This is a genomic window from Lunatibacter salilacus, assembly GCF_009797935.1.
GTDB classification, from domain to species: domain Bacteria; phylum Bacteroidota; class Bacteroidia; order Cytophagales; family Cyclobacteriaceae; genus Lunatibacter; species Lunatibacter salilacus.
Genome location: NZ_VOLC01000012.1, coordinates 173,015 through 230,685, shown reverse-complemented (window position 1 = coordinate 230,685; position 57,671 = coordinate 173,015). Strand labels below are relative to the sequence as shown.

General features: G+C 42.3%; 44 protein-coding genes and 2 tRNA genes (2 of these 46 running past the window's edge). 27 read left to right on the top strand and 19 right to left on the bottom strand.

Annotated features, from left to right (window positions below; translation table 11 throughout):
- Nucleotides 1–938, bottom strand: partial view of a phosphonoacetaldehyde dehydrogenase gene (gene phnY / locus FQ608_RS16980; protein WP_158859506.1) — the 5' portion only. The gene continues 511 nt to the left of window position 1, outside the view; 938 of the gene's 1,449 nt are visible here — the first part of the coding sequence; it begins with the start codon at nucleotides 936–938; its stop codon lies beyond the left edge, outside the window.
- Nucleotides 939–943: 5 nt separating this feature from the next.
- Nucleotides 944–2,194 (bottom strand): phosphonoacetate hydrolase, encoded by a 1,251-nt coding sequence (gene phnA, locus FQ608_RS16975; protein ID WP_158859504.1) that lies wholly within the window; start codon nucleotides 2,192–2,194, stop codon nucleotides 944–946.
- 266 nt (nucleotides 2,195–2,460) lie between these two features.
- Between phnA and FQ608_RS16970 the strand changes: the two genes are divergently transcribed.
- Nucleotides 2,461–3,033: a helix-turn-helix domain-containing protein gene (locus FQ608_RS16970; RefSeq protein ID WP_158859502.1), complete on the top strand. Its 573-nt coding sequence runs from the start codon at nucleotides 2,461–2,463 to the stop codon at nucleotides 3,031–3,033.
- A gap of 10 nt (nucleotides 3,034–3,043) precedes the next feature.
- On the opposite strand, the gene FQ608_RS16965 is transcribed toward FQ608_RS16970, so the two are convergent.
- From FQ608_RS16965 to FQ608_RS16955, 3 genes are all read right to left on the bottom strand, one after another.
- Nucleotides 3,044–4,072 carry a Gfo/Idh/MocA family protein gene (locus FQ608_RS16965; protein WP_158859500.1) on the bottom strand — a complete coding sequence of 343 codons (1,029 nt, stop codon included), beginning with the start codon at nucleotides 4,070–4,072 and terminating at the stop codon, nucleotides 3,044–3,046.
- A 95-nt stretch (nucleotides 4,073–4,167) separates the two neighbouring features.
- Nucleotides 4,168–5,181 (bottom strand): Gfo/Idh/MocA family protein, encoded by a 1,014-nt coding sequence (locus FQ608_RS16960; protein ID WP_158859498.1) that lies wholly within the window; start codon nucleotides 5,179–5,181, stop codon nucleotides 4,168–4,170.
- 32 nt (nucleotides 5,182–5,213) lie between these two features.
- Nucleotides 5,214–6,068, bottom strand: coding sequence for a sugar phosphate isomerase/epimerase family protein (locus FQ608_RS16955; RefSeq protein ID WP_158859497.1), 855 nt, complete (start codon nucleotides 6,066–6,068; stop codon nucleotides 5,214–5,216).
- A 569-nt stretch (nucleotides 6,069–6,637) separates the two neighbouring features.
- On the opposite strand from FQ608_RS16955, the gene FQ608_RS16950 reads away from it, so the two are divergent.
- Both FQ608_RS16950 and FQ608_RS16945 read left to right on the top strand, forming a co-directional pair.
- Nucleotides 6,638–9,520, top strand: a complete 2,883-nt coding sequence (locus tag FQ608_RS16950) for a TonB-dependent receptor (RefSeq protein ID WP_158859495.1) — start codon at nucleotides 6,638–6,640, stop codon at nucleotides 9,518–9,520.
- Nucleotides 9,521–9,531: 11 nt separating this feature from the next.
- The gene (locus tag FQ608_RS16945) at nucleotides 9,532–10,995 is read left to right on the top strand and encodes a hypothetical protein (protein WP_158859493.1); all 1,464 of its coding nucleotides are present in this window, start codon (nucleotides 9,532–9,534) and stop codon (nucleotides 10,993–10,995) included.
- A 428-nt stretch (nucleotides 10,996–11,423) separates the two neighbouring features.
- On the opposite strand, the gene FQ608_RS16940 is transcribed toward FQ608_RS16945, so the two are convergent.
- The 3 genes from FQ608_RS16940 to FQ608_RS16930 form a co-directional block, all read right to left on the bottom strand.
- The gene (locus FQ608_RS16940; protein WP_158859491.1) at nucleotides 11,424–14,837 is read right to left on the bottom strand and encodes a HEAT repeat domain-containing protein; all 3,414 of its coding nucleotides are present in this window, start codon (nucleotides 14,835–14,837) and stop codon (nucleotides 11,424–11,426) included.
- A gap of 83 nt (nucleotides 14,838–14,920) precedes the next feature.
- Nucleotides 14,921–18,346: a HEAT repeat domain-containing protein gene (locus tag FQ608_RS16935; RefSeq protein WP_158859489.1), complete on the bottom strand. Its 3,426-nt coding sequence runs from the start codon at nucleotides 18,344–18,346 to the stop codon at nucleotides 14,921–14,923.
- Nucleotides 18,347–18,498: 152 nt separating this feature from the next.
- Nucleotides 18,499–19,863 carry an AGE family epimerase/isomerase gene (locus FQ608_RS16930; protein ID WP_158859487.1) on the bottom strand — a complete coding sequence of 455 codons (1,365 nt, stop codon included), beginning with the start codon at nucleotides 19,861–19,863 and terminating at the stop codon, nucleotides 18,499–18,501.
- A gap of 525 nt (nucleotides 19,864–20,388) precedes the next feature.
- Here FQ608_RS16930 and FQ608_RS16925 point away from each other — a divergent pair.
- From FQ608_RS16925 to FQ608_RS16915, 3 genes are read left to right on the top strand one after another with little or no spacing between them, the layout of a single operon-like run.
- A complete protein-coding gene (locus FQ608_RS16925; protein WP_158859485.1) occupies nucleotides 20,389–21,501 on the top strand; it encodes a Re/Si-specific NAD(P)(+) transhydrogenase subunit alpha in 1,113 nt (370 codons plus the stop codon).
- 2 nt (nucleotides 21,502–21,503) lie between these two features.
- Nucleotides 21,504–21,821: an NAD(P) transhydrogenase subunit alpha gene (locus FQ608_RS16920; protein WP_158859483.1), complete on the top strand. Its 318-nt coding sequence runs from the start codon at nucleotides 21,504–21,506 to the stop codon at nucleotides 21,819–21,821.
- Between the two features lie 5 nt (nucleotides 21,822–21,826).
- The gene (locus FQ608_RS16915; RefSeq protein ID WP_158859481.1) at nucleotides 21,827–23,194 is read left to right on the top strand and encodes an NAD(P)(+) transhydrogenase (Re/Si-specific) subunit beta; all 1,368 of its coding nucleotides are present in this window, start codon (nucleotides 21,827–21,829) and stop codon (nucleotides 23,192–23,194) included.
- Nucleotides 23,195–23,861: 667 nt separating this feature from the next.
- Here the strand turns inward: FQ608_RS16915 and FQ608_RS16910 are convergent.
- From FQ608_RS16910 to FQ608_RS16895, 4 genes are all read right to left on the bottom strand, one after another.
- Nucleotides 23,862–24,203: an L-rhamnose mutarotase gene (locus tag FQ608_RS16910; protein WP_158859479.1), complete on the bottom strand. Its 342-nt coding sequence runs from the start codon at nucleotides 24,201–24,203 to the stop codon at nucleotides 23,862–23,864.
- A 14-nt stretch (nucleotides 24,204–24,217) separates the two neighbouring features.
- Entirely contained in the window at nucleotides 24,218–25,054 is an 837-nt protein-coding gene (locus tag FQ608_RS16905) for an amidohydrolase family protein (protein ID WP_158859478.1), read from the bottom strand.
- A 42-nt stretch (nucleotides 25,055–25,096) separates the two neighbouring features.
- Nucleotides 25,097–26,182: a 3-oxoacyl-ACP synthase III family protein gene (locus tag FQ608_RS16900; RefSeq protein WP_158859476.1), complete on the bottom strand. Its 1,086-nt coding sequence runs from the start codon at nucleotides 26,180–26,182 to the stop codon at nucleotides 25,097–25,099.
- Nucleotides 26,183–26,324: 142 nt separating this feature from the next.
- Nucleotides 26,325–26,984, bottom strand: a complete 660-nt coding sequence (locus FQ608_RS16895) for a peroxiredoxin (RefSeq protein WP_262885517.1) — start codon at nucleotides 26,982–26,984, stop codon at nucleotides 26,325–26,327.
- 255 nt (nucleotides 26,985–27,239) lie between these two features.
- On the opposite strand from FQ608_RS16895, the gene FQ608_RS16890 reads away from it, so the two are divergent.
- The 7 genes from FQ608_RS16890 (at nucleotide 27,240) to FQ608_RS16860 (ending at nucleotide 34,122) form a co-directional block, all read left to right on the top strand.
- Nucleotides 27,240–27,311: transfer RNA gene (locus FQ608_RS16890), tRNA-Glu, on the top strand.
- Nucleotides 27,312–27,335: 24 nt separating this feature from the next.
- Nucleotides 27,336–27,407 (top strand) — tRNA-Glu (locus FQ608_RS16885).
- A 413-nt stretch (nucleotides 27,408–27,820) separates the two neighbouring features.
- Nucleotides 27,821–29,056, top strand: a complete 1,236-nt coding sequence (locus FQ608_RS16880) for a multidrug effflux MFS transporter (RefSeq protein ID WP_158859473.1) — start codon at nucleotides 27,821–27,823, stop codon at nucleotides 29,054–29,056.
- Nucleotides 29,057–29,258: 202 nt separating this feature from the next.
- The gene (locus FQ608_RS16875) at nucleotides 29,259–30,875 is read left to right on the top strand and encodes an ABC-F family ATP-binding cassette domain-containing protein (protein ID WP_158859471.1); all 1,617 of its coding nucleotides are present in this window, start codon (nucleotides 29,259–29,261) and stop codon (nucleotides 30,873–30,875) included.
- A 15-nt stretch (nucleotides 30,876–30,890) separates the two neighbouring features.
- Nucleotides 30,891–32,285 (top strand): sodium:solute symporter family protein, encoded by a 1,395-nt coding sequence (locus FQ608_RS16870; protein ID WP_158859469.1) that lies wholly within the window; start codon nucleotides 30,891–30,893, stop codon nucleotides 32,283–32,285.
- A complete protein-coding gene (locus FQ608_RS16865) occupies nucleotides 32,269–33,453 on the top strand; it encodes a class I SAM-dependent rRNA methyltransferase (RefSeq protein ID WP_158859467.1) in 1,185 nt (394 codons plus the stop codon). The genes FQ608_RS16870 and FQ608_RS16865 overlap by 17 nt, the downstream gene beginning before the upstream one ends.
- Before the next feature lie 312 nt (nucleotides 33,454–33,765).
- Complete coding sequence (locus FQ608_RS16860; protein ID WP_158859465.1) at nucleotides 33,766–34,122, top strand: hypothetical protein; 357 nt, start codon at nucleotides 33,766–33,768, stop codon at nucleotides 34,120–34,122.
- A 261-nt stretch (nucleotides 34,123–34,383) separates the two neighbouring features.
- Here FQ608_RS16860 and FQ608_RS16855 read toward each other — a convergent pair whose 3' ends face one another.
- From FQ608_RS16855 to FQ608_RS16845, 3 genes are all read right to left on the bottom strand, one after another.
- On the bottom strand, nucleotides 34,384–34,626 hold the full coding sequence (locus tag FQ608_RS16855; protein WP_158859463.1) for a hypothetical protein: 243 nt from the start codon (nucleotides 34,624–34,626) through the stop codon (nucleotides 34,384–34,386).
- 317 nt (nucleotides 34,627–34,943) lie between these two features.
- Nucleotides 34,944–36,758, bottom strand: a complete 1,815-nt coding sequence (locus FQ608_RS16850) for a purple acid phosphatase family protein (protein ID WP_158859461.1) — start codon at nucleotides 36,756–36,758, stop codon at nucleotides 34,944–34,946.
- Nucleotides 36,759–37,081: 323 nt separating this feature from the next.
- Nucleotides 37,082–39,064, bottom strand: a complete 1,983-nt coding sequence (locus tag FQ608_RS16845) for a heavy metal translocating P-type ATPase (protein WP_158859459.1) — start codon at nucleotides 39,062–39,064, stop codon at nucleotides 37,082–37,084.
- 506 nt (nucleotides 39,065–39,570) lie between these two features.
- On the opposite strand from FQ608_RS16845, the gene FQ608_RS16840 reads away from it, so the two are divergent.
- The 3 genes from FQ608_RS16840 (at nucleotide 39,571) to argC (ending at nucleotide 42,568) form a co-directional block, all read left to right on the top strand.
- The gene (locus FQ608_RS16840; protein WP_158859457.1) at nucleotides 39,571–40,257 is read left to right on the top strand and encodes a GNAT family N-acetyltransferase; all 687 of its coding nucleotides are present in this window, start codon (nucleotides 39,571–39,573) and stop codon (nucleotides 40,255–40,257) included.
- A 147-nt stretch (nucleotides 40,258–40,404) separates the two neighbouring features.
- Entirely contained in the window at nucleotides 40,405–41,610 is a 1,206-nt protein-coding gene (gene argG / locus FQ608_RS16835; RefSeq protein WP_158859455.1) for an argininosuccinate synthase, read from the top strand.
- Complete coding sequence (gene argC, locus FQ608_RS16830; RefSeq protein WP_158859453.1) at nucleotides 41,600–42,568, top strand: N-acetyl-gamma-glutamyl-phosphate reductase; 969 nt, start codon at nucleotides 41,600–41,602, stop codon at nucleotides 42,566–42,568. Before argG ends, argC begins: the two co-directional genes overlap by 11 nt.
- Here argC and FQ608_RS27805 read toward each other — a convergent pair.
- Entirely contained in the window at nucleotides 42,565–42,693 is a 129-nt protein-coding gene (locus FQ608_RS27805; protein WP_262885514.1) for a hypothetical protein, read from the bottom strand. The genes argC and FQ608_RS27805 overlap by 4 nt on opposite strands.
- Nucleotides 42,694–42,724: 31 nt before the next feature.
- Here FQ608_RS27805 and FQ608_RS16825 point away from each other — a divergent pair, with 31 nt between their 5' ends.
- Genes FQ608_RS16825 through argH form a run of 5 tightly spaced genes read left to right on the top strand, consistent with a single transcriptional unit; the run spans nucleotide 42,725 to nucleotide 48,133 of the window.
- On the top strand, nucleotides 42,725–43,867 hold the full coding sequence (locus tag FQ608_RS16825; protein WP_158859451.1) for an aspartate aminotransferase family protein: 1,143 nt from the start codon (nucleotides 42,725–42,727) through the stop codon (nucleotides 43,865–43,867).
- Between the two features lie 15 nt (nucleotides 43,868–43,882).
- On the top strand, nucleotides 43,883–44,827 hold the full coding sequence (locus FQ608_RS16820; RefSeq protein ID WP_158859448.1) for a Rossmann-fold NAD(P)-binding domain-containing protein: 945 nt from the start codon (nucleotides 43,883–43,885) through the stop codon (nucleotides 44,825–44,827).
- Nucleotides 44,828–44,841: 14 nt separating this feature from the next.
- Nucleotides 44,842–45,642 (top strand): acetylglutamate kinase, encoded by an 801-nt coding sequence (argB, locus tag FQ608_RS16815; RefSeq protein ID WP_158859446.1) that lies wholly within the window; start codon nucleotides 44,842–44,844, stop codon nucleotides 45,640–45,642.
- A 28-nt stretch (nucleotides 45,643–45,670) separates the two neighbouring features.
- Entirely contained in the window at nucleotides 45,671–46,738 is a 1,068-nt protein-coding gene (locus tag FQ608_RS16810) for a M20 family metallo-hydrolase (protein ID WP_158859444.1), read from the top strand.
- 60 nt (nucleotides 46,739–46,798) lie between these two features.
- Nucleotides 46,799–48,133: an argininosuccinate lyase gene (gene argH / locus FQ608_RS16805; RefSeq protein ID WP_158859442.1), complete on the top strand. Its 1,335-nt coding sequence runs from the start codon at nucleotides 46,799–46,801 to the stop codon at nucleotides 48,131–48,133.
- A 331-nt stretch (nucleotides 48,134–48,464) separates the two neighbouring features.
- Here the strand turns inward: argH and FQ608_RS16800 are convergent, their stop codons facing one another.
- Nucleotides 48,465–49,742 (bottom strand): MFS transporter, encoded by a 1,278-nt coding sequence (locus FQ608_RS16800; RefSeq protein WP_158859440.1) that lies wholly within the window; start codon nucleotides 49,740–49,742, stop codon nucleotides 48,465–48,467.
- A gap of 230 nt (nucleotides 49,743–49,972) precedes the next feature.
- Between FQ608_RS16800 and FQ608_RS16795 the strand changes: the two genes are divergently transcribed.
- The 4 genes from FQ608_RS16795 (at nucleotide 49,973) to FQ608_RS16780 (ending at nucleotide 54,255) form a co-directional block, all read left to right on the top strand.
- On the top strand, nucleotides 49,973–50,404 hold the full coding sequence (locus tag FQ608_RS16795) for a hypothetical protein (RefSeq protein WP_158859438.1): 432 nt from the start codon (nucleotides 49,973–49,975) through the stop codon (nucleotides 50,402–50,404).
- Between the two features lie 53 nt (nucleotides 50,405–50,457).
- Nucleotides 50,458–50,673 (top strand): DUF3820 family protein, encoded by a 216-nt coding sequence (locus FQ608_RS16790; protein ID WP_158859436.1) that lies wholly within the window; start codon nucleotides 50,458–50,460, stop codon nucleotides 50,671–50,673.
- Nucleotides 50,674–50,829: 156 nt separating this feature from the next.
- Nucleotides 50,830–53,202: a TonB-dependent receptor gene (locus FQ608_RS16785; RefSeq protein ID WP_234364242.1), complete on the top strand. Its 2,373-nt coding sequence runs from the start codon at nucleotides 50,830–50,832 to the stop codon at nucleotides 53,200–53,202.
- A gap of 93 nt (nucleotides 53,203–53,295) precedes the next feature.
- Complete coding sequence (locus FQ608_RS16780) at nucleotides 53,296–54,255, top strand: DUF4625 domain-containing protein (RefSeq protein WP_158859434.1); 960 nt, start codon at nucleotides 53,296–53,298, stop codon at nucleotides 54,253–54,255.
- 91 nt (nucleotides 54,256–54,346) lie between these two features.
- Here FQ608_RS16780 and FQ608_RS16775 read toward each other — a convergent pair whose 3' ends face one another.
- Both FQ608_RS16775 and FQ608_RS16770 read right to left on the bottom strand, forming a co-directional pair.
- Nucleotides 54,347–54,556, bottom strand: coding sequence for a hypothetical protein (locus FQ608_RS16775; RefSeq protein ID WP_158859432.1), 210 nt, complete (start codon nucleotides 54,554–54,556; stop codon nucleotides 54,347–54,349).
- Nucleotides 54,557–55,160: 604 nt separating this feature from the next.
- The gene (locus FQ608_RS16770; RefSeq protein ID WP_158859430.1) at nucleotides 55,161–55,688 is read right to left on the bottom strand and encodes a hypothetical protein; all 528 of its coding nucleotides are present in this window, start codon (nucleotides 55,686–55,688) and stop codon (nucleotides 55,161–55,163) included.
- A 133-nt stretch (nucleotides 55,689–55,821) separates the two neighbouring features.
- Between FQ608_RS16770 and FQ608_RS16765 the strand changes: the two genes are divergently transcribed.
- A complete protein-coding gene (locus tag FQ608_RS16765; protein ID WP_158859428.1) occupies nucleotides 55,822–57,414 on the top strand; it encodes an ATP-dependent DNA ligase in 1,593 nt (530 codons plus the stop codon).
- A protein-coding gene (locus FQ608_RS16760; protein WP_158859426.1) for a ligase-associated DNA damage response DEXH box helicase crosses the window boundary here: on the top strand, nucleotides 57,404–57,671 show its 5' end (the start). Its footprint extends 2,189 nt past the window's final position; only the first 268 of its 2,457 coding nucleotides appear in the window; it begins with the start codon at nucleotides 57,404–57,406; its stop codon lies beyond the right edge, outside the window. The genes FQ608_RS16765 and FQ608_RS16760 overlap by 11 nt, the downstream gene beginning before the upstream one ends.

Here is a 57,671-nt window from a genome sequence, read left to right as displayed (position 1 = left end):
TTTTCAAGAAACTTCTCCAAAAATTTCTCCTTTATAGATTCCTGCACCAAAATGCGTTTAACAGCTGTGCAACGTTGTCCGCTATTTCTGAATGCACCCTCCGCAGCCAAAAAAGCAGCCTGATCCAGATCGGCATCCTCCAGGATTATTAAGGGGTCGTTACCGCCCAATTCCAAAATTAATTTCTTATATCCGACGCTATTGGCAATATGCTTACCCACAGCCACACTCCCTGTAAAGGAAACCAATTCGACCCGGGGATCTTTGACCAATTTTTCAGCCACTTCCTTGGTTGGTCCCAGTAACACACTCAGCATATAAGGAGGTAATCCAGCTTTATACAAAAGCTCCACCAATTTGATGGCCGTAAGCGGTGTTTTTTCGGAGGGCTTTAGAATTACAGGTGTCCCAGTAGCTATTGCGGGGGCTATTTTATGAATGACCTGATTTAATGGATGGTTAAATGGAGTAATTGCAACGGCCAAATTTAAAGGCTCCCTTACAGTAAAAATCTTCCTGTTCTTTCCGTTGGGGGATATGTCACAGGAAAATACCTGTCCGTCATCCTTTAGGGATTCCATGGCGGCAAAAAGCAGCACGTCATGGGCACGTTTGGTCTCATACATCGCTTCGCGTATCGCCAAACCGGACTCCAAACTGATGGTTCTTGCAAAGTCTTCCTGGTTTTCCATCAGCAGTTGCCGTGTTTTGTCCAAAATGGTAAAACGGTCATACCTGCTTGTAACCTCACCCTTCGCCAATGCCACACTAATTGCCGCTTCCACATCATGGCTATCGGCCAACGTAACGGTGCCAACCAGTGTTCCATTATAGGGACTGAAAACTTCCAACAATGAATCGGATTGGATTTTTTTTCCCGCGATATAGCTGCTTAGATGCTGCGGCTGAATGTCATATTTTTTTTCACTGCTACCCATGGCTTCTATATGTTGGTTCCATTTATTGTGAAATCAAACACATCAAAATTTCTCGGATCTCCCATCGCTTTTCGCTTATAGGTATCATTGAGAGGATGGGAAATCAGTAAAGGAACCATTTCTTCATAGCGCCCTCCATGTGACCGAAGGGTTCCGTCCAATGCCTTTAGGTCGTGGTCGTTTGGCGTTTTTCCGACAACCACATCCCGGCCTGACAATACAAACAAATCTCCCGTTCGGTCAAAAGGTTGCTCCAAGATACGGCACCCGATTTCTTTGTCATAGACTTCCGAAATACCGGATTGAACGGAAAGCCAGTTTTTTACTTCCGGTATGATTTGCTGATCATCAATATGGACAACCACATACGAGCCCAATGCACCGTGATGCTTGACGTAGGGGTCCGTAATGGGACAAATAACCCGGAATCCTGTACCGAATTTTTCAGTAAGCATGGTTTCTATATACAGTACATTTGGAGTACCCTCAGCGGTAATCTTGGCATTCATTCCGTGGTCGGCAGTTGCGCCTATAATGGCACCCAGCGCTAATAATTTACCCAATTCCCGGTCCTGATCTTCATAAAATTTCAGGGATTCTTCCGCATCCGGCGCATACGTATGCTGCATATAGTCGGTCAAAGAGAGGTACAAAAAATCTGCCATGCCTTTTTCAATCAAAGCCACCCCGGCTCGAAGCACAAAAAGACTTGCTTCAGGACTGTAAATGGCAGGAGTTTGGTAACCGACAACATCTTCCACCTTTTCAATTCCATGTGTGTCCATTTTTGCCTGGTTGGCTTTTTCGGCGGAAAACGCAATTCCCCCATCGAGTTTGTAAGAAAGGATATCCCTAAGTTTCTCTTTGGCAGTCACCACTGCCACTTTTCTGCCGGCATTAGCCGCTGCCGCCAAAATAGTATCCCGACGCAGATAGCTGGACGAGTTCATCATTACTTCTTCGTCTTTTTCTTTATCGTAAAAAAAATTGCCACAGATACCATGTTCAGCAGGAGTCACTCCCGTGACAATGGAAGAATTGTTTACATTGGTAAAGGAAGGCAATGCCCCACGTACCATCCCCCTATATCCCTGCCTAGCTATTTTTTTAATATTCGGAAGACGATCAAAGGCCATATTGGAATCCAAATACTCATCTGCCGAGCCGTCCATGCAGATCACTACGATGGGCTTAGGCGCTGGATGATAAGTTTTATCATTTACTGTAAAGGGATTAGACTGGATGGGGTTTGACATAATAACTTCTATTTTTGCTTACTAATTTCTTTAAATATCACGCTTAACTTTGATTTAATGCAGGCCGAAGCGCTAATAGACCTTTCAATATTTTATAACTTTCTTAAAAAATTGGTATTGTAAAGGACATAAATGCCCGACAAAGGTAAACAATGTTTACAAATACTAAGCAGTGAGTTGAGAATTTTGCTCTAGGGTGTAGGTTTTTTCATCAATCATTCTTTAACCAAAATGCCCTATATTTGACTTTTATTTAAAGCCAGCCTATGGAAGATTATGTCCTAATACAAATCAGTAACAAGATTAAAAACCTTCGGAAATCCAAAAATTTCACTGTACAGGATTTGGCGGACAAGGCTGGAGTAAGTAAGGGGTTAATTTCCCAGATAGAAAATAGCCGTACCATTCCCTCTCTCCTTGTTTTGATACAGATAATCAAAGCACTGGAAATTGACTTTACAGAGTTTTTCAGCGATTTATCCATGAATGAAAAAGGCTTAAACATACTTGTAAAGCGAAAAGAAGAATACGAATTCTTTGAAAAAGAGACGTCTGAGGGCTATAGCTACTACCGTATTTTCACGAAAAGCTTTGCCAATACCACCATTGACATTGTGTTGTTGGAAATAATGCCGGGGTCCACCCGGGATTACGTAACCACCGATGCCTACGAATACAAATTTATGGTTTCCGGATCTATCACCTACGACTTTAAAACCCAGCGTATTTCGCTAAATGAGGGGGATTCAATCCTTTTTGACGGGAATATCGCCCATAATCCCATCAACGAGGGAACGGTTCCCGCCAAAATGTTGGTCATTTATTTTTTTAAGGGATAGAGCTAACCCATTATTTCAGAACAATTTGTTTCCCTTCTCTGGATGACTGGTAAATCCCGAGGATTAGCGCCAACGATTGTCTGGCATCTTCGCCCGTTACCATAGGTTCCCTGTTATCCCTAACTGCATCCACCATGTCCTGCACTTGCCCCAAGTGAAGTCGGTAATCAATAGCCATGGGATCAGAAGCACCGCTGCCCCCAACTTCTGAAGTAGGCAAATCCCCAGTGGATCCGGATACGTTCCAGGTCACAATTTTACCGGCTTCTAGAATAACATTTCCCTTTTCCCCATAAATTTCCAACCGTTCGGGATTGCCTGGATAAAGGGCAGTACCTCCGGTAATCGTCCCAAGAGCGCCGCTCTTAAAATTTATTAAAGCCGCTCCCACATCTTCTCCCTCAATGTCATGGACCATTGTTCTTACCTGACCATAGACGGCCCTTGCCTCTCCCATAATATCCAGCAACAAATCAATGGTATGGACCCCTTGGTTGATTAAGGCAGCACCACCGTCACCGACCAGGGTGCCTTTCCAGCTGCTGCTGCTGTAATACGAAGGGTCCCGATACCAATTAATAGCGGCGGTGCCCATTAGCAGTTTTCCCAAAAGCCCTTGATTTACGGCTTCCTTCAATTGCAGATAACCAGGTTTAAGCCTGTTTTGAAAAATCACCCCCAACTTCACTCCCGCAGACTTACAGGCCTGGATCAACTCATCCGCTCGGGCTACGCTTACTTCAATGGGTTTTTCCAATAAAATATGTTTGCCAGCTTTTGCAGCCGCAATTGCAGGCTCTAGGTGATTTCCACTATGGGTACAGATCGCAACGATGTCTATCTCCTTTCTTTGGAAAAATTTGTCCAATTCATGGTCAGCAGGAACTCCAAACTTTTTAGCTGCTTCAGTTGCCCTTTCTTGTGTTGAGCTGCAAACTGCCACCAGTTCTGCATCGTCACAGGCATTAATTGCCGCTGCGTGTAAGCCGGCAATAGCCCCTGTTCCGATTATTCCAAATCCCAATTTTTTCTTGCTCATACGTTCTGGTAGTTATTTTCATCTGTTTATAATTCTTTTTTCAATGGTCAGATGGAATCTCGCAATTATAATCATCCCACTGTGTGACGGGAACGTCATGCTCGATTTCTTAGCATTGATTTTGTCATTTCCTCCATCACCCAATTGGTTCGTGCCGCACTGATTCCTGTACTTGGGGATTTCCCCTTTCCGAGCAATTCTTCGACTATGTGGGTGATAAGGTGAAATTGGATGTGTTCGGGCATTTCAAAGGTAAAACGTTCTTTTACGCCGTTGTCAGTTTCCAAATCCACATAGGTTTCCCAAAAGGACGGGTAACTGATTTTGCCTTTGCTTCCTATAATAGTCGTCAGGTCCAGCTTCGCTACTTCTGAGGTGGTAAAGCACCAAGTCCCTGAACCCATTACCCCGGACTCAAATTTGAATGAAGCCGACACGATATCTTCTACTGCATACCATCCGGCCTGGTTACTGGCAATAGCACTTACTTCCTTGATCGGTCCTAAGAGAAAATCTAAATAGTCTAGCTGATGGGACCCCAAATCATAAAAGTACCCACCGCCTGCGATTTCCGGATCAATGCGCCAGTTTACGTTGATATCGTCCTTTACATCAGGATGGGCCGGTTGGTTCATGACCACTTGAACATAGCGTACCTCTCCTATGGTACCTGCTTCGATCAGAGATTTTATTTTCAAAAAATTTGGCAATGTCCTGCGATAATATGCCACAAAAAGCGGCACTCCTGCGTCTTCACATACCTTAATCATCTCAAGGCATTCGGCGTGATTTCTTGCCATCGGCTTTTCGACATAAACTGGCTTACCCGCCATTGCAACCTTTTTAGTGTATTCTAAGTGGGAGCTGGGCGGAGTTGCGATGTAGACTGCATTGACATTAGGGTCATTTATCAGCTGGTCCGCCTCATCGTACCAAGTGGGCACCTTATGCCGCTCGGCATAATCTTTCGCCTTGGCTCCGTCCCTGCGCATTACTGCAACGAGTTTCGAGTTGGGTATTTTTTTCATGGCGGGTGCACTTTTCTTTTCGCAGACGCTGCCTACGCCGATTACCCCCCAACGGACTTCGTTATCCTGAAATTTTTTCATAGACTTAAACTTACCAAAAATTAAACGAACTATTAATACCTCAAACTTTTCAGGTATGCAATGGATTGAGGCACTTGCTTAAAGTAGGTGGGGCTTTCGTCTTCGATGTAATAATGTTCGATAGCAGATTTTTTGGCTGCTTTTAGGATAGCGGGAAGGTCTAATTGCCCGGTGCCCAAAGCCACGTCGTTTTCCACCGGCGTTCCACCCGACATATTTCCTTCCACACCTTTTTTGAGGTCTTTAAGGTGCATCAGCTTAAAGCGTTTAGGATACTTCTTAATAAGTGCCGCAGGGTCTACACCCGGAAAAAACGTCCACAATATATCGATCTCGTAGCTCACATATTTGGGGTCAGTTTCCTTCATCATCAGGTCAAAAAGTGTCCCTTTTTTATGGGGGTGGAACTCATACCCATGATTGTGGTAGCAAAATGTAAGACCGAATTCGTCTTTCAATATTTTTCCGGCGGTATTGAAATCTTTTGATGCTTTTAGCGCATCTTCTTCATCAAAGGGCGCATCATGTGGGATCCAGGCCACCCGGACAAACTTCGCACCTAGGGTCTTTGCGTTTTGACCCACTTCTCTTGTTTTGGTAGTCAGGTCCGGGTAACTTACTCCGAAAGAGGAGCAGAACATGTCCCGTTCGTCAAGGAGTTTCCGGAGTTCTGCGGCAGTTTTACCAAAGAGATTGGAGAACTCCATGTCTTTGATACCCATCTGTTGCAGGGTGTCAAGGGTTTTTGCCACATCCTTTTGAAAACTGTGGCGGTAAGTATAGGAAACCATGCCCGGCATATCGGGAAAAAGGGGCTTGCCCTGTCGGGCAACTGATTGGTACACAATTGAAAGAAATATCAAACAGATAAAATACAGGTTTTTCATGGGATTATAGTGAGGTGAACAACGGTCTAAAATTAGAAAAAAATATATCGAACTGGTTGTTTTACTTAATTTATTCGACAGAATTCCGATTTTTTGAACCATAGGAGACATAATGGTTCAGAATTAGACATAGAAAACCTATATGCGGTTAATTATTTTTAAACCATATGAGACATATAAGTTCATAGAAGAATGAGGTGCTATCTTTAAGCTGTTCCATACCATATATGGTTTTAAATTACTACCATTCAACTTTTTCAATCCATTGAATTCAAAATAATAACTAATAAGTTATCCTAGTACTTTTTACGATGAGATTACACATCTACTTCTACAAGTAACGTTGAACCTTCCAAAATGCGTAAACAAGAAATATAAATAACAGTCATCCAGGGTGTAAGTCGTCCATAAACGCACCCAACGAATAATTTCCCGTATAAGATTTGAATATCTGATGAAAAAGTATGACTTTAGACAACAAATACGTCATAAAATTTTTATGGGTATGAAACAGCTAATAGTGTAAATAAAGATTGAAAAAAATGTGAAAACTTTAAACCCAAATTATTATGTCCATGCAATCGATCAATCATCCTAGATCTTACCTCACACTTATTGTATTGTTTTTAGTAGGGTTCCAAGCGGTAGGACAGGTCACAACCATTTCTGGAAAAGTAGTAGAATCGAACTCCAATGATCCTTTAATTGGAGTCAATATTTTGGTCAAAGGTAAGGTACTGGGTACAATTACGGACATGAATGGGGAATTCAATCTTCGGGTAAATCAGGACCCTCCTTTAACGCTCGTGTTTTCAATGGTCGGGTTTGCCTCACAGGAGCAGGTGGTGACTGAAAATAACGCTACTGGTATTAGTATCCAATTAGAAGAGCAGATGTTTTTGGGCCAGGAGGTGGTTGTATCTGCTTCGAGAGTTGAAGAAAGTATTTTGCAGTCCCCGGTATCTATCGAAAAAATGGATATTCTGGCAGTAAGAGAAACGGCCAGTGATACGTACTATAAAGCAATTGCCAATCTGAAGGGAGTGGATGTGACTACTTCATCAGTAAATTTTCAGATCCTAAATGCACGGGGATTTAATTCCACAGGGAATACCCGTTTTGTTCAACTGACTGATGGCATGGATACACAAGCACCTGCCTTAAATTTTCCCATTGGAAATCTCAATGGACCCTCAGAATTGGATGTGGAAAGTCTTGAGTTAATACCTGGGGCCTCATCTGCCCTATACGGCCCGAATGCGTTTAACGGTATTTTGCTGGTAAACAGTAAAAGTCCATTTGACTATCAGGGAGTTAGTGCTTTTTATAAACAAGGATTTAATCACTTTGGGGGCCGGCCGGGAGAACCGCAGTCACCCCAGCCTATGTATGAAGGGGCTATACGGTATGCTCATGCTTTTAATAATAAGGTTGCCTTTAAAATTAACGCTTCATTTATGGAGGCTGAAGATTGGTATGGTACAGACCGCACGGATCTTAACAGGGAAGCACAGGGAGGATTGCCTTTCAACCCCGGAGAAAATCTCGTCCATGTATTTGGTGACGAAGTTTCAAACAATATCGGCCTACTTCGAAACGTGGGTGCTATTCAAACGCAAGCCAATGCACTTGGAATTGGCGGATATATCGGTAGCATTCCGGACCAAATCGTATCCCGAACCGGATATGATGAGCGTAATTTAGTAGACTACGGGGCAAAGAACTATAAACTCAACGGAGCCCTGCATTACAGGATAACGGACCGGGCGGAATTATCTTACACACTTAATTACGGTTCAGGAACGTCTGTATACACCGGGGCACAACGGTATTCACTTAATAATTTTAACATCACACAGCATAAGCTGGAATTACGGGGAGATAACTTTTTCCTCAGGACCTATACCACAAGGGAGAATTCTGGAGATTCTTACATTGCCGATTTGACTGGCGTAAATATCAATGATGCATGGAAAGGAAACTCACAGTGGTTTGGGGAGTATACCCTAAATTACATGGGGGCATTAGCAATGCAACAGGTTGCACCAGGTACAATGGGTTCCATACAACAGCAAGCAACAGCTCATCAAATTGCCCGATCACAAGCCGACATCGGACGCTACGAACCGGGTTCTGCTGCGTTTGATGCGGAGACGAGAACAGTAAGGGGAGTGGAAATTCCCGCTGGTTCTTTGTTTAATGATCGATCCCGAATGAACATGGTCGAGGGCCAATATGACTTCAAAAACGAAATAGACTTTATGGATTTACAGGTAGGTGGTTCCTATCGGGTCTATGAATTAAGGTCCAATGGAACCATATTTGCCGATGTAGAAGGGAATGAAATTACGATCCAGGAATTAGGTGCGTTTGCACAAGGGTCAAAGCGGGTCCTCCAAGATAAACTGAAAATTACCGGATCTATACGATACGATAAAAATGAAAATTTTGAAGGACAATTCAGCCCGAGAATATCCGGGGTGTATACAGAGGGAAATAGCAATTTTAGATTATCCTACCAAACTGGTTTCCGTATGCCTACTACACAGGCGCAACATATTGACCTCAACGTAGTTTCCGCCCGGCTGATTGGAGGATTGCCTTTCTATAGAGAAAAATACAGGATTTACGATAATGCGTTTACCCTTGGGTCTGTCCAACAATACACGGCCGCAGTCGGTGCTGGAGCCAGCCCTGTTGCTCCTGAGGCAACCGCTCTACTCCAAGTGGCAGAACCCTTGCCAGACCTAAGACCGGAGCAGGTTAGATCTACGGAGGTAGGTTATAAAGGACTTTTGAATAATAATAGGTTGTTAATTGATCTTGCGTATTATTATAATGACTATTCCGATTTTATTGCCCAGACCGCTGTCCGTAAGGCTCCAGGGCCAGTTTACCCAGGGGCAGGCATGACTACAGACCAGGGAGCAATCAACGCCATCAATGCCCCCTCCCTCCTAACCCCAATCACTACACCTGGTCAGGAAAACACATTCCAAACCTATACGAACATCATCGATGAGAATGTAAAAGCACACGGAGCTGCTATTGGAATTACCTATAACCTCCCAAAAAATTACAGTATCAGTGGAAACTATAATTATAATAAATTACTAACCGATCTAGATCCAAACTTATTGCTTGGATTCAATACTCCGGAGCACAAGACCAACATCATGTTTGGAAATCGAAAACTAACCCAAAACCTCGGTTTTAACGTAGCTTATAGGTATCAAACCGGATTCTACTGGGAATCAACCTTTGCGGTCGGGGATGTGCCCGAGTTTCACAATGTAGATGCTCAGGTAAGTTACAAAGTCAGCAATCTTAAGACCATCGTCAAGTTGGGTGGATCGAATATCTTCAATAATCGATACATTATGAATTTTGGAGGACCTACCCTGGGTGCAATCTATTACCTTTCTATCACTTTTGACGAGTTATTAAACTAACCTACGAAACGATGAAAAAACTATATAGATTTTCCGCCATTATTCTCCTGATTATAGGTTTTTCCTGCCAATATGATTTTCCGGAAACGCCTATAATCGAACCCACATCGGGGGAGGCAGACTTTACAAAAATGATCAGTATAGGCTCGTCCATTACTGCTGGCGTAATGGATGGTGCCTTGTACAACCGTTCACAGCAAAATTCCTTTGCCGTTATCCTCGCGGAACAAATGAAAGCTGTTGGAGGTGGGGATTTTAATGTACCTGATATCAATGCTGAAGTTGGTTACTTTGGGCCAGGACCTGGCGGTATTGCGTTGGGCCGGCTCATCCTCCGCATTAATCCCAACACAGGAAGCATTCAGCCTGAACCTATAGTACCAGGTAATCCTATTGCGGCCTATGCCGGAAATAAAAGCGCGTTAAATAATTTCGGCGTAAACCGGATTTCACTCGGTACCTCGTTAATACCGGAAACAGGCAATGCCGCACAGCCCAATCATCCGGCTTTCAATCCTGAATATGCCCGTTTTGCCAGCAATCCTGGAACTTCGACCTTGGTGGGAGATGCGGCGGCGGCGCTTGCTGACGGAGGAACCTTTTTTACTTTTTGGCTCGGGAAAAATGATGTTTTAGGATATGCACTTCTGGGCGGATCCAATCCGGCAATATTAACTTCAGACCAGCAATTCGCTGCGTTGTACACTGCTGCTTTGGGAACGATGCTTCAAGCGAATCCAAACGCCAAAGGAGCGGTTGCCAACATCCCAAATCTCAATGTATTACCCTATTTTAACTTAGTACCTTGGAATGCATTACCATTGTCATCTGGCCAAGTTACTCTTATCAATCCAAACTATCTGCCTTACAACGCGGGTTTGATGCAAGCGGAGCAAATGCAACTTATTACACAGGAGGAGCGGATTTTAAGAACTATTCAATTTCAACCAGGCCAAAATGGATTCGTAATGGAAGATGAAACCCTCACAAACCTCACTGCCTTGGGTTTGCCATCCATACGACAAAGTAATTCCAATGACAAGGCTACGCTGACACTTTCCCAGGTTCTTGGGCAAACTGTGGGAAGCCCGTTGAATATTCGTGGGGTTTCGATACCTATAGAAGATGAATATGTATTAATCCCATCGGAACAGGCTGAAATAGCAGCTAAAATCAATACGTTTAATGGTGTCATTAGCGCAGCCGTACAATCCAATTCAGATAGGTTGGTTTTGGTAAATATTAATCAACTTCTACAGTCAGCACTTGAAGGCTCACTACAAGCCAATGGGGTGACGCTTAACGCATCTATCGCACCTCCAAATGGAGGTTTCTCCGCTGATGGAGTACACCCAAACAACCGGGGAAGTGCGTTTGCCGCCAACCACTTTATTGATGCAATAAATGAAAAATGGGGATCAACCATCCCCAGGGTAAATCCAAACTCATTTATGGGCAACGATTTGCCACGATAGAAACTTCAAGATGAAATAAATGGGGAACCACAAAGGGCGCAAAGGCGCGAAGATCGCAAAGGTTAAATATTTTAGATTACTCTACGGTTACAAAAAGAAACCATAGATTCTATCGGACGATTGAAATAAACCTTAGTGTACTTTTGTGCCCCCTTGATTTCCGCTGTGGCCTTTTTTGAACCACATAGTTCACAGTAGTTCACATAGAATTATTCGGAAAATATTATTCAGTGTCTGAAGTCAAAGCTATGTGCACTATGCGCCCTATGTGGCAAATTTCCATTATAATAATTTTCAACCTAACCACCTAGAAAAGAGAGCTTCAAAAATAACTTTTTGCTTCTTTGTGTACTTCGAGGTCATCCCTTTTGCACTTCGTGCCTCCTTTGTGTCCTTAGTGGTCATTCCCTTTTTATACTGTACCAGTTTTATTTTAACGTAGCAAGATAACTCACCAAATCCCTAATCTCCCGGCGGTCAAGGTACTGCTTCATGTCGGGCATACTTGAGGGTGCGTCATTTCGGAGGACTATATGCTCTTTTAAAACCACCGTATCCGGCTTATTCCCCATTTTTACGGTGACGCTATTGTTGTTTTCAGCAGCTAAAATTCCAGCCAGTTTCTGATCATCCTTTAAATCCAGTATAACCACTCCAAAACCAGGTGCCAACCGTTTGCTGGGATCAATAAGTGCTTCCAACAACTCTTTCCGGCTCAACTGACTTCCAATCCCATTCAATCTGGGGCCGGCATTTCCGCCAAAATCATCATAAGAATGGCATTTTATACATTGCCCCGTGGGATGTTGGAACATAATTCTTCGCCCTCGTTGAGGATCTCCCCCATACATGCTTCCGCTATAAGATGCAAGCAGGTCGTCTCCACTTCGATTGGATCGAATTTCATTGTATCTTGCTGTTAAGCTTGGCTCGTCGAGGTTTTCAAGCGCTTCGATAAGTTCCAATTCTATTTCCGGCGCAAGTTTTTCCGCTTCCAATAGATTCAAAACATTTTCAAATACAGGTTTGGCCTGTTCTAAATCTAATTTACCCAATGAAAGTAGTGCGGCTTGTTTTTCTTCAACTGTTTGTTTTACTATTACATCTGCCAATAGATTGGCTTTCAATTGTTCCGAAATTTCAAGTTGCTCGATAAGGCCCAATCCGGCTACCCGCACCGATAAGACAGCGTCTGAAAGGGCAGATTCAATCGCTTTATCCACGGGTACTTCTTTCATGGTCGTGATACCTACCAAGCTAGCTTCCCGCACCCCAGGCGATGGGTCTTTTTCCAGCATGGCAAACAATCGATCTGACGCATCAGAAATATTGAGTTTTGCGATTGATCTAACTGCGGCAATTCTGATTTCCTCATCAGAAGCAGCCAGCAATTCCATAATTACATCCTTTGATGCCAATCGTAAGGGGTTTGGATCTCTTTCTATTTCGCCTCTAAATCTCCCGTCTACCCGGTCCAACACGGACGGCTTTGCCCAAGTGCCCAATGCCTCCATCGCCTCTATTTTCATGGCTTTAGGAACTTGGGCATTGCTTAGATACGAGATCAGATTATTCATACATTGCTCATTTCCTACCCTTAGATTCGCATTGATTGCCCTTCGAATGATGGGTTCCGAGCTGAATTTGGTAGTTGTTAGAATTCCGGCCAATGCAGGCAACGCATCGGGAATTGAAAGATCGTCATTAATCGCCCTGGCAGCTTCGGCTACAATATATTCCTCCGAATCATTTAAAAATTCTGCTACACCGGCATGCCCCATTCTACGTAAAGCCAATACTGCTGCTGTTCTTACCGCCTTGGAGGGATGGTCCTTAAGATTCACTATCGGTGCAACGTTTCCAATCCGCGCAAGTGCAAGACTTCCGGCATGACGCAAATATACATCCGAGTCGTTGTTCTCTTCAAGCATTTGAATAAGAGGATCCACGGCACCAGCATATTCAATTCTACCCAATGCCTCTGCCGCAAAAAACCTCACCCTGCTGTTTGAATCTTTCAGCAAAGATAACAAGTCTTTACCCGCCTGACTTAAGCGAATATCTCCGATCCATTTCGCTGCTTGAGCCCTAATTTCTTCATCAGAATCTTTTAGAAACGGAATTAGTTCGGCACCAACTTGTTCGTCCTTCCCAGCTATTTGCGAGAGTCCCCAAATGGCATGAATCCTAGACATCCTGTTTTCTTTTTGGCTAAGTTGTTCCTTAAAAACCACCACGCCTTCATTGCCTTTTTTCGCAAGTGCAAACTGGGCTTTCCTCCTAATTCGCTGATCTGCGTGACCTAACAATTTCCCCAATTGAACAGCTTCCTTGTCATGGAAATTCTGGCGGATTAATTCCGCCGTGTTTTCCCGTTCCGCGGTAAACGCACCTTGTGTAAGATCCATTTTCCAGATTCTTCCATATCCCTTGTTAACCCAGCCATCAATCCAGTCTGAAAAATAAAGCGCCCCGTCAGGTCCAAAATCCATTCCGGTGGCCAATATCCCCCCCATAAGCTGCTCGGTTTTCACAAGCTCAAATCCGGCCCCTTTTGGTTTTAATTTAAACCCATGAATTCCAGATCTGGCAGGATTTCCGGCAAACTCGGCTACAAAGAATGTATTTTGCCATTTAGGCCCCAGAGCTGTACCTGGGTTATATAACATACCAGTGGGACCATTGACATAATTTGCTATAGTGGGAATATAATATGCGGCTTTATCCGGAGAATTTGGAGTAGCCATGTTTTCATCCATCCACACCTTATAATTGTTGTTATCCGGATCCCTGTATTTGCCAAACTGCCAGTTAATCCTCCAACCTGTGTCTGATCCATTCACCAAATACACGATTCTTTCCCGCTCGCCACTGTGATCTCCATCATTGTCCACACTGATCAAATTTGCGAATTCGTCAAATACAAATTCATGGGTATTACGGACACCATGTGCAAAAACCTCGAAATCGCTTCCGTCTGTATTGCAGCGAACAACAACTCCTTCGTTTGGAAAATGCCATTTCTTACCGGTCGCATCTGTGCCTGAAAACCCGATATCGCCTATTCCCCAATAGATTTTTCCTTCCGGACCAACGGTTAGGCCGGACATGTTATGCCCGCCAAATCCGATATGAACGCCAAAACCATGCATTAGGGAAACTTTGGTATCCATTAATCCATCACCGTTAGTATCAGTCAGCTTCCAAAGATCGGGCGCAACCCCGACAAACAGTTCTCCTTCATGAAAAAGCACTGCTCCAGCCACATCTGTAACTTCGTCGTGAAAATCTTCAACTACCAACTGGGCCAAATCAGCCAACCCCGAACCATCCGTATCTTCCAGTCTGTAGATATTTTCCTTTTCCACTGTAAGATCCTTCCAATCGTGGGAACCATCTCCGTTAATATCTGGCAACCATTTATTCTTGGCACTATTTTCAGGGCTTAATTCTTCATGGATAAAGCTCTTTCGATCCGCAACTGATTGCATTTTAATGGATTGTATTTCCCAATCCTGATGACTTCGTATGTCAAACTCCGAAATTTTCCTTCTGTTAGTTCGGGAATAGAAAAGCCTACCTTCTGAATCAAAGCGCATGGAAATAGGGTCAGCCACCAAGGAATCGGTAGCCCAAACACTGAGTTGAAAGTCCTCATGAAGCTCAGGCTTTACCATAGATTCCACCGTAGCAGCTTGTACGCGGGCATCTTCCAATGACAGGGTCTTAATTTTTAGATCAACGGGTTCCTGTTTGCAGGCGCTTAGTGCGATGAAAAAAATAAGCAAACCCGTCAGGTTTTGGAAAGGTTTTCGTGTAATTTCTACTTTCTTACGATTCATATTTGTAAATAAACAAGCCAACTTGGGCATCTGTTTTCTCAATTATTTATTTGATGATAAAGTCCAAACAAAAATTCCGAGATTTATTCATCAATCTCCGTCAGAGTGGCCAAAAAGCTGACTAGATCCCGGATCTCCCTTCGAGAGAGCAATCCCTTCATATCCGGCATACTTGAAGGTGCCATTTTAGTTTCCTTAATTGAGCTTTTTTTGACTTCTGCATCGGGGTTGTTGCCCATTTTCACAAACAAACTGGACGATGTTTCCTTTGCCAAAACACCAGACATGGTTTCCCCATCATTTAACGTCAAAGTAACCACTCCAAACCCCGGAGCCAACCGTTTACTTGGATCAATCAAGGCTTCAAGAAGTTCTTCTCTGGAAAGAATTTTACCAATTCCATTCATCCTAGGTCCCGCATTTCCACCGATATCATCATAAGCATGGCAACGGATACACTGTCCGGTTTGGTGTTGGAAAAAGATGCTTCTTCCCCGGCGACTGTCTCCCCCATACATGCTTCCTCTATAGGAGGCCAATAACTCATCGGGAGTAAGTTTTGCCTGTATGGCTAAATACCTTTCCTTCAATTCGGAAGATCCCGCGGAATCCAACGCTTCTATAAGCTCCAGTTCTATATCTGGAGACAACCTGCCCCTTTCCATTTGATCCAATAATCCCGAAAAAACAGGTCCTGAATGTTCTATAGGGACTTTACCCAAGGTAATTAATGCCGCTTGCCTCTCCTCGACCGTCTGTTTATTTATTACATCAGAGAGTAAAGTCGCCATCAGATCACCGGAAATATTTAGCTTTTCCAGCAAATCCAAACCAGCCACACGGACATTTTTTTCTCTATCCTTCAAGGCAAGCTCTATGGCCTTGTTTTTACCCTCCCATTTCAGGTTAGCCAATGCACGCAAAGAAGCCTCCCTAACGTCAGCATCTCGGTCAGATTCCAAAAGTCCGTAAAGTCTATCTCCTGAACTAACAATTTCCAGCTTCCCCAATGCATTCACTGCCGAAAGCCGAATTGCTGACTCCTGGTTCTCAAGTAGCTTCATTAGAGTTTCAGTGGAAGCTTGTCGGATTTCTAGAGGGTCACGTTCTATTTTTCCTCTATTACGCCCATCTACCCGATCCAACACCGAAGGTTTGGACCAGGTACTAAGGGCTTGCATGGCTTCTACACGCATCGCAATTGGTGCATTTTCCTGCTGCACATAGGCGATCAGATTTTGCATGGACTGAGTAGTACCAACACGTAGGTTGGCATTTATTGCTCTTCGAACAAGTGGCTCTGATGTAAAGCGGGTTTCAGCAAGCGTATTGCCAAGAGCTGGTAAGGCGTCGGGGATTGAAAAATCATCATTGATGGCTCTGGCCGCTTCGGCAACGACATACTCATCCTTATCCCTGAGGAATACGGAAATCTCAGGAGATTCCATTCTTCGAAGTGCCAAGACCGCACTTATGCGCACCGCTCTCGAAGTATGGTCAGCTAGGGCAACTAAAGGCTCAACTTTCCCAATTCGCGCCAATGCCAAACTACCCGCATGTCGAATATAAACGTCACCATCATTGTTTGTCTCTAGCAACTTGATTAGTGGTTGAATAGCGGGTTCGTACGCTATCCTTCCCAATGCTTCGGCAGCGAAGAACTTAGCCCTGTCAAATTTATCATTGAGTAAGGGAATCAATGCTTCACCAGCATCAGCATAACGTACATCACCTATCCATCTGGCCGCCTGGGCACGAATCTCTTCGTCACTGTCTTTTAAATAGGGTTCTAAAACCGATGCCTCAGAGTTCTTTTTCCGTGCCACCTGACTGATACCCCAAATGGAATGAATACGGGCATAGCGGTTTTCCTTTTGTTCCAATTGGGTTTTAAAAACTTCCAAACCCTTATTTCCCTTCTCCACAAGGGCAAATTGGGATTTTCTTCTTATTCGCTGATCTTCATGCCCAAGCAATTCAGACAACCTTTCCAACTTAAATGAGCTGAAATCCTGGCCCATTAGCTCAGCCGTTTCCTTTCGGGCAGCCCAATTTACTCCTTCTTTGTCCTCAAGTTTCCATATCCGGCCACTGTCCTTTGTACCCCAGCCATTGATCCAGTCCGCAAAATAAAGCGAACCGTCCGGGCCAAAATCCATACCGGTTGCCAAAATTCCTCCCATGATTTTTTTGGTTTCACCCAATTCAAATCCGGCTCCCTTTGGGTTGAGTTTGAAAGCGTGTATTCCTGACCTGGCCGGATTTCCGACGAATTCAGCCACAAAAAACGTATTCTTCCATGCCGGGCCCAAGGCTGTGCCGGGGTTGTAAAGCATGCCCGTAGGTCCATTTACATAATTACTGATTGGAGGGATAAAATAAGCAGCCTGGTCTTCTGATCTTGGAGTATGCATGTTTTCATCCATCCATACCTTATAGGTATTGTTATCCGGATCCCTATATTTTCCAAACTGCCAGCTAGTTCTCCAACCGGTATCGGAGCCATCCACCAGATAGGTAAGTCGTTCCCGCTCTCCCCTATGGTCACCGTCATTATCAACGGTGATCAAGTTGCCGAATTCGTCAAAAACAAACTCATGGGTGTTTCGGACACCCATGGCGAAAATTTCAAAGTCGCTTCCATCTGGATTGGATCGGGCAATCACACCCCTATTTGGATATTTCCATTCTTTTCCGTCGGGACCAGTGCCATTAAAGCCAATATCGCCAATTCCCCAGTAAACCCGGCCATCAGGACCCATTTCCAAACCGGACATCCCATGACCACCAAATCCAATATGAATACCAAACCCATGGGCAATGGAAGTTTTTGACTCCATCAAACCATGCTTCCTATTTTCTTTGATTCGCCACATGTCAGGTCCCACACCTACAAAAAGATCATCTCCAAACTTCATGACCGCACCTGCAACATCTGTCACCTCATCGTTAAAATCTTCTACTACCAACTGATACTTATCCGCTAACCCATCCCCATTTGTATCTTCCAAGCGGTAAATGCGTTCTTTTTCAACGGTCATATCACGCCAATCATGCGATCCGTCTTTATTGACATCAGTCAACCATTGGTTTTGGTCGCTATTTTCAGGGGCTAAAGTTTTTCTGAGAAAGGCGCGCTTTTCTTCAACAGTTTCTAAGCTTATTGACTCGATTTCCCAGTCCTGATGACCCCGAATATCAAACTCGGAATTTTTTTGCCTCATGGTTCTACTATAATATAACCTTCCGTAATCATCAAAATCAATAGAAATAGGATCAAAAACCAATGAATCTGATGCCCATAATTTCAGGCTCAGTTGTTCATCAAGTTCAGGATTTACCAAGCCTTCTACGGATGAGGCAAGTGATCTGGCCTCTTCAGGATTTATTTGCTTAATGCGTAGGTCATCCGGTTGGGAGGAGCATCCTATTATGAACCAAAAAATTAATCCAGATTGGAATAGAGGCGAATAAAATTTTTGGATAGGTTTTATTAATTTAAATCTCATTTTTTTGGGCATTTCAAGCCGTAGCTTGAATGTGATTTTAAATATAAAATAGGCTCGAAATATAAGGAAAAGAAGGATAAGGGTAATACAATTTTTTTTAAACCCACTCATTCTTGGTTGAGGTCACTTAATGTACTTTGATTGGTATCACTTTAAATTTGAGGCTCCTTAAGTCTTTTCACACAATTGGCCAGAGATCTGTAATTGTGATAAGCTGTCTTCCAAATGTTTCCTTTAGAGCTGGTTTTGTAGTTGGGCTGCTTATCTATGCCGCCCGAGTACCATTCCCCATGTTCATGGTCTATAAGATTTTGATCAATATATGTCCATTGCAGTTCGAATTTGGAAAAATAATCCCATGGATCGTCCGGATAAAGATCTGCGAAAATCAGCAAGGTATTAAGTCCTTCGGCTTGGGCCCACCAGTTTTTTGTATCCTTAACCACTCTGGGTTCTGATTCACCCTTAAAATAATATCCCCCGTCATAGAAACCACCCACCTCATCATCCCACCCAAATTCCAAGGCATGATCCACCATCTTCTTTCCAATCTCCCAGGTTTTTGTGTCATTTTCCAGGCCAAGTACTTCCGACGCTTCCATCATCAAGTAGGCAGTCTCTACATCGTGGCCATAGGAAACATGATCAATGGCATGGTGCATTTGGATAATTGATTCCGAGGAATCACGAAAACTAACAGGCCTCCAATCCGGATACAAAAACAATTGCAAATATCCCTCTGGCTGAACGATGGTATCGCGAATCAAAACGAGAAGTTCTTCCAAACGTCGCTTAAGCAATGGATCCTTCCAGACATGGTATAATTCGCTAAAGGCCTCCAACAGGTGAATGGAACTGTTTTGGTCTTTGTATCCAATGGTAGAGGTGGAAGGTGTATCTTCATTTCGCTCCAAGGGAGTACCGTCGACAGCCAGATTTTGAAAATATCCTCCAAATTCTGCATCATAACTGTTTTCTTCCAACCACAAAAAGGCCTTTTGAGCCAAATCCAAGGCTTCCTCATTTCCGCTCGCTTCATAGTATGCGGCCAAACCGTAAATTCCAAAAGCATTTCCATAGGCAGTTTTTGAATCCGGATTGGATGAGATGACATTTCCCTCCTGGTCCAGCAACGTGTGAAAGCCACCATGTTCTGAATCCCAAAATTTATCCCGTATAAACAGAAATCCATGGTCAGCTCCTTCCCTATAATGGTCAATATCGGGATAGTTCATAGCTGCCTTAGAAGTGGTCCACAAGTGCCGTGCTTGAGAAACAATCATCTTGTGTTGGTTCTCCGAGGGAGTGAAATCATACTCAAACGCACTGATATATCCCCCATAAGTTTTGTCGTACGCCAAAGGATACCATTTATTCAACATTTCGTGCTGTATGGAATATTCCAATATTTCGGCATAATTTTCACGGATATTTTCTGTCTGTTGGTGGTCACAAGAACTGAAAAAAACGAAAATCAAACCTAAAGTTAGCGTTTTACTAGATGAACCGGATGACATAGTGGTTTTGGGTTTACTGATAAATGAACCTTAAATTTAATTTTAGATTTTCAGTATTCCTAACGTCTTTTCCTCGCTTTCCACCACCTATACCAAACAATCCCAAAAATAGGTATTAACAAAACCGGCCAATAATCGGCAAATGGAAATGTTCTGTCATCAAATTGCTCATTTTGTGCCCTAAGGGGTAGCTGATGCAGCATCAAAAACAGGAATATAAAGAGTTGATTTTTCATAATGTGATAGGTAACGCAAGAAACTAAATTAATTAAACTTGCCTGGGTGTTACAATTTAAAAGCAAACTAGCTATAATTCTTTTAAAAAATAAAAAATAGTTGACATGACGGGCAATTTTAGAAAGTTTTAAAAGGTATATCTGCATTATCCATAAAAAAGTGCTTTTTTTGCAGTACAAAAATGAAAACTTGATCGGATTTGTTCGGGTTAGGTTTCGTTATTTTATTTGGAAATCAAACTTAACGTTAGACGTATATTATTCTTCATTCCTTTATAACCAACCCAATATGATTTTAGGAGTACTTAAAGAACCAACTTCCGAAAAACGCGTTTCTATGCACCCTGAGGCTGTTAAAGCTCTCGTGGGGGCTGGAAACCAGGTTCTCGTCGAAACAGATGCAGGTCTTTCTGCCTTTTTGGCCGATGAACTGTACACGGAGGCTGGGGCTAAGATAGCGTCCCGGACGGAGACAATATCGCAGTCCGAAATGCTTTTTCAAATTAATCCGCTCACTTCCGAAGACCGCATTGCAGCTGGAAACGGTAAGATCATTATCGGTGTGTACCAACCCTTGGTCGAGCGGGACCTAATGAAGGAAATTGCGTCTCAGGGACTCACTTTATTAAGCATGGATGCTATTCCCCGTATTTCGAGGGCTCAAAGTATGGATGTGCTTTCCAGCATGAGTACGGTATCTGGTTACAAAGCAGTTTTGTTGGCAGCGGCAAACCTACCCCGCTTTTTCCCCATGCTGATGACAGCGGCAGGGACCATAGCACCGGCAAAAGTCTTGGTTATCGGTGCAGGTGTAGCTGGTCTTCAGGCCATTGCCACCGCAAAAAGACTTGGAGCAGTGGTAGAGGCATTTGACACGCGTGCATCCGTAAAAGAACAAGTGGAAAGCTTGGGAGGAAAGTTCGTAGACGTACCCGGCGCTGTGGAAGATAAAGCTGCTGGCGGGTATGCCGTAGAGCAATCGGAAGAATACAAGCAAAAGCAATCCGAAATGCTGGAGAAATCCATTGTCAAATCTGATGTGGTGATCACAACAGCACTGATTCCAGGAAGGAAAGCTCCAATTCTGATCACAAGAGAAATGTTGGTGAAAATGAAACCCGGTGCGGTAGTAGTAGATCTGGCTTCAATAAATGGTGGAAACTGCGAAGGAACTGTCGACAATGAGACAGTAACGGTAGAGGGAGTAACCATAATCGGAAGCTCTGCATTGCCAGCTACAATGCCGGAGGATGCCACAAAAATGTACAGTAAAAACGTACATAACCTGCTTAAACTTTTATTGAACGGTGACAAACTCAACCTCAACTTTGAAGATGCAATTATTCAGGGAACTTGTATCACCCATGGGGGAGAAATTGTCTATGCACCCTTAAAAAAATAATCATGGAACAAATTATTCAATATATTTCAGTCAATCAGGAAGCATTATATGTCTTCATACTTGCGGTTTTTGTAGGCATTGAGGTAATTTCAAAAGTACCCACGGTCCTTCATACTCCCTTAATGTCCGGTTCAAATGCGTTGTCAGGTGTAGTTATCGTCGGATCAATTTTGGTATTGGGCAAGACATCCCCGGATAATTACCTTGCGTTGGGACTTGGATTTTTGGCCGTACTTCTTGCGACGCTAAACGTTGTAGGCGGCTTTACAGTCACCAACCGGATGTTGGAAATGTTTAAGAAAAAACCTGCTAAAAAATAAACCTCATGATTTTACAAATTATAGATATTTGCTATTTAGTAGCAGTAGTTTTGTTTATTGTAGGCATCAAACTCATGAGTCACCCTGACTCAGCCCGAAGGGGAAATGCTATTGCATTGGCCGGAATGCTTCTTGCCATTGTGGCAACCTTTTTAACGCCAGGATTAAATAACATCATCTTGATTCTTATCGCAATGGCAATAGGAACGGGCAGCGGACTTTATTATGCCAAATCCGTAAAAATGACCGCTATGCCCCAGCTGGTTTCTTTTTTCAACGGAATGGGAGGAGCTGCCGCTGCGTTGATTGGTCTTGTAGAATACGGGGATCTTGCCGTAGACGAAATTGGAAAAGGGGCTGTATTGATGGCTAGTTTGATCATCGGATCCATTTCGTTCTCAGGTTCGTTGATTGCCATGGGGAAATTGGAAGGCGTCATCAAGGATATACAAATTAACAAAATCCTGGCTTTTGTTTTGTTGGCAGTAGCCATCGCCGTATCAGTATATGTTCTCCAATCGGGAGAACCGCAACCAACCCTTGTGTATGTCATTGTTCTTATTTCCCTAATTTATGGGTTGGCTTTCGTTTATCCTATTGGTGGTGCAGATATGCCAGTGGTAATCTCTTTACTCAATGCCCTTACCGGAGTCACTGCGGCAACGACCGGTCTGTTATACGACAACAAGGTAATGCTGATGGGTGGTATCTTGGTAGGCTCTGCGGGACTGTTGTTGACGCTGTTAATGGCTAAAGCGATGAATAGATCCGTAGCCAATATTCTCTTTACTTCGTTTGGTGGTTCTGCTGGCGGTCCTGTAGGTGGGGATAATGGGGATCAGGTTGCCAAGGAAATTAACTTATATGATTCTTCCATTCTTCTCTCCTATGCCAAGCGTGTAGTGGTTGTTCCCGGTTACGGCTTGGCAGTGGCACAGGCTCAGCATGCCGTACATGATCTCGAAAAGGCATTGGAAGAAAAAGGCGTAGAGGTATTGTACGGTATACATCCCGTAGCAGGACGAATGCCCGGACATATGAATGTCCTTTTGGCTGAGTCTGACGTCTCCTATGAAAAATTGATCGAAATGGACGATATCAACGAAAAGTTCCCTAACACGGATGTAGTTATGGTTATTGGTGCTAATGACGTAGTCAACCCAGCAGCTAACGATGACCCCTCAAGCCCAATTTACGGAATGCCTATACTGGAGGTTAATAGAGCCACGAATGTCATTGTGATAAAGCGGGGAATGGCCTCAGGTTATGCAGGTATCGAAAATGCGCTCTTCTTCGATCCAAAAACCCGTATGCTCTTTGGAGATGCCAAAAAAGTATTGACAGGATTAGTTACGGAAGTGAAAAATATGTAAATCCTTTCAGGGATTTCAATTAATCTAAAAAAACCAGATAGGAGCAATTTCCTATCTGGTTTTTTTGTTTGATTAAGTTGAAATTTGCTGAAGTCAATTATAACACTCAAAAACCAACTTAATTAAAGACGGATATATAAAATATGCCGTCATGAATTGAAATAATTTTTTAACCACATAGTGCATATAGTTCACATAGATTGAGAAATTTATGCGGAGATTAGACTATTGTTGATTTATCCATCGTCAATGTTCGTGATTCGTAATTAACCCAATAACCCAGTAACCTAATACCCATTAACCAAAAATTCATCAACCTATCGACTCATCAACCATTCAACCTAAATATCCCCTCCAACTTTTAGGTGAATTATAAATGTCAAATCAAGCCAAGTAATTAGTTTTTTAGACCACATAGTGCGTATAGTTCACATAGGTTGTGAAATTAGTTGACATTAGACTACTGCCGATTTATCCATCGCCAATTTTCGTAATTAGTAATTCATAACTCGTAATTAACCCAATAACCAGTAACCTAATAACTCATTAACCTATCACCCATTAAAGCAAAATATCCCCTCCATCACAGGGCTAGGAGTCAATATTCAGTCTGAAATTCAATAACCCAATAACCAGTAACCTAATAACTCATTAACCTATCAACCCATCAACCGTTTAAACTAAATATCCTCTCCATTACAATCCACTTTTCCCCAGGCTTAGACCATGGCAAGGGCTGCTGTAAGCTGGACATCAAATTCTCCCATGCCTGAACAGCTGGATTTTCTGCATCCATTTGGGCTTTTTTGTCAAAATCAAACGTATCACCCACTTCCATAATCATAAATAACCGATTCCCTGTCAGATAAATATCCATGACCGTTACATCCGCATCTTTGATACTTTTGACGATTTCTGAAGATACCTGTCTATGATGGTGGATGTAGGCTGCGATGGTTTCGCTGTCATCTTTCAAATCCAGTGCCAAGCAAAATCGACGGTTTTCCATAAAATTGATTTATGTCAGTCCTTTATTTTATAAAACTTAATTGCATTTTCGGACCAAATTTTAGTTTGTACTTCCTCGGGAAAATCCGCAAGGTAGGCTTCAAGGACACCCTTTACCTCTCCGTAAGACGCTGCTAACAAGCATACCGGCCAATCTGAACCAAACATAAGCCTGTCCTGCCCAAAAACATCCATCATTACATCCAGATAAGGAAAAAAGTCCTCCAATTTCCAGTTCCTCCAATCATTTTCCGTTACCATTCCCGACAGTTTGCAGTAAACGTTGGGTAAATCCTTAAATTCATGCATCAGTTCTTTCCAATCACTGATTGATTGGTGCTTGATATCAGGTTTAGCCAAATGGTCAATAACAAAAGAGGCATTTGTAAAACGGCTAGCCGTATCCAAAGCTCCTTTCAATTGGTTTGGAAATACCAGTATATCGTAGGTATACCCAACCTCAAATATAATTTCCAATCCCCGCTGAAAATCTGGGTGACTGATAAAATTTGGATCTGCCTCATCCTGCAAAATATGCCGGAACCCTTTCAATTTTTCAAAAGATGCAAACTCCCTAAGCTCCTCCTTTAATGATGCAGCCCTCAAATCAATCCATCCCACAACTCCCTTTATGAATTCGTTATTTTCAGCCAATTCCAATAAATACCGGGTTTCTTCTACTGTTTGAGCTGCCTGCACTGCTATACAGCCGGCGATTTTGTTTTCAGCGTAAACTTTTCTCAATTCAGATGGTAAAAAATCCCGCTTTAGCTTATACAAGCTATCTGTAATCCACGGGAATTGCTCGGGATCATACTTCCAGAAATGTTGATGGGAATCAATAATCTTCATTGAAGGATGCATATCATCTACTTGACTTTCATGAATAGGTTATCAATCCGGAACCCGATAGACAAAGGCATTTAAATTCATTCCGGCACCGACAGATGCAAACAGAAGATAATCGCCCGGTTGAAAATGATGGTCGTCCAATTTACCTTTCACGATCAAATCATATAGGATAGGTACGGTAGCCACCGAATTATTTCCCAAAAATCCTATAGACATGGGCATAATTCCCTCAGGAATGTCGCTCTCACCATAAAGGCTAAATAGCCTTTCAAGGATATTGTAATCCATTTTTGCGTTGGCCTGATGGATCAGAACTTTTTTGATGGATGATAATGGAATTTGCGCTTTATCCAGACAATCTTTGAGCGTCTGAGGGACAGTTTTTATAGCGTATTCATATAACTTTCTTCCGTTCATTTTCAAAAAAAGCGTATTGTCTGCAAAATCAGGATTGTAGGAAGGTTTCATTTCCAAAAAATGCGACTGCTCCAAGGTGTCGGACCTGGTGATATGTTTGATCAATCCTACTTTTTCATTACTCTCTCTAGCTTCCACCACCACGGCTCCTGCCCCATCAGAGAAAATCATTGAATCGATATCATGGGGATCTGATATTCGGGATAAAGTTTCAGCTCCTATTACCAGAATTCTCTTTGCATCCCCAGATCGGATATAATAGTCTGCCTGTATGACACCCTGTACCCACCCTGGACAGCCAAAAGGCAAATCATAAGCAACCGTGTAAGGATTGGAAATTTTTAGCTTATGCTTAATCCTAGAAGCAATTGGTGGACACATATCAACCTTAATATTATCCTTACGGAGGTCTCCAAAATTGTGGGCTACGATAATGTAATCCAAGGTTTCCGGGTCAATTTTAGCGGATTGAATTGCCTCAAGCGCGGCGTAATATCCCATATCTGAAGTCACCTGATCATCCGCAATGTACCTCCTCTCGCTAATTTCTGTGATCTTTTGAAGTGTTTTAACGATTTCAGAATTCGGTTTTGCCAACCTCACTCCAGAACTGTCGAAAAACTCTTTTGTTAAAAAATCGTCATTTTTAACTACTTTTTCAGGAATATAACTTCCCGAACCGGTCACCACGGTACGTACCAACTGCTCCATAGATTACATTTAAATTTATAAAAGGGATTTATTAAGGCTTATCGGGTAAATTTAAATAAAAACATATACATCAACTAAGAACAAATTATTTTATTCGCTTTATGAGAAAAAAAAAAGCGGTTTTGAACCGCTTTTTTTCCTTTTACAGATTTGGTTGAGGGGTAGTCCTCAAATAGGGCTTTATTTCCTTATGCCCTTTGGGGAATTTTTTTGGAATGTCTTCGTTTTTTATTGCTGGAGCGATAACTACATCTTCTCCATTTTTCCAATTGGCCGGTGTGGCCACTGAGTAGTTTGCCGTTAGCTGCAAAGAATCAATAACCCGAAGTAGTTCATCGAAATTCCTTCCGGTACTTGCTGGATAGGTAATGATTAATTTGACTTTTTTGTCATTGCCAATGATGAAAACGGAACGTACGGTGAAATTTTCATTCGCATTGGGATGGATCATGTCGTACAGTTCGGCAACTTTTCTATCCTCATCCGCAATGATAGGGAAGTTCACTTCCGTATGCTGTGTTTCGTTGATATCCTTTATCCAAGAATGATGGCTCTCTATACCGTCAACGCTCAACGCAATCATTTTGACATTTCTTTTGTCAAACTCTGCTTTTAACTTAGCGGCCGCTCCAAGTTCGGTTGTACAAACTGGAGTATAATCTGCCGGATGGGAAAACAATATCCCCCAGCTGTCTCCCAAATATTCATGAAATGTAATGGTACCCACCGTAGTTTCTGCGGTAAAGTCTGGGGCAATATCTCCTAATCGTAGTGACATAGTTTTTGAAGTTTGTTGATTAATCTATAGGTTAAATGGGGAAACAAATATTAAAGTAAATTGGTTTATAAATTGATTTAATTCTCAATTGTTAAAATTGGAGGGAAGATACCTTCGTAAATTTAAACGTTTCCAGCAGACCAATTTAAAACATTTTTAATTAGCTTTCAATGCTTTGAATACCTACACCAAATATTTTTTGGCTGGGTTTTGGTTTGTGGAAGAAAGGCTCTATCTTTGCATGACATTTCGGAAAAAGGCTAATTAAGCACTTTATTTGGTCCGTTCGTCTAGGGGTTAGGACGTATCCCTTTCACGGATAAAACACGGGTTCGATTCCCGTACGGACTACAAATTAGTTCCGAAATGTTCCCCGGTCCGTTCGTCTAGGGGTTAGGACGTATCCCTTTCACGGATAAAACACGGGTTCGATTCCCGTACGGACTACAACAAATAATGTTTGTTGTTCTTTAGGAATAATAAATTTTGTTTGTGGTTGTTAGTGGTTAAAGTGAATAGAAAAGCCCGGTCTGTTGATCGGGCTTTTTTTTATGCCCTTAACTGCGGAAACCTTCCAGGTTTTTAACAACCATCTTTTTTTCAAATTTAATAGGTGAAACCTGAAGGTTTTTCTTCATGGTTTGTACCAACTTACTACGGATATTGATATTATAGTAACCCATGTAAACCTAGAAATAAGCGATTTAAACCAATTCCTCTACTTTTTTGTAGTTCTCACCTTCTTTTTTATCAACAAGTAATTCATCAGGAATCATGTGTTTTTAAAAAGTAAAATGAGAACTATTCCCTGTTGGGTTCTGTTTTCGTCTTTATTCCGTTTTGAACTATTTAAGGCAAGTATGATTCCCATAAAAAGCCGGTTTGGCCTGATTTTGATTTTGGGCGCATTGAGCACCATCAGTCCATTTTCCGTCGACATGTATTTGCCGGCTTTTCCTTCAATTGCGGAGAGCTTAAATACCGATATCTCAACAGTTCAGCTTTCTCTTACCAGTTACCTAATAGGCATTGCCATTGGCCAGTTGTTTTACGGCCCCCTACTCGATAAGTATGGGAGGAAAAAACCGCTTTACGCGGGGCTAGTCATCTATATTATTGCTTCTTTTGGATGTGCAATGACGAAAACCATTGATGCCCTTATCTGGATGCGGTTTTTGCAGGCGATTGGAGGCTGTGCAGGCATGGTAGCCGCACAGGCATTGGTTAGGGACATTTTCCCCATAAACAAAATTGCCCAAGCATTTGCCATGCTAACGTTGGTGATTGCGGTGTCTCCCATGATAGCTCCCACCGTCGGGGGGTATTTGGCCACCCAAATGGACTGGCATTACCTTTTTATCGTGTTGGGTGTATTGGCTTCTATCCTTTTACTTTTCACCAAATGGTATTTGCCAGTTGGAACCTCTCCTGACAGATCCGTCTCACTCCGACCCCGACAAGTAATTGGGCAATATATCAACGTTTTAAAAAATAAGCAGTTTCTGACATATATATTGGTAGGCGGCATAGCCGGAGCCGCCCCGTTCGCCTATATCGGAGGATCTTCCTATGTCTTTATCAATCTTTACGGCTTCAGTGAAACGCAATATGGATGGGTTTTTGCAATATTAGCCACTGCCATGATTGGTTCTACGCAATTAAACCACATGCTGCTTCGGAGATACTCCAACCGACAACTTGTTCTTGCAGCATTGTCTTATCAATTGGTATTAGGCATACTGATCGTAGTGGGAACATGGAATGGTTGGTACAATGTGTACACGCTTATATTCATGTTATTTATATTTCTGACAGGACATGGACTAAGCGTACCCAATGCGGCAGCCTTATCCCTTGGCCCCTTCAGCAAGCAGGCTGGCAGTGCCTCTGCGATGATGGGATTTATGCGGATGGCTATCGGGGGGATCGTAACTGCCATAGTAAGCATGCTTCACGATGGCACGGCCATGCCCATGGTGGGTATGATGTTTCTCAGTATTTTGGGTGGCATGATTGTATTGATGCTTCACTATCAAGCTAGGAATAAACGTTTTCATGCCCTGAAAAATAGGGCATCTCTGGCGGTGCAGGTCTAAGTGATAGTTTATGAATATTTAAACCTGCCAGGTGTCTGCTATTTTATCGTAGAGGTTGCAGCTGATAAAAAAACCTGGCAGGTTTTCGAATAATCGAAAATCACAAAACACCGAGACAATTTGTGTTTTGACCAAAACGTATCTAATTAACGGTATAATTTTATAACTTTGCATTTTATTTCATAATAGAGCCAATTCATTCATGATTTCAGTAGATAATCTTTCCCTCAAATTCGGTAAAAGGACCCTTTTCGAAGACGTAAGCCTTAAATTCACCCCCGGCAACTGCTATGGGGTCATTGGAGCGAACGGCGCGGGAAAATCCACTTTTCTAAAGATCTTAACCGGAGAAATGGACAGTACCTCTGGACAGGTAAATATAACTCCCGGACAGCGGATGGCCGTTTTGTCGCAGAATCACAATGCCTTTAACGAAATTGAAGTACTTAGAACTGTGATCATGGGTCATTCTAAACTGTTTAAAATCCTGACGGAGAAGGATGCCATCTATCTGAAAGAAGACTTCTCAGAAGCAGATGGTAACAGGGCTGCGGAGTTGGAGGCTGAATTTGCGGAAATGGACGGATGGAATGCCGAAAGTGATGCCGCTTCTCTTCTTTCAGGTCTGGGAGTGACCGAGGACCTGCATTACGAAAAAATGAAAGACCTTGCAGGTGACAAAAAAGTCCGGGTATTGTTGGCCCAAGCCTTATTTGGCAATCCCGACATCCTTATTCTTGATGAACCTACAAACGATCTTGATGCCGAAACCATCAACTGGTTGGAGGATTTTCTCGTTAACTTCAAAAACCTCGTAATTGTAGTTTCCCACGACAGGCACTTCTTGGATACGGTGTCAACTCACATTGTTGATATCGATTTTGGTAAGATTAATATTTACAGCGGAAACTATACCTTCTGGTATGAGTCTTCCCAATTAGCCGCGAAGCAAAAAACGGATCACAATAAGAAAGCCGAAGACAAACGGAAAGAACTCATGGCATTTATTGAGCGCTTTTCGGCCAACGTAGCCAAATCCAAGCAGGCAACTGCAAGGAAAAAGATGCTTGAAAAGCTCAATGTGGACGAAATCAAGCCATCCAGTAGAAAATACCCTGGTATCATTTTTAAGCCTGAAAGAGAAGCCGGAGATCAGCTCCTCCTAACAGAAGAACTGAGCCTTTCAGATGAAGGAACCGTCTATTTCAAAGATGTCAACCTGATGGTGGACAAAGGAGACAAAATTGCCTTTATTTCCAAAACCAAACAAGCCGTCACGAAGTTTTTTCAAACCATTATGGAAGAGATTTCTCCGACCAAAGGATCTTTCAGATGGGGAGTAACCATAAATAAAGCCTATTTACCCAATGACAATTCGAGTCATTTTAACACGGATATCAAACTCATCGATTGGCTTACCCAATACTCGGATAATCAAGAGGAAGCTTACGTGAGGACTTTTCTGGGAAGAATGTTATTTACTGGTGAGGAGTCGTTCAAAAAGGCATCGGTATTGTCAGGCGGGGAAAAAGTCCGTTGCATGATTTCTAAGATGATGCTTCAGAACCCAAATTTTCTAGTTTTGGATGAGCCTACCAACCACTTGGATTTGGAATCCATACATGCGCTTAACAATGCCATTATAGACTTCAACGGAACGGTTCTGATATCCTCTTTTGACCACGCCTTTGTTGAGTCGGTAGCCAACCGGATTATAGAATTTACACCAAAGGGAACCATAGATCGAAGGATGCCTTACGAGGAGTACCTGGAAAATGCCGAAATCAAGGCACTTCGGGATAAAATGTACAGCAAATAAAATCCGGCTGGGGCTTTGCTGGCTTTTGCGATTATCGGATACCTCCTTTTGACTATGTTGTTGGGAGTATGGGCTTCCAAGAAGGTAAAGAATTCGAAAGATTTTATGCTGGCGGGAAGGCAACTTCCCCTGTTTTTGAGTGCCTCTGCCCTATTTGCAACCTGGTTTGGATCTGAGACGATATTTGGGGCCTCTTCGGAGTATTTGGAACATGGACTGTTAGGGGTCATGGAGGATCCATTTGGTGGAGCACTTTGCCTGCTGCTTTTTGGATTGTTCTATCTGAAGCCGATTTACAGAATGAATTTGATGACCTTGGGTGATGTATTCCTTGAGTTGTATGGAAAGCGTGTGGAGTTCCTCACGGCTATATTTATGGTTCCTGCCTATTTCGGCTTTGTCGCCGCGCAACTCGTTGCTTTGAGTCTAATACTAGGTGCCGTAACAGGGATAAGTTTGACCATGGGTATTATCATCAGTGCGGTAATAGTAGTCGTTTACACTTTTTTGGGCGGTATGTGGGCCATTTCCATTACTGATTTTGTTCAAACGCTCATTATAATAATCGGTCTGGTCTGGGTAGCTGTGTTGGTAATAAACAAAGCGGGAGGTATCGTTCCTATTCTGTCCCAAGCACCGGAAGGAAGCTTTCAGTTTTTCCCTCCCCCGGAACCTAAAGCTTGGTTTAATTATCTGGGTGCATGGGCGATAATTGGACTTGGAAGCATTCCCAGCCAAGATATATACCAACGGGTAATGTCTGCCAAAAGTGAGCGTGTCGCTCGTACATCCCTTTATCTTGCGGCATTGTTTTATTTGACTTTTGGTCTGTTTCCATTATTTATTGCCCTGGGGGCAAAAGTACTGTATCCCGAGCTCTATTTGGCTAATCCGCAGATGTTGCTCCCCGAAATGGTTTTACAGCACGGAGGACTGGCTATTCAAATCATATTTTTCGGTGCCCTTTGTTCTGCTATAATGAGTACTACAAGCTCTGTAATGCTGGCTCCGGCTGCCATTATCGGTGAGAACATTATCAAGCCTGCTTTAAAAGTTAAATTAACCGACCAAAAATTGCTGCTGCTGTTGCGGCTAAATATTCTCTTTGTCGCTATAGTTGCCACAACTTTGGCCAGTTGGAGCAGCAATATCTATGAATTAATAGGCGAATCATCCATGCTGCTCTTGGTTTCTCTTTTTGTACCTTTGACAGCGGGGCTCTATTGGAAACGGTCCTCCTCCGCAGGTGCGATTTTAGCGATTTCCTTTGGCTTACTTTCATATCTCATCTTATATTCCATGGACCTTGCCGTGCCGGCACATCTTTCTGCCACAGGATTCAGTGCGCTGGGTATGGTTCTTGGTTCCTTCTCCTTTCCTAAAACTCCGCTACATGCTTCCTTATCCTAATGTTTTTCTAAAAAAAGGCAAAGAAATATCCGTTCAACGCAGACACCATTGGATATTTTCCGGTGCAATTGGCCGTACTCAGGGAACCTTGACTGAAGGAGACCTCGTAAATGTGGTTGATATGGGCGGTAAATTTTTGGCCACGGGTTATTATGGAAGTGGTTCTATTGCGGTCCGAATCATTTCATTCGTGGAAAAACCTATTGACGAAACATTTTGGACAGAGAAAATCAGTGCCGCTTACGAGCTGAGAAAAAAGGTTGGGCTGACTGACAATTCCCAAACTAATGTTTACCGTCTGTTTCATGGTGAAGGTGACTTTATTCCCGGATTGATTATTGACTTTTATAACGGTACGGCTGTGATACAAGCCCATCAGATTGGAATTCACAGACAGATTCCGGTTATTGTACAGGCACTTAAAGCAATTTACGGGAATGGCCTTTCCGCGGTTTATGACAAAAGTGCGGCTACCTTGCATCAAGGATCAGAAGAAAGCAATGACGGACTGGTTTACGGCTCTCCTGCCACACAGGTAGTGATGGAACACGGACACCAATTTGAAATAGACTGGGAAAAAGGCCAGAAAACCGGATTTTTTATAGATCAGCGGGAAAACCGTCAGTTACTTTCAACATACAGCCTTGGAAAAAAGGTACTGAATGCTTTCTGTTATTCGGGAGGGTTTTCGGTCTATGCATTAAAGGCAGGTGCGAAAGAAGTCCACTCGGTAGATATTTCGGCAAGTGCTATAGAAATGACAGCGAAAAATGTGCAGTTAAATCCTACAGAATCAGCACAGCACAAAGGGATTGAAGCAGATGTAATGCAGTACATCAAGGATATTTCAGGGGATTTTGACGTGATCGTGTTGGACCCACCGGCTTTTGCCAAGCATATTCGAAGTAGGCACAAAGCTATTCAGGCATATAAGCGCTTAAACGCTACCGCCATGAAACATATTCCCGCTGGCGGCATCCTGTTTACCTTTTCCTGCTCGCAGGTGGTGGACCAAGTTCTTTTCAACCATACCATTACGGCAGCAGCTTTAGAAGCGAACAGAGCCATCCGCATACTACACCAACTGACCCAACCTGCCGACCACCCCATCAATATTTTCCACCAAGAGACCGCTTATCTGAAAGGGTTGGTGGTTTATGTGGAGTAGTGTTCTTAATTCGGAGTTCTACGGTTTCACGGTCGTCCATTCAATATAAACCTGTTCTGATATTCAAATTTCAGTCATGAACAATATTTTCCCCTCATACCCCAATTGGGGTAATTCGGCAAAAAAAAGTATATGCTAAACAGGACATTCTTTTGGTCTTTTTACGTCTATAGAAATATAGTACGGTTTCATTAAGAATAAACAGGCTGCGGCTATATGCTCTAGCCAAAAAATCACAGGAAGTAATTTTATTCATAACCTTTTCATCAATAACTAATTCAAAACGAAGATCTATTTACATTACCCAAAATTATGAAATCATCAATTAAACTGATCCTATTGTGCTTATTGATGTCGGGGATAGGATGTACACGTGACGAAGAACCTAACAACAGCGGAGTTTTTCAGGTAACTGTAGTAGGCAAAGGTATCGACTGTGGGTCACTACTGGTTATTGATTTTGAACAGGATGACCAAAGCGGAATTGATGTCATAACAGGAACATCAGAATGGCTGAGGTTTTATGCCTATAATCTCGATATGAAATACAATCAACCTGGAAAGATTTTAAAGGTTACCGCAAGAAAGACCAAAGATGAAGAATTGAGTCCATGTACACATTTAGGGCCAACCTATCCGTGGATTACCATTTTAAATGTAGAAGAATAAGTTACTTTAAACCATTTTTTTAATAAAAAAACCAGACGTATGAGAAATTTTCTTTACTTAATCGTAGCAACAATAATTGTTGTTGTCTTCTTTGGTTTTCAAAATCAGGAGAGCCAAAAATTCTATAGGGTTTCTCTGCGATTTGCTTTGTCCTTTCGGAAACCATTTTCAAAAGTTTTTTTGAGTAGGTGTTAGATTTATTTCTCCTAACCCAATATTCTAAAATTCCAACAAAATGGATATCGGCAGTCCTAGTCCAAATTATAATTCGTTTAGCCATTCCATGTTTCTTTTCTCCATCGCTTCTTGGGAAATCAGTTTTCCGTTTTGGATGTCCTGCTCGCTCATTTCCAGCATTACTTTTTGCTCGTTAGACAATTCAATGACTTCAGATTCAGACGAACTCGAAGAAACCAGTTTATCAAGTGCTTCCAAGAAATCTCTATTTTTTATCGATAAAATTTTATCAATTAATCCATTTCTGATATTATCAATTTTCTCCATTTTATATTAATTTTGAATCTAAATATCCAAAAAATTAGTCTCCTTTCCTATTTGGTACTTGTGTTTTTAGGTTATTGAGGTAGTTATGGGTTATGAAGTATGATTGAAACGATGACCCCAGATTCCGCCTGGGACTATTGAAGTGTCCGGCAGCTTCAAGTTCGGTCATTCGATATGAATCTATTCTGATATTCAAATTTCGTTCATGAACTATCTTTTTCCGACAGACTATGATTTTTTCTTCTACGATAAATCCCGATCTCGAACAATGTTGAACATAGTACTGCCACTACGATGTGCAATCCGGGAATAGGAAATCACTTCCTCAACGCACATATATCAATAAGACTCCCCTCCAGATTATAAGTCCTTACCTCCAACTCATCTTCCACCAACTGCACAGTACTGTAATGGTGTCCTCTATAGTTCTTTGCAGCAAACCAAGTCCGGGTTGGTGCATTGTCTTCCAAGTTTCCCCCTGCCCCACCAACCTGCATATATACAATGCCGTTGTCGCTGGAAACTTTTCCCCTATAAATCGGATTGGTCCGCATATAGGTATGAAGGTGTCCATAGAAAACCATGTCCACGGATTGATCTTCCAATAAACTGACCAAATTGCTAAGGTTTGGATCTCCCAAGGTACTCGGACCTGCCCAAGTATTCCCATAATCATCTTCATCCGAGGAATAGGGTGCATGATGCAGGACTACAAATTTCCATTTCGCCTGACTTTCCCCGAGCTCGCGTTTCAGCCAGTCATAATGGGAACCCCCGGTTTGAAGCTCGTTTTTCAGGTTACTGTTAAGCATCCAAAATGAAGCCTCTCCATAATCAAACCGATAATACGCCTTTTCACCGGTCTGCGGATGGTATTGACTATACCAATATAAATCATCATCACCATTTCCGGGTACGGTAGCGATGGGAATTCTAGTGGTCAAGGGTCCAACACCCTGGAAATATTCCATGGTCCACTGAAATTTATTTTCCTTCTTGCCACCATCAGTGAGATCTCCCAGGTGAATCAAAAAATCCGGACGTTCGTCCCACATCAATTGGGCTACCCGATTGTTGATGTGGGGTCGGCTTTCGGTATCACTGATTATTCCAAACATAATTGGCGACGGTCTATGCTTTACGGTCTGAAAAGTAAGTACCGGAGTTTGAAATGTTTCTCCACGAGTGTTGGAAAGGCTAACTTGATAATAATAGGTAGTTCCAGCCTTTAGATTTTCAATTACGGCATTCCTAATCAGTGTTGAATTTTCTTGAATAGGAATGGTTTGATCAAGAGGAAGTTTTTCTCCAAATGAGATCATTCCAGTAGCAGGTTGATCGGTTTCCCAAACCAACTGAGCGGAATTGGTGGTAATATGATTCAAGTAGGGCCCAGCTAGAAAGTGAAATTTATCCGGATAAAGTTTTCCTGTTAAAATATGCTTTTGAAGGTAGCTAAACCGACTTTGGGCTTCTTTAGGTGTGTAAGAGGTTCCGTATCTGGCAGTCTGCTTGATAAGATCATGTAACTGCATATAAGGCTCATTTTCTAAAAACCCTTTCAATATCAATTCGGTATCCGGTCCGAAATCAATGGATTTCAAAGAGGCAATTTTTTCTCCCTGATGAAAAAGTTGAATTTCGTTTCCCGTATAATTTATTATTAGATGGGACCAGTAGCTTTTCCAAGGTTTCAAAGGCCGCGATTCCCTTTGATTCTTTTGATCATGTGTGACTTCCAACTGAATTTCCCTCCCAAATACGCCAACTTGAAGGGACTGGGAATCTGAGTAATCCATACTAACTTGAAAGCCTACTGGCTGATTGACATGGTTCAGGAGCAGGAATTCCAATGCAAAAGGTTTGGTGTAAAAGTCGGTTTCATTGGAAAATGGAGTAAAAATAGCAGAAACGGGCTGATTCAATAAGTTTTGTGAAGATAATTCAGCTTCTTGAAACTGGCGAAAATCAGTCAAATAGTTTGTTTGGGGATCATTTCTCGTGGCAGCATTTCTTGGTAAGTCTGTTTGATTCCAAAACCAAAACTCCTGACGGGGAGCCGGAAAAGAATCCAAATACACGTCCTTAGAAAAAGGTGAAAAGAGCGACAGTAAAATCGTGATTACCAACATCTGTTTACTATATTTTAACAATGTTAAGTAATTTTTCCAAAAAAAAGATTGGTCGCTTTATTTTTTCTATCGGGGATCTTCCCTTATCCCCGATTTCCGCCATAATCCATTATATTTCAACCGCAGGGTCTATTTCGCCGTAGGCATATTTCTACTAAATTTCTACCATATTTCCATATTAAATATCCACCAGTATCAAATATCTATAAATATCAATTTCCCAATATTTCGGCCGTAGGCCATACCCTGAACCGCTACGCTCCTCAGGGTCTACGCTTCGCTTCGATTTCTACTGTATCTCAATATCTCAAAATCTATAAATATCAATTGAAATATCTAAAATAATATTGAATCCTAAGCGCATTACCAATAGCCAACAACGCCACCCCCACGTCAGCAAACACAGCTTCCCAAAGTGACGCCATGCCAAAGGCCCCTAGTGTTAAAACAACCGCCTTTACCCCAAAAGCGAGTCCTATATTTTGCCAAACTATCTGACGGGTTTTTCGCCCTATTTCAATGGCCAATGGAATTTTTGACAGGTTGTCATCCTGTATGACGACGTCAGCCGTTTCAATGGCCGCATCGGAACCCATCCCACCCATGGCTATTCCTACATCCGCCAAACCTAAAACGGGGGCGTCGTTGATTCCATCGCCGACAAAGGCCACCGTCCTATTTCTACCCAATAACTGCTCAAATTCCCTCACCTTGTCTTCGGGCAAAAGGTCTCCAAAAGCATTCTCTATACCAAGATCATCGGCCAACTTTTTCACAACAGCCATTCGGTCTCCTGACAATATGGAAAACTCGTTAACTCCTAATGACTTCAATGCTCCTATGACACCTGAAGCGTCCATTTTCGCCGTGTCCGCCAATAAAAAATATCCTACCAGACTACCCTCAAACCCGACTCCAATCAATGTTTGCTGAAACTCCCGCATATCTCCTGCATATGTAATTCCAAATTCATCCAGTAGAGCGAGATTTCCTGCCACCAATTGCTTGCCTTCCCAAATTCCTGATAGCCCTTTTCCTGCGATTTCGGAGATTTTGGAAAGGGGTGGCTTTCCATCGTCAGGTTTTAAAAATTCCAAAATGGCTTTTGCCACAGGATGGTTGGAATTTGATTCCAATCCGGCTACAGCACCCATTAATTTATTTTCATCACCATCATATTGGCTGAAGTCAGATTTTACGACCCGTAGCTTTCCCTCTGTAAGGGTCCCAGTTTTGTCAAACACAACCATGTCGACTTTTGCCATCACGTCGAGGTAATTTGCTCCCTTAAACAAAATCCCCCGTTGGGCAGCTGCTCCCAATCCTCCAAAGTAACCCAAAGGAATGGATATGACCAATGCGCAGGGACAGGAAATCACCAAAAAAACAAGTGCCCGGTACAGCCAATCGTTTAAATCATAGGTTTCAATCAAGAAGTATGGTAAAATCACCAATCCCAGTGCAGAAAAAACAACCACAGGAGTATATATTTTGGCAAATGAGGCAATAAACCGTTGCGTTTTTGCTTTTCTACTACTTGCCTGCTCAACCAAAAATAAAACTCTAGCCAGTGCGCTGTCTTTAAACAATTTGGTTGTTCTAACTTCTACAAGCTGACTTAGATTAATCATGCCTGCCAAAACCGTGTCACCCGAAGAAACGGGTCGGGGAACAGATTCCCCTGTGAGGGCGGCAGTATCCATTTCGGCGGCATCGTTTAGCAACACCCCATCCAAGGCCAGCCTTTCACCTGCCCTTACTTGTATTACTTCCCCAAGGCCTACTTTCTCAGGACTGAGTGAGATATAAGCCTTATCCCGTTTGACCCGCACTGTGGTGGGTCGGCTATCTATCAGGTCCCTGATGGATTTTCTTGACCTGCGTACCGCATTTCCTTGAAGCAGCTCACCGATGGTATAAAAAAGCATAACCGCAACCCCTTCCGCATATTCTCCCAAATAAAAGGCCCCGAAGGTGGCAATGGTCATTAAAAAGAATTCATTGAAAAGGCCCCCTTTAATCAGGTGGACGGCAGCCATCCGGATAACCTCCCAACCAACCAACAAGTAGGCAAATGCATAGATAGAAATCCGAAAAATTCCCTCAAACCAACCAACCTGAAAATGATCCATCAAGATCCCTGCAACAAGGATTATAAAGCTCAGACAACTCGGGAAATATAGCTTCCAGTCAAGGCTGGCTTTGACTTTTTCTTGCGGATTGGTCAAACTATCTTCCCCGCAGCAGCCTGCCTGAGATTGGTCCTTTTTCTCTGCAACGTAGGAGTTTTTTTGGTTGGTAGACATTTCTTTTGCGAGGTTTTTCCCGAATTGAAGCTAATATCAGGCAAGATAAGCCAAATACCCTTGTAAGAATATGGTTTAACATTTCCAAAGTTAAAAACTTTGGAAATGTTCTTTCAAGGGTATTTTTTCGGTACAAGATTTGTATACATTTTTACCAGAGCCCATTGATATAACCAACAAAAGCTCCAAGCTCAATAAATGCATCAAAAATTTGCAATAGTGAAAATTTGTTTAAATATTTGTGCATCGAAAATAATGAGAAATAATACTGCTATATCGGCCAAATTTTATTCTGCATCTGTAGATCAGATGATTGGGGTATTGTTTCTTCCATTGAGAACTTTTAGGTCTATTATCAGGGCATAGTCCCTGTTATTATTTATAATATCCTATGCGGATATTGATTTGCGCATCACCATTTTATCATTCATCAAGCATTCTGGGAATACCTATCTTTCGAAGAATTAATAAGGGGGTAGAAGAGTTTCTGTATTCAACTCATGTCCATGACAAACCAAAAATTCATTATAAAACCTGCTGGAGAACAGCATCATGCATATGCAGACACCATCACAGCCGAGATGGAACTTTCCGCTCAGGCTAGAGGTACAGGTATAGCTAAGCGTTCGCCTGAATATATCAAAACCAAGATGTCTGAAGGAAAGGCAGTGATTGCTCTTACCAAGGATGGGAAGTGGGCTGGATTTTGCTATATCGAAGCTTGGGGACACGGCAAGTTTGTGGCAAACTCCGGGCTAATTGTTTCTCCGGAATTCCGAAAGTGCGGATTGGCACGGGAAATCAAAAAGGAAGTTTTTAAACTAAGCAGGCAAAAATATCCCGATTCCAAAATATTCGGACTTACCACCGGTGCGGCTGTAATGAAAATAAACTCTGAATTGGGGTATTACCCCGTGAGTTATTCTGACCTAACAACCGATGATGAATTCTGGAAAGGATGTAAAAGTTGCGTGAATTATGAAATTCTTATGAGCAAAAACCGGCAAAATTGTCTCTGTACAGCCATGCTCTACGAACCTAAGCCGGAGAAAAAAAGTGTCCAGACAAAATTAAGAGAAGACTTCCAAAAAAATGTTCAACTTTTTATCAATCTGATGAAGGTGAAAAAAGATGTGTTTCTGAAATTCAGAAAAAATAAAGAGCTGGAAAATTCAAACAAAGAAAAAAATTAACTCAAAGATATTGCATGACAGATTCCGATTGGGAATCCAACTAATTTAATATTCATGAAATCGAGCATGACGAGAAAGTCCCACACTGGGATGATTATTTGCAATGCGAGATTCCAACTGACTATTGAAAAAAACAATTAAAAACAGATGAAAAAAGTCGTTTTAGCTTACAGCGGGGGATTGGATACTACCTTCTGCGCCATTCATTTAACAAAGGATAAAGGGTATGAGGTTCACGCTGTCTTGGTCAATACCGGAGGGTTTAGTGAAGAGGAACTTACTCAAATAGAAACTAGGGCCAAAACCTTGGGAGTGGCTTCTTTTAAAGTTTTGGATGTTACCACTACCTATTATCAGGAAGTAATTAAATATTTGGTTTTCGGGAATGTTTTAAAAAATCAAACCTATCCCCTTTCTGTAAGTGCGGAAAGAATCCTTCAAGCCAAGTCCCTGGCTGAATATGCCAAAGGAATCGGAGCAACAGCGGTAGCCCACGGAAGTACGGGGGCGGGAAATGATCAGGTAAGATTTGATATGATCTTCCAAACCATCCTTCCTGGAGCTGAAATCATTACTCCTATCCGTGACCTGAAACTCAGCAGGGAGGAAGAAATAGCCTATTTGAAAAAACATGGGGTAAGTATGAATTTTGAGAAAGCGGCTTACTCCATCAATAAAGGAATATGGGGAACGTCCGTAGGCGGAAAAGAGACATTGACATCCAACTTATCCCTTCCTGAAGACGCCTACCCTACCCAAGCCACCGAGAAGGAGACGAAGACGCTTACATTGACTTTTGAGCACGGCGAGCTGAAAGGTGTCAATGATAAGCAATATGACAATCCGGTGGATGCCATATTAAAAGTCCAGGAAATGGCTGGGCCTTATGGTATTGGAAGGGATACACATGTTGGAGATACCATCATAGGCATCAAGGGTAGAGTTGGTTTTGAAGCCGCCGCCCCGTTGATCATTATCAAATCACATCAGTTGCTGGAGAAACATACACTTACAAAGTGGCAATCATTTTGGAAAAATCAACTATCGGAGTTTTATGGAAACCACTTGCATGAAGGCCACTACTTGGACCCCGTGATGAGAAACCTAGAAGCATTCTTGGAAGATACCCAAAAGTTCGTAACCGGGAAAGTGATGGTAGCTCTTAACCCATACCGATTCAACCTAATAGGCATTGAATCGGCCCATGACCTTATGTCCTCTAAATTTGGTAGCTATGGAGAAATGAACAAAGGATATACGGCCGATGACGTCAAAGGCTTTACCAAAATCCTTGGCAACCAAACCGCAATATTTCATAAAGTGAACCAAACCCTTTCTGAAGATGAAAATTAAAACCGCAGTGATTGGTGCAGCGGGGTATACCGGGGGAGAACTCCTTCGACTGCTCGTTCACCATCCGGAGGTAGAAATAAGCTACATTCACAGCAACAGCCAAAAAGGCAGGAAACTGGAGGAGGTTCACCCTGATTTAATCGGTGAGTCAACTTTGGTTTTTACAGATGTAGTGAGTACTTCGGAACTTGACGCTGTTTTCCTATGCCTACCGCATGGGGAGACAAGACCGTTTTTGGAGAAACACAGTTTTGGAGGTTCCACTGTAATTATCGACCTCAGCACTGATTTCAGGAATGAAACCAATGGGTTTGTGTATGGTCTTCCGGAGGTGAATAGGGATACGATTCAAAATTCAAAGAAAATCGCCAACCCAGGCTGCTTTGCTACTGGTATCCAATTGGCGCTTGCCCCTTCAGTGGCGGCAGGCTTTACAGAAGGTGCCGCACTCCATATAACAGGAATCACAGGTAGTACCGGGGCAGGAAAGAAGCTAAGTGAGCCAACCCATTTCAGTCATCGAAATGACAATGTTTCCATTTACAAATTATTTACCCATCAGCATTTGACGGAGATCAAACAGACTTTTGGACAATTAAATGACAGCTTTACAAATGACCTGCTATTCGTACCATATAGGGGGAATTTTACCCGTGGGATTTGGATTACCGCCTATTTCCCTTTCTCCGGAAGCTTGGAAGAGGCCTATGAAACGTACGAGGATTTCTATAGTGAGGCTGCATTCACACATATTTCCAGACTGGACATAGACTTGAAACAGGTAGTAAATACCAACAAATGCCTGGTCCATCTTAAAAAGGAAGCAGGTCAACTGGTAATCTATTCTGCCATTGACAACTTATTGAAGGGGGCCTCCGGGCAAGCCGTTCAAAATCTAAACCTGGCCTTTGGGCTGGATGAAAAATCAGGATTACGACTTAAAAGTACGGTCTTTTAACCTACCACTTTGAAATCGAGCCTGCCTACGGGACAGGCAGGCATGCCGTAACCGTCACATAGTGGGATGATTATCAACATGCTGCCTGCCGCAGGCAGGGATTCCACCCCGATAAATCGGGACAAGTTATGACCGCTGAAAAACAAATACAAACATATGAAACCATTTGACGTTTACCCACTAATCGATGTTACTCCGGTAAAGGCGCTTGGGGCTACCCTATGGGACGAAGAAGGCAATGAATACCTTGACCTGTATGGAGGACATGCGGTCATCTCTATCGGCCATACCCACCCACATTTCGTGGATAGAATTACTAGCCAACTGAATAATATTGCGTTTTATTCAAATTCCGTAAAAATTCCCATCCAACAGGAATTTTCCAAAAAATTGGGAAATATGTCCGGATACCCGGAATATGACCTTTTTTTATGTAATTCGGGTGCTGAGGCAAACGAGAATGCGTTGAAATTAGCCTCATTTGCTACCGGAAAAGATTCCTTTATTACATTCAAAGGGGCTTTCCACGGAAGGACCTCCGGAGTAGTCGCCATTACGGACAATCCAAAAATTGTAGCACCGTTTAACAGCCATCATAAAGTTCATTTCCTTTCATTTGGGGATTTGGAAAGTGCGGAAGAACTACTGAGGAAAGGTCAAGTGGCCGGAATCATCATAGAAGGGATCCAAGGGGTAAACGGCGTTCAGGTTCCTGATGCTGCGTTTGTGTTGGGTTTAGCTGGCTTATGTGAAAAATACCAGGCCAAGCTAATTTTAGATGAGGTACAGTCAGGTTATGGTAGAACTGGCAGGTTTTTTGCCCACCAATGGATTGAAGGGTTGCGACCGGACTTGATCACTATAGCAAAGGGAATGGGTAATGGGTTTCCTATAGGAGGCGTTCTAATTCATCCTGATTTCAAAGCCTCATACGGGTTGTTGGGCACTACATTTGGTGGTAACCACTTGGCTTGCGCCGCAGGGTTGGCAGTACTGGAAGTAATTGAAAATGAAAAATTGATGGAAAATGCCCTCCATCAAGGTAATTGGATCATGGAGGAGCTTTCCAAAATAGAATCAGTTACCGACATACGGGGAAGAGGTTTGATGATAGGGATAGATTTAGACAGAGAAGCCGGACCCGTAAGGTCGGAACTTGTTCATAAATTCCGGATTTTCACCGGAAGTGCGGCAGGAAAAAACACAATACGTTTGCTGCCACCTTTAACTATCGACGCAAAAGCCCTACATTTATTTATTGATAGCCTTCAGGCTGTTTTGGAACTAAAAGAAGCTTGATAATAACTACACTTGATGAAGCATTTTACGCAATTTGAATCCAATACCCTCGCCCAAGAATTAATTGACAAAGCACTATATTTTAAAAACGCACCCCTTGCCGCTGATGCAAAGGGTAAGGGGAAGCGTTTGGGATTAATTTTTCTGAACCCAAGTCTACGAACCCGGGTAAGCACTCAAATCGCAGCATCCAATTTGGGAATAGAAAGTATCGTGCTAAATATGGACAAGGACGGCTGGGCCTTGGAAATGCAGGAAGGAGCCATTATGAACAAGATGACAGTGGAGCATATTAAAGATGCTGCTGCGGTGCTTGGAAGTTATTTTGATGTACTTGCAATCCGGGCCTTTCCCTCACTATCTAATAAGAAAGAGGATTCGGATGATTTCACCATAAATCAATTCATCAAATACGCTAATTTGCCGGTAGTAAGTCTGGAGTCTGCCATTAGGCATCCTTTGCAGAGTTTGGCTGATATGGTGACCATCAAAGAAAACCTATCAGAGAACACCAAACCCAAGGTAGTCCTTACCTGGGCTCCGCATATAAAAGCCATTCCCCATGCAGTCGCCAATTCGTTTGCCGAATGGACATTGGGATGTAACTACGATTTAACAATTACCCATCCGGAAGGCTATGAGCTTGACGAACGGTTTACTGCTGGGGCGACCATTGAACATAATCAAGCCAAAGCATTGGAGGATGCCGACTTTGTTTATGTCAAAAACTGGAGTGCATTCCAGTCCTATGGGAAAATCATCCACGTGGACGAACCTTGGCTGCTCACAGAAGAAAAACTAAAGCGAAGTCCTGAGGCTAAAGTAATGCATTGCCTTCCTGTAAGGAGGAACCTAGAATTGTCGGATGAAATTTTGGACGGTTCTAGAAGTTTGGTGCAGCAGCAAGCAAAAAACAGAATTTTCGCTGCTCAGGCAGTCTTGGATAAAATCATTTCTTAAAACATCGAAAGTTTATGGAAATCAATGTGATCAAAATCGGTGGAAATGTCATCGATCACCCTGAAAAATCCACGGAATTCCTACGCGCTTTCGCAGCCTTTCCAGGCTATAAAATACTTGTACATGGCGGCGGGGTTTTGGCTTCCCGAATCGGAAACTCACTCGGGATCGCACCCCAAATGAAAGACGGACGGAGAATTACCGACGCAGAAACCTTGGATGTTGTGACCATGGTTTATGCCGGATTAATCAATAAGCAATTGGTGGCACAGTTGCAGCGTTTCGGACAAAATGCCATCGGAATGACAGGTGCAGATGGTAACGTGATTCGATCAGTAAAGCGTCCGGTGAAAGATATTGACTATGGTTTCGTCGGAGATGTGGTAGAGGTAAATACCCATCTTCTTACCACCTTAGTCAGCGAGCATATCGCACCTACCCTCTGTGCCATTACCCACGACAAAAAAGGCCAATTGCTAAACACCAATGCGGATACCATAGCGTCTTGTGTGGCAACCGCGCTGGCCAAAAAACACACTGTAAATCTTTTTTTCTGTTTTGACCGCTGTGGGGTATTGATGGATGAAAAAAACGACAACAGTTTGGTTCCTTTTATCAACGAAGATATTTACGAAGAACTGAAAAGGGAAAAAATCATTCATTCGGGCATGATACCCAAGCTGGACAATGCCTTTGACGCACTTAACAAAGGTGTAGCCAATGTTTGGGTAGGTCTTCCGGAAAATCTCCTGATGGCAGCAAAAGGTAAAAATTCAGGCACCACTATAAGAAGCCAAAAATACGATTTATATTAACCTGCTAAACGAAGCCTTATTAGTAATCTTGAACAATCTCAAAGAAGAAGCACTCACGCTATTAAAGTCCCTAATCGAGACGCCATCGATCAGCCGGGAAGAAGACCGAACAGCACAGGTTCTTTCAAGCTATCTGACAGCAAAAAAAATCACCTGGGAAAGGTCGGGAAACAACATCTGGGCAAAAAACAAAAACTTTAACCCGGCCCTTCCTTCTGTTCTGCTAAATTCACACCATGATACCGTAAAACCGAATCAAGGATATACTCGGGATCCCTTTCAGGCAATAATAGAAGACGGAAAATTATACGGGTTAGGGAGTAACGATGCCGGAGGTTGCCTGGTTAGCCTGATCGCCACATTTATATATTTTTATGAAAAAAAGCTTCCTTATAATCTGATATTGGCCGCTACAGCAGAAGAGGAAATCAGCGGACAAAACGGCATAGAAAGCGTATTACCTTTATTACCATCATTGGAACTGGCAATAGTTGGAGAACCTACCCTACTTCAAATGGCCGTTGCCGAAAAAGGGCTCGTCGTCATTGACGCTGTGATAAAAGGAAAAGCCGGACATGCTGCCCGAAACGAAGGAATCAACGCCATTTACCTCGCGCTTGATGACCTAGTTATTATAAGGGATTACGAATTTCAAAAATCTTCCAATTATCTGGGGAAAAACAAAGTCACGGCAACTATAATACAGGCAGGCAGTCAACATAATGTCGTTCCTGACATCTGTACTTACACCTTGGATGTTCGTGTTACGGACGCATATACGTTGGAGGAAATCCTAAATGAATTAAAACAACAGGTAAAAGCGGAATTAACACCTCGCTCGCTCCGGCTAAATTCGTCCCGAATCGATCCGACACATAAGATCATTCAGTTGGCTGACAAACTCGGTATCTCACAGTATGGCAGTCCAACACTTTCGGATCAGGCACTCATTCCCTATCCTTCTGTAAAAATCGGACCGGGAGACTCAGCCCGATCCCATACCCCGGACGAATTCATTTTTGTCCATGAAATCTACGAAGGCATTGATGCCTATGTAAATTTACTGAACCACTATTCCGAACTCAACGAAACTTAAAATATCTAATCAATCTGCATACATGCAAATTAACCGATTAGAAAAAAACAAAATCACTCCATGAAACTTTGGCAAAAGAACAGCAGCAATAAAAAAGAAGTAGAATCATTCACCATCGGCCGTGATCCGGAATTTGACATACTCCTTGCACCCTTTGATGTCTTGGGATCGTTGGCGCATGCGCAGATGCTACAAGAGATAGGATTGCTGACTGCTGACGAACTTACTGCCTTACGAAAAGGACTGATTGAGATTTGGGATGAAATAGAGGCTGGCACTTTTTCCATTGCTCCGGGTGTAGAAGATGTTCACAGTCAGGTTGAATTTTTGCTAACCCAAAGGTATGGGGATGTAGGAAAAAAACTGCATAGTGGAAGATCCAGAAATGATCAAGTTTTGGTTGATCTAAAGCTTTATTACAGACACGAGATACAACTGATTATTAATGATATAAACTTCCTATTTACGGATTTGATAATGCTGGCAGAAAGGTATAAAAACCACCTTATGCCCGGCTATACCCATACCCAATTGGCCATGCCTTCATCCTTTGGTTTATGGTTTGGGGGCTTAGCCGAAGCCTTGGTCGAGGACCTTGAACTGTGGCGTGCAGCCTACCATTTGGTCAACCAAAACCCCCTCGGATCGGCGGCGGGTTACGGTTCGTCTTTTCCCCTTAACCGTTCCTTGACTACCCAGCTTCTGGGCTTTGCAGATCTTCATTACAATGTAATCAACGCGCAGAACAGCCGGGGAAAAACGGAGAAGTTTCTGTCGTTTGCCACTGCCAGCACCGCAGGTACCTTGAATAAACTCTCTGCGGATATCATCCTATTTATGAACCAACATTTTGCTTTTGTAACCTTTCCGGATGAATTGACGACCGGATCCAGCATCATGCCGCACAAAAAAAATCCGGATGTATTCGAGCTCCTCCGCGCAAAAACGAACCAGCTTCAAAGCAGCCCACAGGCAATCTTCCTTCAACTAACAAACATGACCACGGGGTACCACCGGGATCTACAGCTGTTGAAGGAAACTGTTTTTCCGGATCTAAGTCAGTTAAAGGATTGTTTGCAGATGACAGCTTTTATGCTGAAACACATCGTCATTAAGCCCGACATTTTGGAGGATAACTTCTACGCCTATCTATTCAGTGTGGAAGAGGTAAATCGGTTGGTATTGGAAGGGATGCCCTTCCGGGATGCATATAAGAAAATCGGAATGGATATAGAAGCGGGAGAATTTCGCCCTTCTACCAAAGTCGAACATTCCCATGAGGGAAGTATCGGTAATCTTTGCCTAGATGAAATCAAAGTTAAAATGCAAAAAGCACTGGTTTCCTTTGATTTTGAATACGTCGAGAAAAGTGTTGAAAAGTTGTTGGCCAAGTAAAATAACCTGTTTTGGCTATTTCTTTATATCCAATCCCAAATGATATAAACCATCACAGTGGCTACAACATACCCACCCAGAAACGAGAGAAAATAAGGCCAAGTCAGATTATATTGTCTGTAAGATTGACTCTCTTTTGGGCTTTCAGTTAAATTTTGAATGCGTTTTAACGAGCGCACCGGAAAAAATGAGAGAAAAAGAAGGCTGTAGGATACCGTGAAAATGAATAAGGTAAGGAGAACTTCCATGCTTTTAATGTATTTCCTAAAGGTAGGGAAAGGGTTGGAAAACTCAAAACTTTCTAAACGGTGAAAACCTATAATTTTGGTGCTTAATGTTTTAGATTAAAGATATGAAAAAAATCAAATCTACGGTGGCGGTTTTTAAACTTGTATTTCATTTTTGCATAGGTAAAATTAGGTATGATCCGAAATGACTGAGCAATAACCAGGAACATCAGTATAATTGAGAAAATGAACAACATATCAAATGAATACCCCGCATCGACAACAATACCATATACCGCCGGTCCGACCGCAGAACTCAGCACCATGATGGAAGCGAACAAACTTCTAACCTTTCCTATATAGGAAGCTCCAAAAAGCTCAACTTGCAAGGCGGACATAATGGCATTACCCAGACCTGCGGAAACACCCATCAGAATCATATAGGGGAAAATCACCCATGACTGGGGAAAAATCCATATAAAACCAATGGCAATCATAAATGGGATAAGGTAAAATGGGAAAAATCTTCGGGCTGTGTATTTATCAATTAACGGGCCTGCAAACAAAATGGCGACAGACCCCGCGATAGCATAAAATGTCAAGCCGATTGCCATCCACTGCAGGGACCAGTCTTTAAAATCCGCTATGGCAAATTGATAAAAGAACAGTCCGGTAATGGTGAAAGACAGGACAAACATATTGGGAGCAAGCAGCAGAAAGGCCTTGGATTTCATAATTTGCCATGAAGAAACGTTCTTTGTCAGTTCATTTTTGTTCTTTCCAGATTTCTCATGAATCACTAGCTTGTCCTCATTTATAAAAAAATATAAAAACACGGGAACGATCACCAATACCAGTCCTGCATTCACCAGCAAGGAGGCCCGCCAACCTACCAAGCCAATAATGCCGACCACCATTACTGGAAGTATGGCTTGACCGAAGGGATGTCCCAACGAAGCCAAGCTAATTGCCTTTCCCCTCCCCTTGTCAAAGTATTTGGACATGGAGGTCATGGATATATGGCTAAAAAGTCCCTGTCCTGCAATCCTCAGCCCGAAGAATGCCAAAACAATAACAAACCAATGTTGAACATAACTCATAGTAACCATGGCGACGACAAATACAAATGTAGACACTAGGGTATACGGTTTTAGCCGAACAGTGTCGATTAGCTTGCCGAGCTGGGGCAGGACCAAGGCACTTGCAATTGTTGCCACCATGTAATAGATACTGATTTGGGCATTTTGTAGTGAAAATTCCTCAATCAGAAACGGTACATACAGCGCTAACAAATAGGTTTGCCCATATCCCGACAAACAGGTCATCAAGAGTCCGAATGAAAGTAATTTGCTATTGGCTTTAATAAAAGGTATGTAGTTCATAAATAAGGAAAATCAAAGAAAATTTTCAGTAACTTTATTGGCCTTCTGGGTGATTTAGTTTGGATATTCTTTCAAAGAATTCTAATCCGACCTGAAAGAGAACGCGAAATTAGAAAAAATTCCCTGCTGACCTTTAATAAATTATTTGTTTTCAACCAACAATCCCCGCATTAACCGAATAAATCTCAATATTTTTTCTTTATTTAGCTAATTCATAAACGCAATCAATCATGACAACAGGATTTCAACACCTTCACTCCTTTCTGGCTTATTTAGCATTGTTGGGAATTATTTTCAGTTTTGTATATGCTTTGATAGGAGCGCTGAGTGGCCGATCATTTGAGGAGAAAGACAGGAAGTTTGGACTATTTGGACTGATTCCCGCACACCTGCAACTGGTAATCGGGCTGGTTTTGTATTTTCTGAGCCCACTAGGGTTTGCAAACTTAAGTGGTGAAACAATGTCAGACTCCATGAGTCGGCTGTATGCTTTGGAACATCCGATTATTAACATCATTGCGGTAGCAGTGATAACAGTCGGTTACAGCCGGGCTAAAAAATTAACAGATAGCCGAAATCGCTTCCGAAGTATTTATATGTTCTATGGTGTCGGACTCGTTCTGATCTTAAGCCGAATACCTTGGGCTGCTTGGTTAAATTGATATAAATCACAAAGGCCCATTATAGGGCCTTTTTCTGTTTCCAAATAAATCACATGGACAAGCATATACTGATTGAAATTGTTACCCAAAAAATGCCCTTTGGAAAGTACAAGGACAAACTTATCTGCGACTTACCAGAGCATTACCTGGTTTGGTTTAATCGACAGGGATTTCCCCCTGGGAAATTGGGCATGTGGATGCAAACCATGTATGAAATAAGGTTAAACGGTCTTACTTATTTAATAGATGGAATTAAAAAGTCTATTTGATCTATGATAGTAGATTTTTTTTTTATCAAGGGGTTTTAGCAGGTCTGTTTTTTGCCATTATTGGATTACAATACCTCCTCACTTTTTGTATCTATTGAAATATTGCAATACCTTTGCATCTGAAACTTTATTGCATATCTGAATATCTCCTCTTCCTTGAAAATTCTACCATTTCTTCTAGTGGTTTTAATAGCCATCGGTCCCTATGTCGGGTTTGCGCAGCAGTCGCAAAACTATATCGTTTTTGGAACGGTGAAAGGAGAAAAAGGGGATCCTCTGATGGCCCATATCCATATTCATGAACTGGGGAAAGGAGCGATAGCCGATATAGACGGAAACTTTTCCATACCGAATCTTCGACCCGGCACCTACCATTTTCACTTTACCCATTTGGGATATAGGTCTCAGACTGAAAATATAAGGGTCCAATCGGAAGATGTACGTCTTTCTATTACCATGCTTGAGTCGGCAATAACTCTACAGTCGCTGACCATTGAGGCTAATCCTTTCAAAAATGGCCCAGTAGAACAATCCCAAAGTATAGAAGTCATTGACAGGGATTATATTGAAAAAAACAATACGGGTACCTTTGCCAATGCGCTGGAAAAACTTCCCGGGATCAGCACCATTAACACGGGTGTAGGCATCAGTAAGCCTGTAATCAGAGGCATGAGCTTTAACCGGATAATGGTAAATGACAGGGGAATCAAGCAGGAAGGGCAGCAATGGGGTGCGGACCATGGCCTTGAAATTGATCCCTTTGATGTAGACCGTGTAGAAGTGATCAAAGGACCTGCATCGCTTATCTATGGCTCTGACGGGATGGCAGGAGTGATAAATATCGCTCCGGGAGCCCTTCCTGAACTTGGTGAAATAAGGGGCCATGTAGTTAGTAGCTACAGAAGCAATAATGCCATGTATGGAAATACCGCCATGGTGGAAGGCAACGAAAAGGATGTAGTCTTCAAGGCGCGTTTTACTGCACAGGATTTTCAGGATTACCGGGTTCCTACCGATCAGTTTAACTATGCCGGATTTGTACTTCCCGTGTATGAAAATCGGCTAAAAAACACAGCAGGCAAAGAGCGCCATTTTTCTTTAATGGGAGGTGTCAGGAAAGATTGGGGAAAATCAACCCTCACCGTTTCGCAATTTAGCCAACAAGCTGGAATCTTTACCGGTGCCGTCGGTATTCCCACTGCGTACAGTTTGCGTCATAATGGGGACAACCGTGGTATAGACTATCCGAGGCAGGACAATAAACACCTAAAAATAATATCCAATACCACCATACAACATAATCGAAACTGGCTGGAAATAGATCTGGGTTACCAAAATAACCGCAGGTTGGAGGAATCACTTCCCCACGCCCATGGTGTTGGCCCGACATCTGAAGGAAATCTAGCCTTGGGGCTTTACCTTGATACCTATACCGCCAACTTGCGGTACAACAAACATGTTGATGATAAAAATCAAACCATTTTAGGAATTCAATCTTCTTATATGGTTAACAATCAAGGAGGCTTTGAGTTTTTACTTCCAAATTTTACCAGTTTACAAGGAGGAATTTTCTATTTTCATGAGTACCGATGGAAGGATAATTTCATTGTAAATGCAGGCCTGCGTGCCGATGGTGGGCGGCATATCATTCAAGAGCATTTACAGCCGATCTATGAGCGGTTAACCCCTACTGGACAATTTGACCAAAGAAACCCAGACATTGCACGTACTTTTTATAATTTAAGTGGGTCATCGGGAATGTCATGGATATTAAATACACACCATAATTTGAAATTAAATTTGGGAAGTAGCTTCAGAATGCCTACCCCCATCGAATTATCAACCAATGGTATTCACCATGGAAATTTCCGGCATGAAATCGGGAATGCGGATTTAGTTTCCGAACGCAGCTATCAGGTAGATGCAAACTATTCCTATTCGAAAAGAAACTTTCTTCTTGGCCTCAGCCCCTTTTGGGGTTATTATCAAGACTTTATTTATTTGGCTCCTACGGGAAGTTTTTCCAGACTCCCAGGGTCAAGTACAGCTTGGGAATACCGGCAACATAATGCTGTTTTTACAGGTGGGGAGATCAAAGCAGATTGGATAGTTTTTCCAAATTTGAGTGTTTCTTTTGCCGCCGAATATATTTATAATTTTAACCTGGAAACACGGCTGCCCCTTCCACTCACTCCCCCTTTGAGTTTTTTGGGCGGCGTGGAATATAAAATCCCTAATCTAGGGCAAGTTGCGCAGAATCTTTTTGTTTTTCTTGAATATAGGTACGCGGCACAGCAGAATCGGGTCGACAGAAACGAACGTACCACAGATGGATATCAATTACTAGAAGGGGGTTTGGGATGGCGAACCCTACTTTGGAAGCAACCACTTAAGTTCCAACTTAGTGGTCAAAACTTAACAAATACCTTTTATTTCAACCATTTAAGTAGATATCGACTACTAAATCTTCCCGAGCAGGGAAGGAATATTAGCCTGAGTCTCAAAATACCCATCGGGATAAAACATTAATAAATATCTATTTTTTCTTGGCCAATAAGCGAAGATGTTATATTATTGCAACATATTTGCATTTGCAACATTGATTAATAAACTTTAATTACCATGAAAAAGCCACTGTTATACTTACTACTCGGAGCCTCCTTTTTAGCATATTCCTGCGAAACCGACGACGATCAAATCAGAGACCTTGAAGCCCCTGTGATTGGAACAGCGGATGGCAGAGATGCAGTTCGTCCTATGGAGGAAGAAGTCAATCCGGCTACCAAAGATCATCTTCACGTCAGGTTTGGGGTGGATGACCCATCTGGAATCGCCCAGATTAGGGTAGACATTCACAGTTCATTTGACGGGCATACACACGGAAGAATTCAGACAGATTTTGAGCGGCTTGATGTTGATGATATTTATTCTCCTGATGCTGCAAATCCTGACTTTAGGTTTCCCCAAGGAGCCACCCGGGTGAGTGTGGATGGACCGGGTACTGATATTTACTGGGGAGGAAATTCCTCAAGAGTTTCTGGAAACGTGCTGGCCGGACCCTATGATTTTTCTATTCAAGCCATCGATGTACATGGAAATCAGACAAGTTTTGGTGATAATTCCAATTACCTGGCTACATTTTATCTTCAGACTCCATATGCCCCGCAAATCAGCATTGCAAATCTTCATGATGGGGAGTTGGAAGGTGAGGCTGGAGAGCCTTTGGAGTTGGATGGCTTTATTCGAAAAACTGATCATCAATTAAGCACTGATCTAAAATTTCTTTGGGTAAGACTGACTGAAGAGGATGACCATGGCCACGACGATGAACACAGTGCAAGTGCCAGAGTGGCTGAGGAAGGTGACTTTTATGAAAAAATGTGGGGATCTTCTACTTGGAGAGAAGGAATGTCCGGACCAGATTTACCTAGTGCTACCGAACTTAATCTATCCGAAATATTTACCGGAGAAAATGCAATTGTTATTCCAGCAAATGAAGATCACTTGGATTTGATCATTTGGGTAGAAGACACAGGAGGAAATATAACCAGGCTGCTCTACGAAGTGCACATTGAAGATTGAAATATTTCAATATAGAATTTCTGACGGAAATATTCAATAAAAAAAATGGGGGCTTCTGCCCCCTTTTTCATTATGGTATAATTGGCTTAACTTATTTCAGGTAAATGGATGTGTGGGGAAGGTGGAGAAAACTGGAGGATTTTATTGAACCCACTTTTAAATGGTCTTCACTTTTTATAGATTTAGACTGAATGGTGACAATAGATTCCTGACTTTCTTCAAATTGCCTGTTTCCGATTATGTCTTGATTGACTATGAGAAAGAAGCAAATCAACAAACTGAATTTTTTATGATTTCCCATTCCTATCTTGTTTAATATATAGTTAACATTTGTTAAACAGATTTGTTTGCTGTCATTCTAAGTTTTTGCGATAAACAAATAAAATTTTTAATTGTATTAAGCAGTATAAGGCGGGAATTCAAAAATACATGTTTGTAGAAATCGGGAAGAAAACCACCTAAGCAGCTAATGGTCAATAGATAAAAGTTTGGTCGAATTACTAAACCTCAAAAAAATAAATTCTTTGAATGTGTTTAAAAACCAAAAAAACTCTTAAACAAAAAATATTCTTTTGAATTAGGCTTTTATTCAATACTACATGCCACCAAATGATCCCAACAAAAACTCAACGATTAATCCATGTTACTTAATTTGACCTTCAAAGTCAATTTTTAAATAGAACCACGGAGAACACGGAGATTACAAAGAGGACACGGAGGATTTTTTAGCAAAACTTTGTGTTCTTTGTGCCTTCTTTGTGTCCTTCGTGGTCTTTTTTGCTAAACTAAAACTGGAATTGAGTAAATGATCGTCGGTGGCGGGTTTTCTCTTTAGAAAAGCGGTGAATCATTATAGTTCATAGATTTCGAGAATTGAGGAAGTGCCTAATTCTACTATTCTTTGGTTATAAATTTGTCTGGTTAGGATAGAATGGCACACAAATCGAAAGTTGTTCCCTACTAAAGCTTTCAATGCTGTTTTCATTTTTCCCAATATTTCCAGTCGCCAATATGACAGAATAATCGGGACCTTCATCGGCTAGATGAATTTTCAGGTGCCCGTCAAATTTTCTGAAAGATGAAAAGTCCAATTCCGTGCTGTTTGAGAGCGTTCCAAGGATCGTAGTGCTTTCAAGCGTTCTGATATCAATGGGATTCAAGAAAAAGGCAACGTCTGCATCCGGCCTGTCATAGGAACCAAAATGAAGGTGGGCCGGAAAATAATAGGCATCTGTTGAAGAAGCCCCGTTCAGTTTAACCGTAATCTCAACCTTCCCATTTATCAACTCTCTGATTTGGGCAACACCTTGGTAGTCAAAATCGCTTGATTGAAAAAGATCATAGGATATACTATTTGCCGTATACTTTTCGTCTTCTGACTGGCATGAAGCGAAAATTAAAACAAGTAGGGATAGAATTGGTATGATTTTCATGGGAATTGTTTTTTATTTCAAACGAAATTGAGGCCTTCATGTTTGTTATTAATGATAACATTAAAATAAAACAAAGAGATCCTTTCAAACAATTATTTGATACCTTTTTTTTATTTATCCTAATTAATTTTCTATGAAACGATTTACGAAGCTTTTTTCGCAACTAGACCAGACCAACAAGACGAGGGATAAGGTCGCGTTTCTGAAAAACTACTTTGATGAGGCACCGGATACGGATAAGCTTTGGACATTAGCTTTGTTTACCCACAAACGACCCAAGCGTAACATTACGACTGCCCAGCTTCGGTTTTGGTGCCAGGAAATAGCCGGCATCCCATCTTGGCTGTTTGATGAGTCTTATCAGACTGTCGGTGATTTGGCAGAAACAATCGCTTTATTGTTGCCCAATTCGATACAGGAAAGCAACCAATCTTTGAGTTATTGGATAGCATATTTGGCTGATATGAAACCGCTTTCCGAAGAGGAAAAGAAAACCCGAATCCTCAAAGCTTGGCAGATGCTGTCCAAGGAAGAACGCTTTGTCTTTAACAAGTTGATGACGGGCAGCTTTCGAATCGGGGTCAGTCAAAACCTTATCACCCAAGCTGTAGCAGCCGCAGTCGGAAAAGAAACCTCCGAAATATCCCACCGAATAATGGGCAATTGGGATCCCTTGAGTACGACTTTTGATCGGCTTATCCTCTCCGATAACCAACAGGACGACCTTTCCAGACCCTATCCGTTTTTTTTAGCCCACCCCTTGGAAGCAATCCCGGAATCATTGGGTGATCCTAGCGAATGGCTAATTGAATGGAAATGGGATGGTATTCGGGGCCAACTCATTAAGCGTAAAGGGGAGATTTATCTTTGGTCCAGAGGAGAAGAATTGATCTCTGACAAATTTCCGGAGTTGACCGAAATGGCCGCAACCCTTCCTGACGGGTTGGTTTTAGATGGAGAGATCCTCCCCTTTCAGGACGATACTCCCCTACCCTTTGGGGTCTTGCAAACCCGAATCGGAAGGAAAAACCTGACTAAAAAGCTCCTACAAGACGCACCGATTTCCTTTATGGCATATGATGTGTTGGAATTTAATTATGAAGATATACGGGAGCAGCCCATGTTTGAAAGAAGAAAAATTCTAGAAACAGTCATTATGCCGGACTCCCCCACCCGACTTAGACTTTCCCATACCATCAAAAAAGACAGTTGGTCTCAACTTGAGGAGTTAAGACAGACTTCAAGGGAGCAAAAAGCGGAGGGTTTTATGCTTAAAAGAGGAGACTCTGCTTACGAAGCCGGTAGGAAGCGGGGCAATTGGTGGAAATGGAAAATTGAACCCTTGACTATTGACGGAGTTTTGCTTTATGCCCAAAAAGGACATGGACGGAGAGCTGACTTATACAGCGACTATACCTTGGCGGTATGGCAAGGGGAACAACTGGTTCCATTTGCCAAAGCATATTCCGGGCTGACGGATGTGGAGATGCAGTCCGTAGATAAATTCATCAAGCAACATACAAAGGAGCGGTTTGGGCCTGTAAGAACCGTAACGCCAAAACTGGTTTTTGAAATTGCTTTTGAGGGTATTCAACAAAGCCCACGACACAAATCGGGGATAGCGTTGAGATTTCCCCGAATACTCCGATGGAGAAAAGACAAGAAAGTTACCGAAGCTAATTCCCTTGATGATTTAAAGGCATTGTTGGATCTATATGGAAAATAATGACCTAAGACCAGGCCTGGAATGGTTTGATTCCAAGGGGTGGACCCCATTTCCATTTCAGTTCGAAACTTGGCAAGCCTATTTGGATGGAAAAAGCGGTCTACTAAATGCGCCCACAGGTAGCGGAAAGACATTCGCACTTTGGATTCCGGTCCTATTGGATTATATCCGGGAAAATAAAAGCGACTGGAGGAAGCCAAAAAAAAATGGTATCCAAGTCATTTGGGTGACACCCTTGCGGGCTCTTGGCCAGGATA

Excerpts from the sequence above, each read along its gene's own strand:
- phnA (WP_158859504.1), bottom strand. The coding sequence starts at position 2,194 with ATGTCAAACCCCATCCAGTCTAATCCCTTTACAGTAAATGATAAAACT.
- FQ608_RS16970 (WP_158859502.1), top strand. The coding sequence starts at position 2,461 with ATGGAAGATTATGTCCTAATACAAATCAGTAACAAGATTAAAAACCTT.
- FQ608_RS16965 (WP_158859500.1), bottom strand. The coding sequence starts at position 4,072 with ATGAGCAAGAAAAAATTGGGATTTGGAATAATCGGAACAGGGGCTATT.
- FQ608_RS16960 (WP_158859498.1), bottom strand. The coding sequence starts at position 5,181 with ATGAAAAAATTTCAGGATAACGAAGTCCGTTGGGGGGTAATCGGCGTA.
- FQ608_RS16955 (WP_158859497.1), bottom strand. The coding sequence starts at position 6,068 with ATGAAAAACCTGTATTTTATCTGTTTGATATTTCTTTCAATTGTGTAC.
- FQ608_RS16950 (WP_158859495.1), top strand. The coding sequence starts at position 6,638 with ATGTCCATGCAATCGATCAATCATCCTAGATCTTACCTCACACTTATT.
- FQ608_RS16945 (WP_158859493.1), top strand. The coding sequence starts at position 9,532 with ATGAAAAAACTATATAGATTTTCCGCCATTATTCTCCTGATTATAGGT.
- FQ608_RS16940 (WP_158859491.1), bottom strand. The coding sequence starts at position 14,837 with ATGAATCGTAAGAAAGTAGAAATTACACGAAAACCTTTCCAAAACCTG.
- FQ608_RS16935 (WP_158859489.1), bottom strand. The coding sequence starts at position 18,346 with ATGAGATTTAAATTAATAAAACCTATCCAAAAATTTTATTCGCCTCTA.
- FQ608_RS16930 (WP_158859487.1), bottom strand. The coding sequence starts at position 19,863 with ATGTCATCCGGTTCATCTAGTAAAACGCTAACTTTAGGTTTGATTTTC.
- FQ608_RS16925 (WP_158859485.1), top strand. The coding sequence starts at position 20,389 with ATGATTTTAGGAGTACTTAAAGAACCAACTTCCGAAAAACGCGTTTCT.
- FQ608_RS16920 (WP_158859483.1), top strand. The coding sequence starts at position 21,504 with ATGGAACAAATTATTCAATATATTTCAGTCAATCAGGAAGCATTATAT.
- FQ608_RS16915 (WP_158859481.1), top strand. The coding sequence starts at position 21,827 with ATGATTTTACAAATTATAGATATTTGCTATTTAGTAGCAGTAGTTTTG.
- FQ608_RS16910 (WP_158859479.1), bottom strand. The coding sequence starts at position 24,203 with ATGGAAAACCGTCGATTTTGCTTGGCACTGGATTTGAAAGATGACAGC.
- FQ608_RS16905 (WP_158859478.1), bottom strand. The coding sequence starts at position 25,054 with ATGAAGATTATTGATTCCCATCAACATTTCTGGAAGTATGATCCCGAG.
- FQ608_RS16900 (WP_158859476.1), bottom strand. The coding sequence starts at position 26,182 with ATGGAGCAGTTGGTACGTACCGTGGTGACCGGTTCGGGAAGTTATATT.
- FQ608_RS16880 (WP_158859473.1), top strand. The coding sequence starts at position 27,821 with ATGATTCCCATAAAAAGCCGGTTTGGCCTGATTTTGATTTTGGGCGCA.
- FQ608_RS16875 (WP_158859471.1), top strand. The coding sequence starts at position 29,259 with ATGATTTCAGTAGATAATCTTTCCCTCAAATTCGGTAAAAGGACCCTT.
- FQ608_RS16865 (WP_158859467.1), top strand. The coding sequence starts at position 32,269 with ATGCTTCCTTATCCTAATGTTTTTCTAAAAAAAGGCAAAGAAATATCC.
- FQ608_RS16860 (WP_158859465.1), top strand. The coding sequence starts at position 33,766 with ATGAAATCATCAATTAAACTGATCCTATTGTGCTTATTGATGTCGGGG.
- FQ608_RS16855 (WP_158859463.1), bottom strand. The coding sequence starts at position 34,626 with ATGGAGAAAATTGATAATATCAGAAATGGATTAATTGATAAAATTTTA.
- FQ608_RS16850 (WP_158859461.1), bottom strand. The coding sequence starts at position 36,758 with ATGTTGGTAATCACGATTTTACTGTCGCTCTTTTCACCTTTTTCTAAG.
- FQ608_RS16845 (WP_158859459.1), bottom strand. The coding sequence starts at position 39,064 with ATGTCTACCAACCAAAAAAACTCCTACGTTGCAGAGAAAAAGGACCAA.
- FQ608_RS16840 (WP_158859457.1), top strand. The coding sequence starts at position 39,571 with ATGACAAACCAAAAATTCATTATAAAACCTGCTGGAGAACAGCATCAT.
- argG (WP_158859455.1), top strand. The coding sequence starts at position 40,405 with ATGAAAAAAGTCGTTTTAGCTTACAGCGGGGGATTGGATACTACCTTC.
- argC (WP_158859453.1), top strand. The coding sequence starts at position 41,600 with ATGAAAATTAAAACCGCAGTGATTGGTGCAGCGGGGTATACCGGGGGA.
- FQ608_RS16825 (WP_158859451.1), top strand. The coding sequence starts at position 42,725 with ATGAAACCATTTGACGTTTACCCACTAATCGATGTTACTCCGGTAAAG.
- FQ608_RS16820 (WP_158859448.1), top strand. The coding sequence starts at position 43,883 with ATGAAGCATTTTACGCAATTTGAATCCAATACCCTCGCCCAAGAATTA.
- argB (WP_158859446.1), top strand. The coding sequence starts at position 44,842 with ATGGAAATCAATGTGATCAAAATCGGTGGAAATGTCATCGATCACCCT.
- argH (WP_158859442.1), top strand. The coding sequence starts at position 46,799 with ATGAAACTTTGGCAAAAGAACAGCAGCAATAAAAAAGAAGTAGAATCA.
- FQ608_RS16800 (WP_158859440.1), bottom strand. The coding sequence starts at position 49,742 with ATGAACTACATACCTTTTATTAAAGCCAATAGCAAATTACTTTCATTC.
- FQ608_RS16795 (WP_158859438.1), top strand. The coding sequence starts at position 49,973 with ATGACAACAGGATTTCAACACCTTCACTCCTTTCTGGCTTATTTAGCA.
- FQ608_RS16790 (WP_158859436.1), top strand. The coding sequence starts at position 50,458 with ATGGACAAGCATATACTGATTGAAATTGTTACCCAAAAAATGCCCTTT.
- FQ608_RS16780 (WP_158859434.1), top strand. The coding sequence starts at position 53,296 with ATGAAAAAGCCACTGTTATACTTACTACTCGGAGCCTCCTTTTTAGCA.
- FQ608_RS16775 (WP_158859432.1), bottom strand. The coding sequence starts at position 54,556 with ATGGGAAATCATAAAAAATTCAGTTTGTTGATTTGCTTCTTTCTCATA.
- FQ608_RS16770 (WP_158859430.1), bottom strand. The coding sequence starts at position 55,688 with ATGAAAATCATACCAATTCTATCCCTACTTGTTTTAATTTTCGCTTCA.
- FQ608_RS16765 (WP_158859428.1), top strand. The coding sequence starts at position 55,822 with ATGAAACGATTTACGAAGCTTTTTTCGCAACTAGACCAGACCAACAAG.